Below are 57,671 nucleotides of genomic sequence, written 5' to 3'. Positions count from 1 at the left end.
CTCCGGTCCTTCTTCTGGTGTCTGATCTTTTTCCCATCCTTTTGGATTGGTCTTTTTCAGATTCACTGCCATGCTGCGCAATCCGTTAACTCCGCATGCCTTTGCATATGGGTCTGCTGATCGGACTTCTTCGCCATTGCGTGTAATCAGATAATCATAATAAACGCCGTGAAGTTCTTCTTTACTCTCCCAACTCCACACACCCTTTTCTTCTTTTTTCATCGGAATCTGCTCGTATGCATTTCCTCCATCTCCTGTCTGATACAGGTTTAAACTAATGCATTCCGCCTGTGGTGACCACAGACGGAATGTCGTTCCTTCTTCTGTACATTCTACGCCAAGATTATTTCCCTCATAAATATAATTTTCAAGAAATTCTTTTGTAGAGTAATATTTTTTTAATTCTATTTTATCTTTCATCGTCTTCCTTATCCTTTCACTGCACCTGATACGCCATCTACATAGTATCTCTGCATGAACAAGAAGAGAATTGCGATTGGGATTGAAATCAGAACTGCCCCAGCCGCAAAACTGGTGTACCAACTGTCAATATATTCTTTTTCCAACATTTTCCAAAGTCCAATTGCAATCGTATACTGGTCTGAGTTTGCCCTGCAGATTACCTTTGCAAAAATGAAATCGAGCCACGGAGCCATGAAAGATGTCAGCACTGTATATACAATAATCGGCTTACTAAGTGGCAGTGTGATCTTGCTGAAAATCTGCCATCTGGTACATCCATCCAAAAGTGCAGCTTCATCAATTGCAACCGGAATTGTATCAAAGAATCCTTTTGCAATTTGGAAACCCAGTCCTGCACCACCGGAATAACATAAGATCAGAGCCAGTTTAATCAGGTTTCCTTCTGTAAGTCCCATCGCCTTTAAAATAAAGTACACAGCGATCATGGACATAAATCCCGGGAACAATCCTAAAATCATTGCCATGTTCATATATGGTTTTCTCATTTTAAATTTCAGTCTGGACAAACAGTAGGAAACTGCCAGCACATAAAATGCTGATAAAATGCAGGAACAAATTGCAATAAACAATGTGTTCATAAACATCTGCGGGAAATTTAAAATGGATGTATCAGTAAATAGTTTTATATAATTATCAAGCGTAAATGCTTTCGGGAAGAAGGTTGATACGTAAGAGCCTTTTTCCGCACGGAAGCTCGTCAGGATTACCCATGCAATTGGGAAAAGCCAGATAATTGCCAACACCGCAAGAACAATATGTACGATCGTATTGTTGATCATTTTCTTCTTTTTTGCAGATTGTAATTTCTTTCCTGCCATGATTAAAATCCTCCTTCTTCTTTATAGGATTTACTGTTACGGTATGTGAAAAGTGCACCAATTGCCAGAATGATAAAGGTCATAATTCCGATTACCGCACCAATGTTATAGTACTGTTTATCAATTGTCAGTTTATAGAGCCATGTAACCAGAAGGTCTGTCTTGCCTGCAGTTGAAGAAAGGTTTGTTACCGGATCTCCTCCTGAAAGAAGATAAATGACATTGAAGTTATTGACATTTCCTGTAAAGGTCACAATCAAATATGGTGTTGTCACATACAGCATGTACGGCAGTGTAATCTTGGTAAATGTCTGAAATGCATTTGCACCATCTACTTTTGCAGCTTCATAAAGTTCTTCTGGAATGTTCTGAAGCACTCCGGTCAGCTGAAGCAGAGTATACGGCACACCTACCCAGATATTGATGATAATAACAGTCACTCTGGCCCATGTCGCATCTGTAAAAAATGGAAGGCTTGCATCACTTGCAATCAGTCCTACATTTCTAAGGAGTACGTTGATTGCCCCTTCCGGCTGTAACATAGTACGCATGATCAAAAGGGATACAAACATCGGCACTGCACAGGAAAGAACAAAACAGAATCTCCAGAATCCTTTTGCTCTTGTTCCCTTTCTGTTGATCAGAAGGGAAAGGATCATTCCAAAAATATAATTGCTGAAAGTTGCAAAAAATGCCCAGATAATTGTCCATCCAAGAACCGACCAGAAGGTACTTCCAAGAATACTTCCTGAATCAAATAATGTCTTGAAGTTATCAAGTCCTACCCAGTCAAACAGCATCAGATGGTTTCCGATACGGCTGTAATTAGTAAATGCCATACAAATCATGAATACCAACGGAAGTACCGTAAATACAAAGATGAATGTTGTCGGTGGTGTCATAAATAAACGGTACAAATTCTCATGCAGAAAAGACTTCAAATCTTCTGCAAATGTATTCACATGCATTCCTGCTTTCTGAAGACACGCTGCTTTATATGCACTTTTCAGGGCTCCTCTCCATACCAAAATCATAAGAATCGTCAGCAGGATTGTCGTCACCCCATAAAGTAGAATCAAAACGGACTGATCTCCTTTTGTGTAAAGATAAATTTGCTTTGCTTCATCCCACACCTCTTGCTGCTGCACGGTTCCAAGTGTCCGAAGACCGCCTATAAACCCAATTCCATTTACTGCCATAAAGACGATGTAGGCAATTTCAATTGCCAGATACAAAAGACCTTTGATAATCTGACCATGTACAATGTTTCCAAATCCCATCAGGACCATGGAAAGCTTCGTCTCTAATCCACCTTTTTTCACTGCATTTTTGCAGGTATATGGCGTTGGAAATTCATTGATTTTTTTCTTAAATATACTCATTCCGCTTACCTCTTAATTGATTCCATTGCTGTTCATTGCTTCGTTCATTGCTTCCGTCTGTTCTTCGGCATTTTCATGTGTTACACTCTTGTTACGAATTCCTTTTCCCATATTCTCAACCGGTGTCCAACAGTTACTCATGGATGCCACGAATGGCTGAAGTATGGATGTATTGTTAAAGGTATCATTCTGTGCCTGAACAAGTGGATCGGATGCAATGTCTTTTTCTTTTAAAAGTTCTGTATTGCATGGAATCACGGTTCTCATCTCGTAGTGTGCTCTCTGTGCATCACTTCCTCCCAGATAAACAGCAAGTGCAACTGCCTGTTCCATATATTCACTATGTGCATTAACTCCGATTGCCTTTGAACCGGCATATGCAAGCATCTGCTTCTCTTGTCCGTTAATTGTATAAGTCGGAAGCGATGAAACTCCCATATTATCTCCAAGTGCTTCTTTGATTGCGTTTGCATCCCACGATCCGCTAAACATTGCCTTTACACTGCCATCACGAAGTCCTGCAAGTCCTGATCCATCTGCATCAATTTTAAAATTTGGATTTGCTGCCAGATCAATTGCATAATTGGTTGCATCCACTGCCTTTTCTCCTGCAAAATCAACTCCTTTTGACTCGTCTGTTCCATCTCCAAACAAGGTGCATCCATTTCCCAGATAGAACGCCGGAAGATACCATGAATTAGTAAATGGGAAGGATACTGTTCCTTTTTGCAGCATCGTATCCAGATTTTTCACATCTTCTTCTGAAAACACTGACTTATCATAAAACATATACCAGGTATTGGTTGTAAACGGAACCCCGTAAAGTTCTCCGTCAACCTTCAACGAATCTAGAAGTTCCTCCGAGTTGGTTGATTCAATCTCTTCTTTATATTTTCCACCAAATTTTGCTACTGCATCCGCATCTGTAAGTGATGTAATCCTGTCATTTGCATACATAAATACATCTGCGCTTGCTTCCGGATCCTGTGCCACCTGATCTGCTGCTGTTGCTTCATCAGCTACTCCATAGACAAATGTAATATCCCATTCCGGATGCTCTTTTGCAAAAGCATTACACATTGTCTGAAGCCATTCGCCACTGTCTTTTGACTGATCTTCTGATGGAGACCATACCATCAGTCGGATTTTTTCTGACCTTTTATCCGCCGTACTGCTCCCACATCCGGTCAGTCCTGCTGCCACTAGCGTTACAGTCATGATTCCTGTTAAAAATGTTGCCAGTCCTCTTTTCATCATCTTTCTTCCTTTCATTTTTGTTTCGTATTGTTTCGTTAAACTCAATATACGTCTTTTTCAATTTTTCGTCAATCCTTTTTCAATCTACTACTTATTTTTTGTCATTTTTTACATTTTTTCACCTTGTTTTTTGTGCATTATTTTTTATTTTCTCGTTTACGAAACTTATCTAAACTTTTATTTTTCCTATAGTTCATTGCTTTTTACTATATTATTGTATATAATAGAAGAAGAATTATTTTCCTACTTTATGAAAGGATCACATATTATGACTACAATCCAGGACATTGCTGATAAATTGGAGATTTCCAAGAGTACTGTATCCAAAGCACTCAATGATGCACCTGATATCAGCGAAACTTTACGGAAACAAGTTTTAGAAACTGCTGTAGCCCTCGGTTATACTAAACTACGTCGTTATAAGAAGCCTGTAAAAAAAATCTGTATTATAATAGAAAAAGAAAATATACAGTATGAAGAGCCTCATCATTTTGCCTATGACATTCTGCTTGGTTTCCGCCAGATGGCTGAACCGGCCGGTTTTGATGTTGATATCGTACCTGTTGATGTTCAGATGCAAAGGAACCAACATTATGATGTTTTTATGTTGGAGCATGATTACGTAGGTGCTTTTGCAATCGGCTTTTCCTTGAATGATCCATGGATTCAGGATTTTAAGGTCAGCCACACTCCTGCCGTGCTTTTCGATAACTATATTATCGGGAATCCTTCTACTGCTTATGTAGGTATTAATAATGATGAGGGAATGGAACTTGCTGTCTCTTATCTTGCCAGACTTGGGCATCGTAAGATTGCCTATCTCAGCGGTTCTCTTGGATCTCAGATTCTTCAGATACGACATGCAGCTTTCCTACGTGCAATGCACCAACATGGACTGAACACTACCTCTAGTTCTACCGGCTGCTCTTATTATTTGTCTGAATGTATGGAAAAGCACCTGCCACGGTTTCTGGAAAAAGGAATGACTGCTATCATCTGTAGCCAGGACACTCTTGCCAATGCAGCCCTTATCCAGTGTCAACAACTAGGATACAAGGTGCCTGAGGATATCAGTATTATTGGATTTGATGATATTCCGATTGCAGCATATACATCTCCTCCATTGACTACAATCAGACAAGATCGGCTTGAACTTGGAAAAAGCGGTTTTTTTGCACTATCAAGTCTACTTAACAACATTTCAATCAGCACATTTTTATTGCATGCGCAGCTAATTGAACGGAAATCTACAGGGGAAGTACCTGTGACATCATTTTTATACAAAAAGGGTTAGGAAACTCTCTTTTGCTTGTTCCTAACCCTTTTTGATAGTATCTTTTATGCTTTTTCAAATCCTATTTCAACCATGCACTTGGCTTATTTTTTTATATTTTAACGGAGAAACTCCATATGTTTTTTTGAAGATTCTGATAAAATAGCTTACATTCTGATATCCACTCTGCATTGCAATCTCTGTAACAGGAGTATCCGTATCTTGTAACAGCTGTTTTGCATATTCTAATCGTAAATGTGTTATATATTGCGAGAGTGTAATATGAAAATGTTCCTTAAAATATCGCGATATATATTTTTCCGAAAGATGAAACTGCTCACCAAATTCTTTCAACGATATCTTTTCTTTAAAATTCTGCTGTATATATGAAATCATTTCTTTTTCTACAGTATTTCTCCCACTTTTATCATTTTCGATCACAAAGCCCTTCTCCCACATTTCAAGAATAAATTGTAAAAGAATTCTTTTTGTCTTTATCTGAGCAGTTATTTCGGACTCAATTTTCTTATTTTTTGCCATATGTGTCTCAACCAACTGCTCACACAGTTCTTTTGCTGTATCTTTTACTCTTGGTCCTATCATCAGATGACCATTTTTTAGCGGCTTCAGTAATTTAACATCTAACATATCATTTATGCAAAAAGATATGTATTCTACCGGAAAAAGGAAAGTAAAATAATCTACTGTACCAGTCTGTGAACCCATGAAATGCAGATTACCCGGCGACACTACAAAAGCATCCCCGGGAGTTCCAATATAATTTTCTCCTGATATACTTACAGTCAAAAAACCACTTTTTACATATATAATTTCTAGTTCATCATGCCAATGTACCGGTATCTGAAATGATCGTCCCCCATTTTTTATATGATATGTACTAAACGGATCATCCTTTGTACCGTGTGGTTTATTTTCTTTTAATTCAAAGTACATAATCTCTCCTTTAATATTCCCTACAGCTAAAACAGAGGATTTACGACACATCAGATAATTCCACAAGACTTTTACTCTTCCATTTTCCACTCTTCCATCTAAGTACCATTCCCACAGCTCTCGCACATTCGTCACCTGCCATAGCAATATATGCTCCCACTGCCAGAAGTCCCATATGTATTCCAAGAAAATATGTGCCGCCGACTGCAAATAAATACATAAATATCGCACCTAGCATAACCGGGAAAACTGCATCTCCACTCGTTTTTAATGCCTGACCATATACAAGGTTTGTTACCCTTCCAAATTCAAGAAATATATCTACTATTAACAACTTTACCACAAGATTTATCATCTGTATATCATCAGTAAATATATGCACCATAAAATGCCCGGCCAATGCAAATGTTACAGAAAAGCATGTCGCTGTGATGATTCCGTATATCGCAGCTTTTCTCGTTCCCCTGTTACATTTCTCAAACTCTTTTGCTCCAATTCTCCAGCCGGTCATAATTGCATTTGCCTGAGCAAGGGCAGCTCCCACACAATATGAGAAATTTGCAATCTGTACAGCATATGAGCGAGCTGTAACATTCATTCCATCCGCATCCATCTGATTCATAAAACGCACAATCAAGGTCATTGCAATGTTGTAAAGTGCAGTTTCAAGTGCAGAAGGAAAACCAATCTTGACAATCTGCGCAAATATCTTTCTTGCTGCAATCCGCTCCGGACTCTGCTTTGCTTTTATAAGCACAGCCCCCATGCCAGCTACAATAATAAGATTTACAACTCTCGAAATAACTGTGGCAACAGCAACTCCCATTACGCCCCAGTTGAATACAAATAAGAATACTGAATTAAGTATTATATTAAAAACATTTCCAACAACAGTTCCTATTAAAGAATGCTTTGTATATCCAAACACTCTCAAATAACTGGAGAAAATAGGAATAAGTGCATTTAAAAAACATGCGCCACCGACAATTCTAAGGTATATTTCAGCTGGCTCAAGCAAAGCCGGAGCAATACTTACGATTCTAAGCATCCCACCAGAAAATGCAGCAAGAATGATAGACATTATGATACCTATCAATGCGTTGAATATAAGTCCAAGTTGTCTTGCCTGATATGCAATCCCCGGTCTTCCAGCTCCTATATTTTGTGACATAACAGCTATCATACCCGATGATATTACTCCATACATAATAATAAAAACGCCTATATATGTATTGGCTGTTCCCACTGCTCCTACAGCCTGGTCGCTTACAGATGATAGCATAAGCGTATCGACCATACCTGAAAGCATATAAAATAAAGTTTCTAAGCATATTGGCACAGATAGCTGTGTTAATGTTTTTCTTTTATCTGTCATGTTTTTCTCCTCACATACAATTCAAGACTCCCCATCAATAATACGATATATTTCTATGTGATTCTTGTATAATATCATGCGAAAATCGCACTATTTCTACTTTATCTTGAAAAGTACTGGGAGCAAGCTATATAAATTTTTCTCTCGTGACCTTCCAGCAAATGCCCGCCGCTTTCAAAGTGATATCATTATCCGGTACACAATTTTCATTTGGCTTTCCCTTTGCATTTTCCAGCAATCCACTCACGCTTCCGGAATATAAAAAACTTCCTTTTTTCATAATGGCAAGCTGTGTACAGGTTGCTGCTAAATCTTCTACTACATGAGTGGAAAACAGCACCGTTCTATCCTTTGAAAAATCAACCAGCAGATTGCGGATCCTGATTCTTTCTTCCGGATCTAATCCAGTTGTTGGTTCATCAATCAAAAAATCCGGATTATTAAGAAGTGCCTGTATGAGTCCGACACGTCTCTTCATACTACCAGATAATTGACGCATTGTTACTATTCTTTCCGAATCCTTTCAACAATGCTTTCCCGACTCATCTTTTCAAACTGATACTTTGGTATCACATACGCAATCAGAATCAAAATCGGAATCATAAACACACATGGCACTATCGTAAGATGCAGCCGGAAGAAAAATGCAGTACCGAGCGTATTTATTAAAATCTGCTTTGCTCCAAACACAACTAGCAATACTGCAATCACAAATGCGCCTCCCAAATATAGGAATCCTTCAGCCACCAACATTTTCGATATCTGCTTTTTCGTCATTCCCACAACTTCCAAAAGTGCCAGTTCTTTTTTTCTGCTAATTACAGAGGTTGCTGTTGTATTAAAGAAATTCATAATGCCGATAAAAGCTAAAATAACGACAAGAAAACTACCGATCATATAATATTTACTGACATACCGCTGAAAGCTCTCTTTCATGTCCAATACAGAAAACACATTGATCATATCATTTTCTTTCAAAATATTTTCATCAATGTATTCTTTTATCTGCTTGTCCTCGCCCTTCTTTGCATCAATGGCGGCATACATGGCTGATTCATTTCCTGTCTGGGTGATATACTCCTCTTCGGGAACCAATACCGTGATATAGATACAGTCCGCATACGGATAATCCAATGCATATGGCATCAGTGCTTCTCCAATGACCTCGTAATCTTTTTGGTTTCCATTTTTGTAATCCATCTGAAAAACATCCCCAGTCTGATAATAAGAAACCGGATGCTCTGCATATTTATCACCATAATCTACAAGCACATAATTTCCGCTTTTAAATGTATCCCAAGAGCATTTTTCCCCTCTCCATTCTAATTTGTCAAACACCGACTCGCTGATTCCGAGAAAATGAACACTTACTGTATTGGAAGCCTTTGCCTCTTCCCAAACCTGTTTTTCATAATCGTTCCAGTTTTTTTCATATTTATCTGCGAATGCTTCCCATGTTTTCAGAAGTTCCGGCTCCATCTTGTGAGTTTCCTCAGAATAATACACATATCCTGTCTTAGCACTATCAGGACATTCGTCCAGAATCTCTTTGATTTCAGGTGTAATACCGTTGAAATTCGTATTTAACAAACTTCCCGTCATCTGATCCAGTTGAAAATCGGAAGCTAAAAGCACTTTTCGGTAAGAATCAAAATCATATCCCTGCACCAGCATCACGATACAGTTGACAACCACCATAGAAAGAGCGATAGAAAGCATAACAATCAATCCCTTTTTCCAATTTCGTAACACATTTTGAACTGCCATCCCCCACCAGGTTACAGAAGTATTCTTTTTTATTTTCCTATGTGACTGCTCTCCTTCTGCCAAACGCAGAGCTTCCACAGGAGATACCCTTTCCACCATTTTACAAGCCTGCAGACTGGATAGATACACCGTCAAAAGCGTTAAAAGTATCGCTGCAAGGAAAATCAAAGGATTCGCTGATACTACTGTCTGAGCCGTTTTTCCTGTCTGTGCACTAATTGCAGCATCTGCATTCAAGGACGGAGCCATGCAAAGACCTGCAAGATAACCACAAAACAATCCGATTGGAATACCAATAGCTGATAATCTCCACGCCTGCATACGTACAATTTTCTTCAACTGCTTTCCCGTTGTCCCCACATTCTTTAACAATCCGTAAGCCCGGATATCCGTTTTCACAGAAATGTTAAAAATATTATAAATAATCAGGTATCCAGCTAATATGACAAATAGAATCATTATAATTAAGGAAGAAAATGAAAATGAATCCTCTTCAAAGAGATTATATGCCGGATTGACTTCCATTCCTGTCCCAGCTTTCGTAAATCCCGCTGCTTTGGATATCTTTTCCGTTTTCTTTTCCAGATTCCAAAGGTTCTTGTACCAGACAGAATACTCTTTCCCTCCATTGTAGATGCCATTTTCTAATTCTTCCTGCGTAACGGGATAACGATGCTCCTTTGCATAGGCTTCGGATACCCAGACCACCTGACCTAAAACAGCTTTATCCCCCTGCCAGAATCCACATATCTTAAACGTATCTGTCTTATATTGTTTCAGCATGGGATTTACTTCCCAGGTCAGCGTTACTTCTTCCCCAATCTTTGGGGTAACACCCAGAGATTCCAATATCGTGCTGCTAAGTGCTACTTCATTTTCTTTCTCCGGCAGTCTTCCTGTAGTTGGCAGACAATTAAAACTTTCTGCCATATTTTCATCTGCATATCGGACCTCTACGGAAAATCCAAACCGCTCGTCCATTCCAGCTCCCAGAAAAATACCGGAACCATATCGCTTAACCTCTTCACTCTGTTCGATTGTTTGCTGCAGTCGCTTTGCATCTTCTTCTGACAGATTCTGTGCAATGGCATGGGCAGAATCCATAAACTGCTTAATTTCCGTTGCTCTTTTGGAAAGAATCATAGATACACTTCCCACAAAGAGACTTGTGAATAAAAGGGAAGTCAGCATGATTGCAATAACAGCAATAACATTCCTGGCACGATTCATTTTCATAAAACGCCTCGTTAATAATCTTAACGTCTCTTTATTCTCTACTTTTACCATAAAATCGCCCCCTGCTATACAAGACCACTGTCTGAAACAATTTTTCCATCTTCTATCTGTAAAATACGGTCTGCCATCTGGGCAATCTCTTCATTATGGGTAATCATAACGATGGTTTGGTGAAAACGCTTACTGGTTACTTTCAGAAGTCCTAATACATCCTGACTTGTTTTCGAATCCAAATTTCCGGTCGGTTCGTCAGCGAGCAAAATAGCAGGTTTTGCAGCTAAAGCCCTTGCAATTGCCACTCTCTGCTGCTGTCCACCGGATAGAGCACTTGGCAGATTTTCCAATTTTGTCCGAATACCAAGTGTATCAATGATTTCATCTACATATTTCTTTTCAATCTTTTTTCCATCCAGCTTCACAGGAAGAATAATATTTTCCCATACATTCAGCATCGGAACTAAGTTATACTGTTGAAATACGAAACCAATATTCCTGCGTCGGAAAATGGTAAGCTCTTCATCCGTCATATGGCTTAGGTTCTGTCCATCTACAATTACCTGCCCGGATGTTGGATTATCTAATCCTCCAATGATATGAAGCATTGTAGACTTTCCGCTCCCAGAAGTTCCAACAATTGCTATAAACTCCCCCTTTTCCACTTCTAAATTTACACCATCAAGGGCTTTGACTTCTGTTTCTCCTTGTCCATATATTTTTTGTAAATCTACCGCTTTTAATATATTCATGTCTTCCTCCCTATCTTATATTTTAAAAAAAGCCTGTATTGCTCTTTACAATACAGACTTTATCATAACAATGTCTCCATCTGGTTTCTGAAATATCACAGTTTTGATACTATTCCTTTTCTGATATCGGGAGAAACACAGAAAAGGTAGAGCCCTTTTCTCTCTCTGATGTCACTTTTATATACCCCTTTTGTGCCTGAATAATCTCTCTTGTAAGGAATAAGCCAATTCCTACTCCTGGCTGGTCTGCCACTGACAGACTCCGATAAAACCTTCCAAATATCTTTGGTATTTCTTCTTTTTCTATCCCAATGCCATCATCAATGATATCAATCTTTACAAAAAAAGAATACTGCTCGGCTTTTATCTGAACATTTCCCCCACATGCCGTGTATTTAATCGCATTGTCTACAATATTTCCGAGTGCCTCCACGGTCCATTTTGGATCACATCGAACATGCAAATCCGTGTCATATAGGCTCAGAGTAATATTCTTCTCCCTTACTTTTACGTTAAACTGCTGCTGTATGGATTCAAGCATCTGTGTAATAGTAGTATCCTCCGAATGTACTGCGATAATTCCACTCTCCATCCGTGATAATTTGACCAATGATTGTATCAGGAAATCTAATTTCTCTGTCTGCTCCAAAATGGTATCTATCTCCTCCTGATTTTCATGATTCGTTTCAGAGAGTATTTCACCATAAATTTTCAAATTTGAAATAGGAGTCAAGGTCTGATGTGCAATGTCGGAAATAAGTTTCTGTATCACTTCTTTTTGTTCCTGTTGGTTCTTTCTTGCCAGAAAGCTACTGTCTAAATGTTGTTTCATACTGTTTTCAAGAGCAGAATACTTTTCTTCTGATATTTCTGTCCGTTCCAGTTCTCCATCTATAGCACAATCCAGCATTTGCTGCAGCCGGTTCAAAAGCTTTTTTTCTTTCTGATAAAAAATGCTATACCAGAAGATTCCACTTAAAACCAATATTCCTACAATCAATATAATTATATCTATCATCCATCCACCGCCCAGGTATAACCAATTCCATAAACTGTTTTGATATATTTAGGCTTCTGCACATCATCTTCCAATTTATCCCTAAGACGTTTGATAGCAACCGTCAGTGCATGAGCATCTACAAATTCTGTGTCTCCCTGCCATACTACATCAATCAGATATTCCCGTTTCAATACTTTACCTTTATTTTCACACAACACTCTAAGCAATTTTTGTTCTGTTTTACTAAGTTCAATCGGTTCTCTATTCTTAAAAAATTCCATTCTGTCAAAATAAAATTTAAATCCATCAAACTCCATAAAATCCTTCGATGACATCTCTTTATTTCTAAGCTGCACAGACACTCTTGCACGCAAAACCATCAAACTAAACGGTTTCGTAATATAATCATTTGCCCCGGCTTCCAATCCTGTTACGATATCTACTTCCATGTTATTCACTGTAAGCAGGATAATCGGCACCTGACTGTTTTTCCTTATTTCTCTTACAAAATCAATCCCATTCCCATCCGGCAAGTTCACATCTAATAAAACCAATGTGATATCTTCCTTTTTCAAGATTTCTCTAGCCTCCTGCAAAGTCTGGCACTGATAAAAGAAATAGGAATCATTCTTCAATGCGAGACGTATTCCATCATTTAATTTTTTGTCATCTTCAACAATCAGTAAGTTTTCACTCATTTTTTTCATCTTTATCCCCCAAACTTGTCTTAATAATATGAATTTATCGTAATCTTGGAAGCTTATCAGTACTAATTGATTCTAGTGTACGAATCTGTTGCAAAGCCAATTGTCGAAGCAATTCCATTCTTTCTTTTTGGTTTTTCCCTTGATGAATCAACACTGCATTATAGCTTTCTAAATTAGCCAAGATTAATAATTGATTCAGGGTTGCACCATCTCTCATATTACCTTTTATATCCGGATTTTCATCTTTCCATTGTTTTGCCGTTCTGCCAAATAGAACCACATTTAACATATCAGCTTCATTTGCATATGTAAAACTGATTTGTGCCGGTGTCAATTCCGGTGGTATCAATTTTTCTTTGATTGCATCTGTATGTATTCTATAATTCAGTTTTGATATTTCTCTGTTTAGATTCCAATTCAATGAAAAACGGCTATTTTCATCTGCTTTCAGCCTTTTATAATCCTTGATTATATAAAGTTTAAATTCTGCTGAAATCCATGATGCAAATTCAAACGCAATATCTGAATGTGCAAAAGTGCCACCATATCGTCCAGATTTACTTACGATTCCTATTGCTCCAGTTGTCTCTATCCATTTTGTAGGTGACATTGTAAATGCATTAGACCCTGCCTGATTTCTAAAGGAGTCGAATTCGACCCCTTTAAAATTACTATTATGTAGTTTTTCCCATAAACCAAGAAATTCTATTGTATCCTTGCTTCTCATCCAATTTTTGATTACATCCTTTGGTTCATCACTTTTATAACGCGCAATATCAGTCAGTGATATAAATTCATTTTCAAAGTCCTGTGTATATATTCCAATATCAATTCCATTAGCATGAATTGTGTCTTTGACAAGATTTTTCACTTCATCATTCTCCACTTCAATTGTCTATTTACTTTCCATCTCATTTTTGTCCTTTAATTCGTCATAATACGCTTTATACCTGTAAATCGTTCTCTCACTGACATTATTCCTTCTTGCAATCTCTATCATAGTCATGCCGTTCTCATAGCAAGCAACAAAATCATTGTAAATAGCCATCCATTTTGCATTGTGCTTCTGCCTTCCACTTAATTTACGATTTTTATAATATTCCAATTCTTCGCGTAACTCGGCGTTTTCATTTTCTAATTCTTCAATTCTTTTTAATGCTTCCTCGAGTGTTATAACCTTCTCCACTTCATTGCTCCTTAAATTCATGTCATTTTCGTTTTGTCTATATTATATATTGCTAATTAGTATTAGTCAATTTGATTTTGTCATGTAGAAACACTTTTCATATTCATCATGCAAATAAAATACCGCTGATATCTTTTGCAAGCTATGTCTTTCCATAGACTCTCTGCCTGAATATTCCTAATCCACTCGTTTAGATTCCATTTTCGTTTTAAAATCGTAAAAATGATATAGGTAATTCCATATTCATCACGCCATGCGCCTCCATTGGAATCTGACATACCCTTGCGATCCAGGAGTATTCCATATAATACTTTTGCCGCATTTGTCATGTCACTAAACTGCTCTTCCTTAAAAAATCTCTTAGGTATCCTGTAAAACTTATAATCAAAAGTTACATTTTCCATTGTCTTATCCTCTCTTTCATTCCTAATTTTGCTACTTAGCAAGCAGTGCATTTGTGCACACAAAATGCATTTTTAGCTTGTTGTGGAAATGCCCCAATTCCCTAAAACCATGTGAATAAATTTTCACGGAGCTACGCCTATCGGCTTTGTCATACTGATATATTTCCAACATTTCATAAATTTTTCACTCCTTCCATTCCCGATTTATGAAATTATTTTCTATGCCAATTCGGTATATCCAAGATGCTGAAAATTTTTTCTTTTTGTGTTTTTTTCTAATATTATGGACAAGACAGGTAAAGAATTTCTCTTTATCTCATGGCAATATCATGGTAATCTATCTGTATCTTTAAAAACGAGGAAGATACTATGCATACAAAACTTACCATACCAGAAAGACTGAAAGATTTAAGAGTCTCAGAAAAAAGAATGTCGTTGCAGGAGTTATCCGATGCTACCGGTATCCCTAGCTCCACGCTTGGCAATTATGAAAAAGATGAAAATATAGATATGTCACTCGGCAATCTTATAACGCTTGCGGATTTTTACAACGTAAGCACAGATTACCTTCTTTGCCGGACAGAATTGCGGAAACATAAAAATCAGTCAGTATCTGATCTGCATCTAAATGACGATGCCATACAAATACTGACTGATAAAAAATATAACCCTCGATTATTATCTGAATTACTCACACATGAAAATTTCAAAAAATTCATGACCGACCTGGAAATCTATATTGATGGATTTAACGATAAGGGAATTCAGATAGCGAATGCACAAACTTTTGCGAAAAAATATCCTTTCGCCAAAATGTATATTTCCCGTTCTCCAAAACCTATCCCCTGGGGTAAACCTCCGCTTATATCATCACTCTACGGAAACAGAAACACACATCTATTATATTCCCAAAATGGCGAAATTCTTTGATTTATTGGGCTTTTCTTGACAGAAGGCACACTGTCTCCACATGTGTTGAGACTAACATCGGAACACACACCCTTTACCTCGTCACTTATATCGGAACACATTTTTTTCACTTTGTCTCCAATACCTGATGACTTCCCGAATCTTTCTTTTGCGTTTCCAATTTCATTCTTAAATCCTGTTTTATATATGAAAGTAATTTTATAAGGATCTTTGTTTCCATCTTCGTCTAGTCCACCGACTATTACTTTTTCAACTATACTCTCAAATATTCCTCTGTCAAATTCTTCTAGCACCTCATTATGCGATAGTGCTTTTTTGAAATCTGAAAGCCTCCTTTGCAATGAACTCTTTTCATCCGACTGTTGCTGCAGATATTCCAGCTTTGCTCTTGCATTTGTCAGTTCAGTTTTTAGTTCTACATCCGTTTCCTCATAAATATCCTGTTCAATAATGCCTTTCAGATAATTATCAAGTAGTTTTTTTCTCTTTAAAGAAACCTTGTCAATGCTTTTCTTCAGCTTATGTAACTGATCTTCAATCGAATTTTCTCCAAGTGCTTTCTCGGTTCGCTTCAAAAATTCTTCCAGAACATCTTTATTATCATTACACAACATCCTATAAGACTCAATAAATGCTTCTTCTATGACCTGCTCTGGAATGCCTTTGCTATCCGGACAAAATCTCTTTCCTTCTTTTGTTGATTTAACGCACTGCCATATCGTCTTTTTATACTTAGAGCTACTGTGCCATCGCCTACGAGAAAGATTAGAGCCACAGAATCCGCATTCTACCATACAGCTAAACGCAAACTGCCGACTAAATTTTTCACGTTTTCCAGGAGTGACTCCACATTTCCGATTTCCGTTTCTACGTCTTCTCATCTCCTGCGCCCGTTCAAATTGTTCCTCTGTAATGATTGGTTCGTGATGATCATGTATATAATACCGATCTTCCTCTCCAAGATTTTCTAAGCGTCTTTTTGAAATCGGATCAACCGTAAAGGTTTTTCCAAGTAAAATATCTCCCTTATATTTTTCATTATTAATGATTCCCATAACACTGGATGAAGTCCAGGGATTTCCTCTAATTGTCAGATGACCCTGCTCATTCAATTCCCTGGCTATCATTGTGCTGCCTGCTCCTGCCACATATCTATCAAAAATGTACCGTACAACCACAGCGCCTTCCTCATTGATTGAGATAGATTTTGTTTCCACATCATAATCATATCCCAAACAACCCTGAAATCCTACCAGTTCCCCCCGCTTCATTTTCATCTTCAAGCCCTTTTTCACGTAAGCAGAAGTATTTTCAACTTCCTGCTGTGCTACAGAACTTAAAATAGTCATTAGAAATTCGCCGTCCTTTAATGTGTTAATCTTCTCAACCTCAAAATAAACAGCAATATTTCTCTCTTTCAACATACGAACATATTTCAATGTGTCCAGAGTATTTCTGGCAAATCGTGGAAGGCTTTTGGCAATAATCATATCTATCTTGCCATCCATGCAATCCTGAATCAACCGCTGAAACTCTTCTCTCTTATCAACCTTTGTCCCAGTGATTGCCTTATCAGCATATATACCTGAAAATATCCATTCTTTATTATTCTTAATTAACTCTGTATAATGCGTAACCATTGAGTTATAACTCTTTATCTGATCTTCATCGTCCGTACTTACTCGGCAATAAGCCGCCACTCTCAACCGCTCAATCTTCCGTCTGGCAGAACCGTCAAATGAATCATGTGCTTTAATCAATTCAACTTCCATTTCGCCCTCCTTTTTTGTGTTCCTACCATAGCGTTGATTATATTATAATACAATACAGATATACCGTCAAGCAGTAATGTTGGATACGATACCATAATCTTTCATTAATCTTTTTTGTATTACCTGATATTCAGTTTCATTAATCAACTTCTTAGAAAGCAACTGCTTTAACATAGATAGCTGCATACTATATCTCAATATTTTTTTATTATCCATATATATCAGATACCCCTTTCTAAATAATACTCTCCTGCAGGCGGCTGCCGGGCACAGCCTCATTGGTATCACACCATCCTCTCGGACCGGAGCAGCTTATCTCCGGAAGTTTCATTATCAGAAAGCAGTATCTTCGCACAAAGTCCCCGTTAATAAACGACTTCCCTCACGACCTTCCCTGCAATGATTAATTTCGAGAATATCTTTATCTAAGATACTCTCCCATTCATATTCCGTTGCCTCAAAATCATTATAAATAAGCTGGATTCCCGGAAAAACCTGATAAACGGTCATAAGTCCTAATCCATCGGCACAATCCATCTTATAAATAGTACAGTAACCATCGTTATCTTTTGGAATAACCTCCGATAAACCTTTCATATTTGCCATAGTTTCTATATTGTTCATATCGTTCCTCACTATCGTCTGGTGACTATTTATCTGTTCTACCAATAACTTTCTGGCTTTTTTTATTATATACTTTTTCTTCATTCCATTCTGCTCCAATCAGTAGGCTTTTCGCTCCATTTAGAATTATATTCTAAATTCCCCTGATGTGCAAATATGGGAAAGGAGCCAACGACTCTATAGCCATCGGCTCCCATCAAGGTTACTTATTGCAATACTTTTCTCCAATACATCCCGAACAACTGCCGCCACAACAAGAACCATTCTTACGATCCCGTCGAACTTTTCGGACAGCCCATACTGCATAAACAGTAATTCCAAAAATGATGATTCCAGTAATAACCATCTTAGTCTCCTTTCCTACTAGATGCCCATAATTCATTTGCAACAGGATGCCAGTGCTTTGCATATAATTCGCATTTATCACACAAATGATCTACCGTCTCCGGTGATTGCAAATCCGTAGACTTTGCTCCGGTACGTTTTACCATTTCCCGTAAAATATTGGGATTTTCCAACATAGGGCATGGACGAAGCATATTCTTATTAAATGGTTGCCCATCGTGGTACGCCATAAAAATCGGACTTTTCAGTGCATCCAGTAATCCACACTCATGGATGTTCACATTGGAATAATGAATAAACACACATGGCTCCACATCCCCGGCAGCATTAATATGTAAATAGCTTCTGCCTCCGGCAATACAGCCTCCTACATACTCTGCATCGTTCTGAAAATCCATACTGAAAATAGGCTTTGTATTCCGAAATGCTCTTACCCGTTCATAGACTGTCCTTCTTTGATCCGGGTTAGGGAGAAGCTCTGGAACAGCATCATTACCGACTGGCATATAATGAAAGAACCAGACAAACATTGCTCCCATTTCAATCATCATATCAAAAAATGCTTCACTACTAATATCCGCATAATTGGCACTGGTATAGCAGGTAGAAATACCAAAAGGCAATTTGTATCTCCTTAATAAATCCATCGCCTGCATTACTTTCTCAAAAACCCCTTTGCCCCTGCGTCCATCATTTGCTTTTTCAAATCCCTCCAAACTAATCGCCGGGACGAAATTTTTTACACGAAGCATTTCCATACAAAACTCTTCGTCAATCAGCGTTCCATTTGTAAAAGAAAGGAACTCACAATCCGGATGCCTTTCACACAGAGTAATTAAATCTCTTTTTCGTACCATCGGTTCCCCACCTGTATATATATACATATAGGTTCCTAGTTTTTTCCCCTGGGTGACAATATCATCAATCGTTTCTAAACTCAAGTTTAGCTTATGTCCATATTCAGCAGCCCAACACCCTGTACAGTGCAAATTACACGCCGACGTTGGATCTAATAATATAGCCCACGGAACATTACAATTTTCTTTCTCACGAACTTCATTTTGAATTGCGGAGCCTTTCAAGGCAGAATTAACAATGAAATTCTGAAAAAATGTTTTTCTCACACCTGCATCCAACTGGTATGCTTTCATAATCAACTGATACCAGTTTCCTTTTTCTTCGATTGCCTTACGAAATGCTGCCCTTTGTCCCTCATACCAACCATCCGGTAATACTTGATCCATGAGCCGCATTGCTTTCGGAATATTTTCCTCCGGATTCTTTTCCAGATATTCTAATGCAGTATGTACCGCTGCTGAAAAAGCTGTATTTTTTACTGAATCTATAATGTTCATTTTCATTTGTCTGCTGATTATTTATTTGCCATCAGCTTTTTCCTTTCATTTTTCTAATTAAACTTTTCCCTGCAATTACCGCTATAACAAAAAGTCCTGCAAAACAAACCCATTTTTTATACTTCATATCACTTACCTCACACTAAAATCCCAACTTGATAAACTGCAAATGTCACTATCCATGCCACCACCAACTGAAACATTGCGGACAGTAACATCCAACGTGTGCTTCCTGATTCCTTGCGTATCGTTGCAAGAGCCGCCATACATGGAATATATAGTAGGCAAAAAATCATCAGACAGAACGCATTGAGTTGTCCAAACCCTGCACTTCCCAATATGCCTTCCAGTGTATCCATACCAGCTCCGGAATTGATGTTTGAAACTCCAAACAAGACTGCACAACTGGAAACCACAACCTCTTTTGCAGAAATGCCTGCGATCAGAGCTACCGCAATCTGCCAAAATCCCAATCCTATTGGTGCAAAAAACGGTACTAGCCCATGTCCCAAAATAGCGCCGAAACTATCCGACATATCCGTTGTATATCCATGTGGTCCGAAATTCAAGATTATCCACATCAGGATAGATGCTATAAAAATAGTAGTTCCTGCTTTCGTAAGATAATCTTTTACCTTCTCCCATACATAAATTGCTACTGTTCTGGAACTGGGGATTTTATACTCCGGTAATTCAATCAACAAATAATTTTCTGATTTCTTTTTATCAATCAGATGTATTATGGCGGCCACCAAAATCGCAACCACTAACCCGATCAAATACATGGAATATGCAACCAGCATAGCACGTTCTTTGAAAAACATTTCTGCAAACAGTATGTAGATAGGCAGGCGGGCGCTACAGCTCATAAACGGCGTAATCAACATTACTTTAAAACGATCACGCCTGCTTTCCAGTGCCCTTGATGCCATAATTGCCGGGACTGTACAACCAAAGCCTAAAATCATAGGAATAAAGGCTCTCCCAGACAGTCCAAGTTTACTCATAATTCCTTCCATAACATAAGCTACTCGCGCCATATATCCGCTGTCCTCTAAAAAAGCCAACGCAAGAAATAAAATGAAAATGTTCGGAAGAAATGTCAATATACCGCCCACTCCTGCAAGAATACCGTCTACAATCAGCGAACGAATTACTTCATTTACCTGTGCTGCAACCAGACCTTTCTCTATCCATAGAGACAGATTTTCAATTCCTATCTCTAAATACCCTTTCAGCCAGTCCCCAACAGTAAATGTCAGAAGAAACACTACCGCCATAATGCCTAGAAAGATTGGAACTCCCCATACACGATGAGTCAGCACCTTATCCGCTTTTTCAGTCAAAGCATCCTGGCGATCTTTATTTACCAACACTTCTCTTATAATTTCTTGAATAAAATCATATTTCTCATTGATAATATCCGATTCATAGCTCCGGTCAATTACATCTGGCAAATGAACAGGGTAACTCTTCGTAATCTCCCGATCCATTTCCAGTAACTTAATAGCATACCAACGGTAATTTTTTAGTTTTGGATAGTTTATTTTCAGTGCATCCATAATAAGATCAATCTTATCCTCAATCTTATCGCTGTAAACCATTGCATATTCTGCATGATGGTTATGCCGATGCTTTGACTGATCTTTATGATGGTGAACCAAACATTGCGGATCGTTGCAATCCTTATGATGTGCTGCTGCATGAAGCAGCACATCCAATCCCGTCCGTTTTCTCGCAGAGACGGGAATCACCGGGATTCCCAACATTTCCGGCAGTCTGTGTGTGTCGATTTCCATCCCACGCTTTTCTACAATGTCCATCATATTCAGTGCCATAACTACTGGTTTTCCAAGTTCCAATAACTGTAATGTCAAATATAGATTACGCTCCAGTGCCGAAGCATCTACCACGTCAATAATCATATCAACTTCATCACTCAATATAAACTGTCTGGATACCTGCTCTTCCATTGTATAAGAAGTCAGACTGTATGTACCCGGAAGATCAACCAGACGAATATTCAGATTATGATCTCTGATTGCTCCTTCCACTTTTTCGACAGTAACCCCCGGCCAATTCGCCACTTTTAAATTTGCGCCTGTATAAGCATTAAAAAGTGTTGTCTTTCCACAGTTTGGGTTCCCGATGAAGCCGATTGTCAAATTCTCTTTCATCGAAATTCATCCCTCCTACATAGCAACCGAAATATGTTCTGTTATATTGCGCCCAAGTGCAAAACGTGTTCCCCGTACTTTTACAATCAAAATCCCCTTGCTTTTACTATTCAAAACTGTGACAGAAGTACCACGAGTCATTCCAAGAGCTTCCAGACGTTTTTCAATTCCTGTAGGAAGCCCAATGTCTTTAACAATATATTGGGTTTCTTTTTTGCCATCTGAAAGATACATTTTAATTCCCCCTCTATTGCTTTATTCCGTTGGTTCCGGGCATCTTCCGAAATTCTGAAAGCATCATCAAAACAGTAATCACTACAAGAATTGCATCTGTCAGGGCAATCGCCAGCCATACACCACGAATACCCATACCGCCCACCATCGGAAGGACAATACACAGAGGGATAAACAAAATAATCTGACGGAACAATACCAACCACGTCGCCTTATTGGCTTTGCCCAAAGACTGGAACAATGTCACAGCAATCAGAAAACTTCCCTGAAAAATATAGGTGCTGAACATAATACGGAAATTCGTTGCCCCCGAAGCAGCTACACCTGGCGTTGTAATAAACATAGACAATACTTTACCCGGAAACAGTTCTGCCGGAATATAAAATACAAGGGATAGTATTGTGGCGGCAGCAATAAATACACGTGTCAGAGTTTTTACCCTGTCATATTCCTTTGCACCATAATTCGTTCCTGCCGCTGGCTGGAATCCCTGACTGATTCCCCATAATGGAACAAAAGAGAAATTCCAGAACCGAAGCGCCGCACCGAGAAGGATCTGTGAATTTTCCCCTCCATAATTAGCGGCTACACGATAAATGACTGTTTGCTGTACTAATGTCAATATCTGCATCAATAACGCAGATACGCCAACAGAAAGAACCTGCGGCAGAAGCTCTCCATCAATCCGAATACGTCCAATCTTTACATTAGGACTTTTCTTTCTGAAATACCATAACGTAATAACCGCCTGAACAAACTGTGAAAACACCGTTGCATATGCTGCCGCCTCGATGCCCAAACCGTAAGGCTTCAAAACTGTAATAAATATTGGATCAAGAATAATATTCAAAATGGCACCGCTGGCAATAATTGTCATTGCCTTTTTTAACTGACCCTCCCCACGAATGACCATATTAGCACTCTGGAAAAAATTCACAAACAAAGAGCCTGCAAATACGATCCGCAGATATTTTTCTGCATAATTTAAAATATTATCGCTTGCTCCAGCAAGAGATAAAAGCTGACGGGTAAACACCATTCCTACAATGGTATAAATTACTGACAATAAAAGTACCATTGCCACCAAATTTCCCATAATCTTTTTGATCGTTCTTTCATCTTTTTTACCAATCGCTCGTGAAAGTACCGAAGCGGAACCAACGCCCAGCATTGCGGCAGAACCTGCATTTATCAAAGTAAATGGATATGATACCGATACAGCTCCCATCTGAGCCGCACCTACCATCTGCCCGACAAAAATGGAATCCATCATGTTATATAACCCAACCACCACCATACCGAGAACTGCCGGAATACTAAGTTCAATCATCAGTGAAATTGGATTCTTTGTTAATAATTTTGTTCTTGTATCAAGTGACTGTTTCATCACTGTTACCTCCTTGTTTATTAGCCATGTCTAACCACCTAAAGTATATAAAATTCGGTTTGTTTTGTACGCTCCCAAAAGAAGAAATCACAATCCAATCGGAAGAATGAAGGGCAGAAAAGCCTTTTTCTCTCTGCCCTCCGGCATCATTGTGCCATCTTCTCCAACACTTTTAATGCTTCCTCCAATTTCGGATTTTCAACATCTGTCTGCAAAGCCTCCCGGACACAGTTTCGGATATGTGCCTGTAATATTTGTTGGTTAGCGCTTTTTAACAGGGCTTGTGTTGCCTGAAGCTGATTGGATATGTCCACACAGTACCGATCTTCCTCAATCATCTGCAGAATACCGTCAATCTGCCCTCTGGCAATTTTCAATTTATGAATAACTTCTCCCTTTTTTGCTTTCATTGGAATTTCCTCTTATTGAATACTGATAAGCTGATAACCAGCATCCTCTACAGCCTCTTTCAACATGGCATCCGATACGTCTCCGTTAAGTTGAATACGTGCAGATTTCTCTGCAAGGCTGACTGTGACCTCACTGATTCCCGCAAGCTCTCTTAATGCTTTCTCCACGTGTTTTACACAATTCATACAAACCATACCTTCAATATTTAATACTTTTTCCATTTGACTCGCTCCTTTGTTTTCTTTTTTATCATTTTCCTGTCTAAATTCCATATCTGTATTTTCATGGGACGTATGCTTTGCCTTAAACCACCTAAGCCGCAGTGCATTCGACACTACAAATACGGAACTGAAACTCATGGCAAATGCTCCAATCATTGGATTCAATTTCAATCCAAATGGCAGATAAAACAATCCTGCTGCCACCGGAATACCAATGATATTATAAATAAACGCCCAAAATAGATTTTGCTTGATATTGCGTATTACCGCCTTGCTAAGTTGGATCGCCGTAGATACATCGAGCAAATCACTTTTCATTAAAACAATATCTGCCGATTCTATTGCAATATCTGTTCCTGCTCCAATGGCAATCCCCACATCTGCCCTTGCAAGCGCTGGGGCGTCATTAATTCCATCGCCAACCATCGTCACTTTTTTTCCACTGTCTTGCAAACGGCGGATTTCTTTCTCTTTGTCCTGCGGAAAGACTTCCGCTACAACACGATTTACACCAACCTGACGTTGAATTGCTTCCGCTGTTTTCCTATTGTCCCCGGTCAGCATTACCACTTCAATTCCCATACCCGACAATTCCTGGACTGCCTGACGGCTGGTAGGTTTTACAACATCTGCCACAGCAATCACACCCATCAGTTCCTTACCACGTGCAAAAAATAATGGTGTTTTTCCCTCTTCCGCCATAGCATCCCCAAGCGATTGCAAGACTCCTCCAGAAATACCATTTGCCTCAAGCAATCTGCGATTTCCAGCAAAGCAAATCTCGTTTTCTATTTCTCCTATAATTCCCTGTCCGGGAACCTGTCTAAAATTTTCAACAGGAAGGAAAGAAATTCTCTCGTTTTCAGCTTCTTTCACAATCGACTCTGCCAGCGGATGTTCTGACAATTTTTCTAAGGATGCCGCAATCTGCAATAGTTCATTTTGTCCGATTCCATCTCTACATAGGAGATTCGTAACACTCGGCGTTCCCTCTGTAATCGTTCCGGTTTTATCTAAAACTACTGTATTGATGTTATGAGCTGTTTCCAAAGCCTCCGCTGATTTTATCAGGATACCATTTGCTGCCCCTTTTCCAGTTCCCACCATAATTGCCGTAGGTGTGGCAAGCCCTAACGCACATGGACAGGAAATAACCAAAATTGAGATTCCAATAGAAAGAGCAAATTCAAATCCATATCCCAACAACAGCCATATGATAGCCGAAACCAGGGCGATACTGATAACCACTGGTACAAATACCCCGCTTACTCTATCTGCCAATTTTGCGATTGGAGCCTTTGAACTTGTAGCTTCGTCCACCAGATGGACAATCTGCGAAAGCGTTGTATCATCCCCAACCTTTGTAGCCTGCATTTTAAAATATCCGGACTTATTCAAGGTTGCACCGATAACTTTATCCCCTATATGCTTTTCCACCGGAATACTTTCACCTGTTAAGGCAGATTCATCTACAGAAGAAGCCCCTTCTACCACTACGCCATCCACTGGCACTGCTTCTCCAGCTTTCACAATCAGTGTTTCGCCAGCTTGTACTTCCTCTACCGGAATCGTAATCTCCTGTCCATTGCGTTCAACAACTGCCGTTTTAGGGGCTAAATTCATCAGCTTTGTAATTGCGTCTGATGTTTTTCCCTTTGCACGTGCCTCCAGCGTCTTTCCTAATGTGATTAGTGTCAAAATCATGCCTGCTGATTCAAAATACAAATCCATCATAAAGCTGTGGACAGTTTCCATATCTCCATGTCCAAATCCAATCCCTATTTTGTAAATAGCATAAATCCCATAAATAATTGCCGCACTGGAGCCAATAGCAATCAGAGAATCCATGTTTGGAGAACCATGAAGCAATGTCTTAAATCCCATCTTGTAATACTTAAAATTCACAAATACTACAGGAATTAAAAGCAGGAATTGCGTAAAAGCAAAGCTCATTGCATTTTCCATTCCAAGAAGAAATGCAGGCAGTGGCCACCCCATCATATGCCCCATTGATATATAAAACAAAGGTATCGTAAAAACAGCAGATAAAAGCAGGCGTTGTTTCATTTGTTTATGGTCTTTCTGCGCCGTACTAATTTCTGGTTTTCCAGCCGCAACAGCAGGTTTACTACCACTCTGTGCAAGTGTTTTTGGAATTGCGCCATATCCTGCTTTTTCTACCGCCTGAATAATTCCCGATGTATCTAAAATAGATTCATCATAAGATGCAACCATACTGTTTTTTAATAAATTAACAGATACTTCTTTTATTCCGGGAAGTTTACTCACGCTCTTTTCAATTCTTGCAGAGCAGGCAGAGCAAGTCATTCCTGTAACATCAAATTGCTCTTTTTTCAATTTCATCCCTTCTTTCTCTTTAAAATTGGGTACCCGTCCCCCGTAGGGAACGCAGTCATTATAAACACTGGATTTACGTTTTGTACGCTCCATAGGGAAGTATTTTTTATCCAAAAAGGAATATATTTTTTCTCTAAATCCAATCAGTAGGTTTTGCGATCCAAAAGGTAATATCTGTTTCCAATCCGTTGACTTTTTCCTTTATCGTGCATATACTTGCGGCATGAACGATTAAACATTCTTTTAATTGTTCAGTCATGTCAAACCAACTAAAATTACTAAGAAAGGGGAATAATCCTTATGAAAAAAACAATCAAGTTACTCGATCTTGACTGCGGACACTGTGCCGCAAAGATCGAAACTGCTGTAAAGAAGATTGATGGCGTCACAAATGTATCCGTAAACTTTATGAACCAGAAAATGATACTCGAAGCGCCGGATGACAAATTTGATGCTATCCTGACCGAAGCAAAGGCACTGATCAAAAAAATCGAGCCGGATGTAACTGTAAAGGTATAAACGAAGCTGGACACCGGCTGCCGTATCCCGGTAGCTGGTGTTTTTACATCAGAAAGGAGACTATAGATTATGACACGAAAGCAAAAACATTTGCTTGCACGAATTGTCATAGCGGCAATTCTATTTTTTGCAGGAAGCCTGTTTTACCTTCCTGAATATATGGAGGCAGGCATCTTCCTTATCTGCTACATTGTTGTTGGATGGGATATTGTATGGAAAGCAATCACGAACATTCTTCATGGACAGGTATTCGATGAAAATTTTTTAATGACGATTGCCACTATCGGCGCATTGGTTCTGGGAGAACATTCAGAAGGCGTAGCTGTAATGTTGTTTTATCAAGTTGGTGAATGGTTCCAGTCTTATGCCGTTTCCAAATCTCGAAAATCCATTGCAAGTTTAATGGATATTCGTCCGGACTATGCGAATGTACAGCGTAATGGGGAATTGATACAGGTCGATCCTGATGAAGTCCAAATTGGAGACACAATCATAGTAAAACCGGGAGAACGGATTCCACTGGACGGAACTATTCTGAAAGGTTCCTCTGCATTAGATACCTCTGCGCTTACCGGAGAATCCATGCCTCGTGAGGTAGAGCCGGGAATGGAAGTCATAAGTGGCTGCATTAACCAGACCGGGATTTTAACAATTTGCACAACTAAGGAATTTGGAGAATCCACCGTAGCAAAAATTCTTGATCTAGTAGAAAATGCAAGTGATAAAAAAGGACGGACAGAGAATTTTATTACCCGCTTTGCCCGCTACTACACCCCTGCTGTAGTATTTGCGGCATTAGCTCTGGCAATCCTTCCCCCATTTATTACTGGACAGGCATTCAGCATATGGATTTACCGGGCATTAACTTTTCTGGTTATCTCCTGTCCTTGTGCGCTTGTTATCTCCATACCGCTTAGTTTCTTTGGTGGTATTGGGGGAGCATCTAAAATCGGTGTTTTGGTAAAAGGCAGCAATTATCTGGAATCATTAGCTCATGCTGAATATGTGGTTTTTGATAAAACAGGGACTTTGACAAAAGGCTCTTTTGCTGTCAGTGAGATTCATCCAAACGGCATAAAAGACATACAGCTTTTGGAACTTGCCGCATACGCAGAAGATTATTCTAATCATCCGATTTCGCTTTCCATAAAAAAGACATACGGAAAAGAGATCGACCATAATCGCATCGGGGATATTCAAGAAGTTGCAGGACACGGTGTGCGTACTGTCATTGACAATAATACAGTTCTGGCTGGCAATGCTAAACTAATGAAACGAGAAAACATTCGTTATATCCCTTGCACTTCCATTGGTACGGTTGTTTACATTGCCTGTAACGGCAAATATGCCGGATGTATTGTCATTGAGGATGAAATCAAAACAGATGCTCCAGCGGCAATCAAGGATTTGAAATCTTCCGGTGTACGCAAAACTATTATGCTTACCGGAGACGCAGATGCCGTAGGTCAGAAAGTTTCTGCCCGTCTCGGTCTGGATCAGGCATATACGGAACTTCTTCCTGCGGATAAAGTTGAACGGGTAGAGGAACTGTTGAAACAAAAAAGCGAAAAAGGAAAACTGGTATTTGTCGGAGACGGAATCAACGATGCTCCTGTGCTGGCACGGGCAGATGTAGGAATTGCAATGGGCGGTTTGGGTTCTGATGCGGCGATTGAAGCGGCTGATATTGTTTTAATGACAGACGAGCCCTCCAAAATTGCCTCTGTAATACGAATTGCTAGAAAGACCATCCGCATCGCAAACCAAAATATCGTATTTGCTTTAGGTGTAAAATTCCTGGTACTGATTTTAGGGGCTTTGGGATATGCAAATATGTGGGCGGCTGTGTTCGCTGATGTTGGTGTTTCTGTTATTGCTATTTTAAACGCAATTCGTGCCATGAAAGTAAAACGGTTAGACGCATCCACGCTGTCTTAACTGGTTTAGAAATGCGCCGCATTTTGAAGTAAAAGCGGCGCATTTCCTCAAACTTCCGTTGGATAAGGAATTAGATTATTGATTTGTCGGACAGGATATTTCAAATAACGCATCAACAGAACGATGTAATAATTTTGCCTGCGGGGTATCTGAAAGGGTGTAATATACCTCTTTTCCTTCTCTGCGGCTAATAATAATTCCACTTTTCTTTAAAATACGCAGATGATGGGACACAGCCGGAGCGCTCATGTCAACAGCCGCCGCTATGTTGCATACACATTCCTCGCAATGGCACAAGAGCCACAAAATCCTTAAACGTGTTGAATCACCAAGCTGCTGAAACAAAAAAGATATATCCTGAAAGCCCTCTGCCGAAGGCATATTATCTAAAACTCGTTCGATATTCTGCCCATGATTATGAGGCAGATTATAATGCGGCATATCAATCAACTCCTTCCTTAAACTATGATACTCACCTAAATTTTATCTGTCAAACAGCTTTTCACAGATTGGAGATATATTATGAGCCAACCACAAAATATTACTTTTGACGTTCCAAACGCCTTTGAATTGGAGAAACTGAGTGAACTACATAAGGCTATGGGCGATTTCACACGTATGAAAATCCTCTGGCAATTAATGCAGGGCGAACAATGTGTCAATGACCTTGCAAAAACACTATCCCTTACTAATTCTGCCATATCTCATCAACTCCATGCACTCCGGATTACAAAATTAGTCCGTTCCCGCAAAGCAAGAAAACGGGTATTTTATTCCCTGCAGGATGAACATATCCAATGGATACTGGAAGAAACCTATGCTCATATTTCAGAACGATAAAACGCAGCCCCGTAAACTATAATGGGGCTGCGCCAAATATTTTTTTACAGGTTTTCATATGAAACCAGTTCACTCATCGCAATACGCTGTGCTTCAAAACGGTTCCTGTCGGCAGGCTCTTCATCCGAATAGCCGATAACCAGAATATTGATTGGTTCCAGATTATCAGGAAGCGTAAATTCCTTCCGAAGTACGTCCGGCTTGAAGTAGCAAACCCAAACTGTGCCAAGTCCCAGTTCTGTCGCTTGCAACATCATATGGTCTGTCAGGATCGAAGCATCAATGTCACCAGTCTGCTTTCCATCAAACGGACGTACCCATGCTTTGTCATGGTCAGCGCAGACAATAATCGCCAAAGATGCTCCATAAATATTTGCGGCCTTACCAATTTTAGCAAGACCTTCCTCGCTTTGGACAACGATCAAATGAACGGGCTGGAGATTCGCGGCTGTCGGAGCCACATGAGCAGCCTCCAGAATTTTTTCCAGTTTTTCAGGCTCTACTTTTTTGTTGTTGTAATCACGCACAGAGCTGCGGCTCTTTGCAATATTGATAAAATCCATAGTATTTCAATCCTTTCTGTTGTAATATAAATGTGTCAACCAACTATAAACTTATTGTAACACCAAAAAGAAAAACCACAAGAATGCACTTTTTTGATAGGCACTATCAAAAAAGATAGCGCCCTTGTCAAAGGAGAACTCATAATGAAAGATAAACAAATACATTTTAATTGTCCGGTAGAAGCCTCCCTGTCACTGATCGGCGGTAAATACAAGCCTCTCATTCTCTGGCATCTGATTGATCAACCTTTGCATTACATGGAACTGCAACGCTTAATACCAAACGCCACCCCCAAAATGCTTTCCAGCCAGCTCCATGATTTGGAGGATTGCGGAATGATTCATCGAGAGGTTATTCCCGAAAAACCGCCAAAGACAATTTATTCTCTTACACCCTTTGGTAAAAGCGTTATCCCCATTCTGGATGCTCTATGCCAATGGGGAAAAAACTATCTTGACGGACTGGATGTAAAAAGTCCATGCTGTTCAAATTAGTATAAAGTTTTTTACTTGCAAAAACGAGTATAGATAAATATATTTGCTATACCCGTTTTTGTTATTTCTAATTCTAAATTTGTGACTGCCGTATATAATTGCAAAGTACCGTAAAGTCTACTTCTGGATTTTTATTTAAGATTTTCTGTAAAGCTCCTTCTGCTTTTTTATGTAATTCTTGATTGTTCAAATCATCCAACATGAAAAAAATGTTAAACCGCCTGCCGATCACAAACAGGAGTTTTTCATTTGCTGGTAAATTCAAAAAGCGATTAATATCTGACAGCATTTTCTCCTTGTCCGTCCGTAAATTTCCTCTTACTTCCAAAAGCAGATTTATAATATGTTCATTTACATAGTAGCTGTCCATTTCTTTTAATTGCTGCAGGAACCTCTTTTGCTCTATCATAATCTCTTCTTCGGATTGTAATGTGAAAGAGCCTCCTCTTACAAATTCTCCCATTTTAGATTCTGGCTTAATTCCCGTCGCATGAACACGAATAAAATCTGGCCGAATAACATTCAATGCTTCTGCCGTTCTGGTTGCATTTTCTTCTGACAGTTCCTTTCCCCCAATCCCCAACAGAATAAATTCCGACAGTATCATATCTGCCTCTTTCGCCATACACCCACTTTTCACAGCCGTATCCGCATTAAACCCTTTGTTAATAAATTTCAAAATTTGGTCTGAACCAGTCTCTATTCCAGAATAAATATGATTCAGTCCGGCTTCTCGCAGTATCCTTAATTCTGACGGACTTTTCCGAGTAATACTGTCAGCACGAGCATAAGAAGTAATATATTGTATATCTGGAAAATATTGATGGATTGTTTCCAAAATGCGAAGCAGATAATCTGTCTTTAGCACCAGCGCATCTCCATCCTGCAAAAAGCAGGATATAATCTTTTTCCCTTTATAAAACTGTGCCTGTTTTTCAATATCCTCTATAATTTCTTCTATTGGTCGCATAGAGAAACGCATAGACTTATATAGTCCACAAAAATAACATTTATTCCAGTGACATCCTCTTGTAACTCGCACCAACAAACTATTACTTTCTGAAGGTGGACGGATTGGCCCGATTTCTATATTTTTCATTCGCTTCACCCTTTCTGAATATTTAAATCAAAAGTAACACTTCCTAAAATCTTCATCAAGAATGTACTTTTTTGAAAGGGACTATCTTTTGGGAAAGTACGTCATACAATTACATATCTCATATAAATCTTTTCCTTTTCGCTATTACCATTCCCTTTAAATAATCGGCTTTTATTATGAAGGGCTTTTCTACTTTTTCAGAGCAAGTTTCGCCTGAGTAACTCAAAACTCACTTCGTGGCTTTCGACTTTCCGGCAATCTTGATGGGGATTCTGCTCCCCATACCCTCAGATAATACAGTTTTCACTAATATGCATACTTGGCTCCTGTAAAAAAACAGTCGCATCGTGATCATATCTATCACGAAAAATCCATAAATTTTTTTATTGTGTTACCGCCTGATATTTTCAAATCGGCTTTATATATAGAAATATCTTTATTTTGAAAGGAACTATAAAATGGCACGACCAAAAAAAGATAAAAACTTACGGCATACTCGTCATATCATGCTCCGTCTCACCAATACTGAATATGAAATAATTGCAGAAAACGCAAAAGCTGCAAGCCTCCCGTTAGCAGAGTATGTCCGTAAACAAATAACAAATAAAAAAGTAATTGTGAAATATGAAATTGTGGCAGATTTACCGGAGTTAAAAAAATTAATTGCTGAATTTGGAAAGATTGGTAGCAATCTGAACCAGATAGCTCGTTACTTTAATACTGGTGGACTTCATTCCCAGGAAATGCGCAACGAAATCAAAAAGAGCATTACTGAAATTTATAAATTAAAATACGAAGTAATAAAACTGGCTGGAGATTTTATCACTGTCAATGCAAATAATAGAAATAGCGCAGGAGAAAACTAATATGGCAATCCTGAAGCATATTGCAAGCAAAAATGCCGATTATGGAGAAACTGAACGCTATCTGATTTTCCAACATGATGAATATACACAAAAACCAATTCTTGATGAAAATGGGAATATGCTTCTTCGTGAAGAATATTATCTGGATGGTATAAATTGTGATCCGTTTACATTTGATGCAGAATGTCGGGAAACTAACGCTTTCTTTCATAAAAATCAATCTTTTAATGAGATTAAGTCGCATCACTACATCATCAGCTTTGATCCTAAAGATCAGGAAGAACATGGTCTGACCGGAGAACAGGCACAGAAACTTGGCGTAGAATATGCCAGAGAGAATTTTCCCGGACACCAGGCTCTTGTCTGCACCCACACTGATGGTCATAATGGCAGTGGAAATATTCATGTGCATATTGTAATCAACAGTGTGCGAAAATATAATACAGAACCACAGCCCTATATGGAATTTGACCGGGATTCAAAAGCCGGATATAAACATCATCTTTCTGACAGATACAGAATCTACTTAAAGCAAAAAGTTATGGATATGTGCCGTTCCAATGGACTAAACCAGGTAGATCTTCTGAACCCCGCAGAAAAGAAAATATCTGAAAAAGAATACTGGGCAAAACGCAGAGGTCAAAAAAGTCTCGATGAACACAATGCAGAACTGAAAAAGAAAGGACTTACTCCAAGACAGACAACATTTCAAACGGAGAAGCAATACCTTCGTGATGCGATTGATGCAGTTGCTTCACAGGCAACATCACAAGAAGAATTTTCCAGATTGCTGTCTGATAGATATAATATCACATTTAAAGTCAGTCGTGGCAGATACAGCTACCTGCATCCTAATCGTCAAAAATACATCACTGGAAGAAATCTCGGAACGCTTTATGAAGAAAATCATCTTATGCAGGTATTCCAGGAGAACTCCAACAGGCAACACGCTGAAAAGTCACATTCTACTGACAGACCAGTTACAGATTTTTCAGAACAGTCAAAATCGTCAGCTTCTGTCCAAACTGACGAAACTACACACTCTTTCCTTTTTATAAAATCTGATTTACGACTTGTAACAGATTTGCAGCACTGTATCAAGACACAGCAAAGTCAGGCATACGCACAAAAGGTAAAGCTGTCTAATCTTAAGATGATGGCTCAGACAGTTGCCTATGTACAGGAACATGGTTTCCAGAGCAAGGAAGATTTAGATACTGCCCTTTCCAATGCCTCTGCCCAAAGCACTGATGCCAGAAATACTCTGAAATCCACAGAAGACGCTTTAAAAAATATAAATGAACAGATTCATTACACCGGACAGTACCTTGCCAACAAATCCCTCCATTCCGATTACCGAAAAAGTCGAAATAAAGAAAAATTTTATGACGATCACCGGGCAGAACTCACTCTTTATGAGTCTGCTCTCCGAATACTCAGAGAAAAATCACAGGGTCAAAAACTTCCTACCCTGAAAATGTTGCGTGAAGAAAAAAATCGTTTAACAAAATTGCAGACCGTACAGCGGGATGAATTTAACACCCGGCGTGAATATGAACGGGAACTTCGTACAGTATGCTCTAATGTAAATATTATTCTTAGGCACCCGCATATCCAAGAAACTCTGCACGAAACCTCACAAGGACATTCCTACTTCCGCTAAAAATCTCAATGAGAAAATTTCCAAATTATTTTTCATTTTCTCCGTTGACTAAATTCATTTTATCGCATATACTATAAATAGGAAAACAGGCGACATCCTGTTGGTGTGGCTGACACCTAAAATCCGAAACGAAAGCCGAACGTGGATCGGAGAGTTGGCAGGCAACAGAAAAACCTGAAAGCAAAGCCAGACATATGAGCTGGAGTGTTGGCGGACAACAGAAAAATCAGTCTATAAGGGAGATGCACAATGCTACGGCATTGTAATCTCCCTTTAAATATTTTTACAGATTTCAGAGGTCATAACATGGCAAAATATACCAAACAACAAGCTATTTCCATCATCACAGATTGTGCCGTTAAATATAAAGAGAATCTTGACGGATATCAGCTTTTATTCATTTTAAAAGATAAACATAAACATATTTCTTCTTTGGAAGTAAGTTTTAATCCGTATAATTTTCTTCACCTGACAGGCATAAAATTAGCAGATAAAACTACTGCTACTGATTTTTATGAGCGTTGTTTGAATCATAAGTTAAGTCCCGATGATTTTTCATTTGCCCCTGATGGAACTACACAATTAAAACTAGAAATTCTGCCACAACTTATGGTCAAAAATATTTCTGCAAAAATGGTTGGAGATTTCAATGGCTGCAACCCGAAATTATACACTGAAAAACTAGCTGGTGGCGTAAAAGCCTGTCTTGGCTTTGTAAAAACTCCGTATTCTGAATATGTACCAAATACGGTGTTAAATATAGATATTCGGACTGCTACCAGACTTCCATTACAGGTCATTGCTACATATCGCCGGAAAAGATCTGACTCCGTATATAACGAATTAGTTTACAAAGCGAAAAAAATAGACTGGGACAATATCACTTTTCCAAAAGATTATGATTACCTATCCAAACCAAACATGTAAAATTAGCAGTTCAATAAATAGAGGGAACACAAATTCTTCTTATGTGTTCCCTTTATTTATTGAACAAATACTTTTTATCTGTTTTTGCGTTATGAATTTCTCCTTTTTTCTTTTCGTACTTTATATTTTACTCCATATTTCTGAAAATATAGTTCACGTAATTCTCTATTTTTCATAACATCTTTAGCTACAATCCATGTCAATTCTGCTTGTATTTGTTTATCATTTTTATCAATTTGAGGAAAACATTTTTTTATAGTTTCCACATCTCCAGCCCATATAGCTTCGTTTATTTTTTCAAATAATCTATCTTCTTCGCTTTCTTCCATATCTTCAAATGCTTCTGGATGTTCTGCATAATACTCAGCTTCTGCTTCTGCCCTCTCAGCCCATTGTTCTACATATTCGTCTGAAAAAAGATATACTTCATTATAATATATATCGTCTAAATGAGTCTTGATCCACTTGTTTTCTGCTTCTATTTGTACTTCAATAAACCTAAACATTCTTGCTAATCTATTCATAAACAACAACATACAATGATTTAAATGGACGCTAGTATAATACTTGTCTTTATCCAACATATTATTATCACTCAACATATGGATACATTTCTTACATTCATTTATCAGTGTAAAATGTTTTAAGTTATCATATTCTTCTTGGGTAATAATATTGTCCAACAACAGGCTTTCAAACGGTAGACCTTCATACTGACTAATTATCTCTTTAAAATACACCAAAGAGATAGTTGAAAATTCTTCTAATTTTCTCTTTTCTTTTTCCTCAGTAATACTCTCTATATCAATCTCCTGCATTTTCTTAAAAAAATCTGAAATTTCTTTTGTTTCTTTCATAGGAATAAAAAATAATGTCTTCTTTTCTTCTCTTACTCGATATTCATCAATGTTTAATATAATATGAATATATAGCTTTCTTACTGAATCACACAATGGACTAAATATCATCTTTTTATATTTTTGTAATTTTTTTCGCTCGATTTGGGCATTTATAATTTCCAGATATAACGTAACTAATGCTGATGTAATAATTCCTGTTCCAATTCCAACAGCAATATTTCTTCTGTCCGAATCATTAATCCAACATGATGTGTATACTACTACTGCTCCACCAAATATAATTGCAATAATCGCAACATAGTTCCAATTTCTTTTTTCAAAAAAAGCCTTTATTTTCGTCATTACTGAAATTAAATTTCTTTTTATTTTCCATTTTTTTATCCACACTATATTCAGTTTCTCCATACTTCTATTAATTATGTCTTGCTTTATTATAATATCATATATCCCTATCTATTTAAAGTTTATGGTGTATATTAAATTATTACCTTACATAGAAAAAGCCAGCCACAATTATGTGACCAGCCTCTCTTCTACTTGCTCTATTTTTTGGTACGTTCTCCCTCAGATTCCATTACCTGTTGCATAGCTTTCTGTCCAGTGCGTCTTGCAACTTCTTCCTTTTTCTCATTCAGTTTTGCAAGGACAGATTCTTTTTGACGGTTCTTTTTATCTTTTGGTGCAGCATTATTCTTAAGTCCGTCAATCATATTATAATTTGCTTCCTCTGTGATTTCCGCACTTCGCAGGTATTCTCCATTCTCCATATACTTCTGCCAGTTATCCAGTTTCGGTTTATAGCCTTCTGTCTGCTCCTGCACTGGCGGATGAAGCGAATCAAGAATCTTCTGTTTTACTACATCATCAAATCCATTGTAAGTACCGTCTACAAGCACATTCCCGTTCTGATCTAAGACTACATACGCAACATCTTTCCCATATTGTTCATGCTCCATAAGAAAATAATTTTTCCCCTCTACCAACAGATAATCTATTACTTCCCATGTTCCGTCTTTTCCCTCTATTTCATATCCAACTGTATCTTTGGTAAGTCCACCGCTTTCTGAAGATGTGACTTTCATAAAATCAGGAATCTCTATAAAAGTGTCTTTGTTTACATAGTAAGTGGTCATGACACCCTCATCATTCAGGATCAGCACATCACTGGTACTGACTGCATGACCTTTATAATTGTGCGGCTGTTTCTTCTCCAGCTCCTTTTTTATCTGCTCTGGTGTTTCTCCCGGCTTCATTGTTCCCAGATACACCTGTTCATAATTTGCCACCTGCACAGGAATCTGATCCTGTGCAAGTTCTTCATAGGTACGGAAAAGAAGATTTCTCAATTCCGGTTTCTTTTTTAACTGGTAAACTGCAAACTGACTTCTACTCATTCTCCATCCACCTCCAGATCTGCTTTATAAATTTCTACCGTTTTCTGCAATTCTTCATATCCCTCATCGCTAAGATAATAGAGTTTCTGAATCGTCGTGAAAATCAGCAGCTTCATATCTTCGTCCAGATATGAAAAAATCTCATCCATTGCTTCCATTGTCTGTACCCGGTTTCCTGCATCAAAAATTGCCACTGCTATATATTCATCTTCCTCAAACCTTACCATCATAATGTTACATCTCCCTTCTTATTTGCCTTGGATTTTTCTTTCGACATATTCTGCTCCTGCTCTTTTATTTTCGCCTGACGCTCTCTGAGTGCCTGAAGAACAGATTCTTTTCTACTCTTTGGCTGCGGAAGATTTTCTTTTGGTACAGACTTATCTTCAACTGTTTTTTCCTCTATTTTCGTAATCTCCTGCTTTGAGTCAAAATATTTTTCTACATCATCCATTGCTTTCTGCACTAATGGACTTTCCTTATAATGCTGAATCATCTCCACACCTTCCCGGTCAACTTTTCCCAGTCGCATAAGATCATACGGTCCGTCATAATCGCTTCCATCATGCAGTTCAAATCCAACACCTTTTATTCCATTTATGCGTTCTGCAGGAATTGATTCATAAATGCGTAAGGCTTCTTCCAGGGTAAGGTTCTCATGATACTCACCCATAACAGGAAATTCCATACACTCCGCAACATAAAAAGTGATCGTGTCTTCCGGCTGTTTCTGCTCTGGCTGTCTGGTAAAAACAGAAAGTGTTTCTGCATTTTTCAGACGTGAAAGTAATGACTGGGCAGTGACTACATCGCTGTCTATATCCGATTCTTCTGCCACCTCAGTCAGCCAGTCTTTTAAACCTGCTGTCTCCTTGTTCAAAATATCCTCTGTGAGTTTCTCAACCTGTTCTTCCCTATTTTCAACGGTATCTTTATATTCATAAGTATCATATTCATAACTAAAATTATCCAAGTCCACTGCGAGTTTCCTGATTTCCTGCTGATCAAGATAGGCTTCCGATTCCTTTATATACTCTGCCAAAGTAATTCTTTCTTCTAAGATTGGGGTAATATCTACTTTAATGCCTGCTATTGCCATACCATACGAATTCAATTCGTTAAAAAAACTATCCTCTCGAATATTTCCTCGATAAGAAAGCACCACATCAAGATCAGAATCTGCACGATACAGGTCATCTCTACTTCTGGAACCATGTACTCTCGCCCCAATCAATGTAACTTCATTTTCCAGTCCCATTTCTTCCAGAACAGCTCTTGCATGAAATAAAACTTCATATTCAATTTCTGCCCTGCCCATTCCATTCAATGCTGTTTCACATCTGCCAAGTTCCGAAGTGAATCGAATATCTCCACTAGCCAGCACTTCTTTAGAATGACTGATTACCTTATCCCGAAACTCCCTGTCATCAACTTTTACACATTCAACATCTTCCAATCCTTCATTTTTCAAGCTGGCATACATTGCTTTCTGAATAGAATCTTCTGGATTTCCACAAGCATCTCCTGAAATTTCATGAAGTTCCTGATCATAAACCAGGTATTTATAGCCATCCTCCGTCGGTTGCACTGTTAAATACATACCAGATTTTTTAAATTGTACGGTTATTCCCTCATAATTTTTTAATGCCGCTTCCCTGTCATAACCATCAAAAAAAGCCTTTGGACAATTACGTTCAAACTGTATCTTCTCCATTCTCTCTTCTTCTGCATATTCAATTTCGGCATACAGTTCTTCATAATCCATCACATTTGCATCTTCTAGGGGCAATCCTTCTTCCTCTAAAATGTTCTCCATTACTTCTGAAATAGAAATATCCGGATTATCGTAGACACCGCCATCCAGTTCCAGATAATCCTTATCATAGAATGTATAATCATAACCATCTTCTACTGTCTGGATTGTAAAATACTGCTCTCCAATCTGGTATGCTATCTCTGTATCATGTCCTGCCAGACTGTTTACTATCTCTTTAAAAGTATTGTATATCTGCGGATTCAGCCATCCTTCCACTTCCTGGCAATCATAAATCAATGTATCTATTCCATTCTTACACTGGATAAAATCAAGACTACCTCGCAATGGTGCTGTATTTTCAATTCCAAGAGCTTTCATTTTATGATTAGGCAGAGAGTAATATGCTCCGAGGGCAGCTCCAAGATCCTTATATCGCTCAATCTTCATTCCACCTTTTGCTGCCAGATCTTCGATCACATAATATTGGTCAATATAATGATTTTCTGGCATTTTCAGGTTAATGCCATTATTTTCTCTAACTTTATGTATCTCAAAAAAACTGAATTTCTGTTCTTCACCCCGCAGATTCTGTCCGGTCAGTGTCGGCTCCCATGTATCTGTACTGATTGGCTGCTGTTCCATGATTTTCATAACTGTTCCGTCTGCTAAGATGACTGTTGCCTGGTCTGGAATATCCATCAGGTCATATACCGTTGCACCATTTTCTTCCAGATATTCTGAAATAGTTTCCCTGGCTCCTTCATCAAATCCATGCCAGATGTCCTCTGCCACCAGTGTCCCATTTTCCGATACAATAATATCTGCCACGTCCTGACCGTATTCCTCGCTCCGCATCTGGAAGAATCGCTCCCCATGATACGTTTTCATACCCATCGCATACCAGGTGCCTGTATGCCCGTCTGCTTCATACCCTCTTGTAGTTTCAGTGATATGCTGATTTTTCACACCAAGCACCTCTTCCAGTTTTCGGGTACGGATTTCTTTTCTTGCCATATCAATGAATCCATTCAGGACTGCAGGATGACTGCCCACAATATAGTCCCTGTTCAGATCCATTCCCCGACTGATATTTTCCGGAATATCAATGCCATCTGCCCATCGTTTATTGCCATCAGAAAATCTTCCATCATGGGAAAGCTGTTTCAATGTATTTGCCAGAACAAAAGCAACCCGTTCTTCCCCGTATTTCTCGACCACGCTTACTGCAGCATCAGGATTTAAACGCATACCATCGAATCCCTCTGTGATTGCCTGTTCGATTGCATTTTTACAGTCAATATTCAGTTTTCTGGAATCCAGGTAAGCATCTACATTTCTCTCCTGCATAGCCTTTTCCAAAGTTCCCATATAAACTTCCGGATACGCTTTTACAGGATTGGCATTTAACATCTCGACTCTCTGTGCCACAAAGTCCGGCAGTTCTGTAAACCCAAAGGAATCCACATAGTATGCGGTTAACCTGCCGCCCCGGTTCATAATAATCACATCACTGACTGACATGGAATGCCCGGTAAAATCGTTTGGTCGTTCTATATTAAAACGCTCAAAGAGATTGTCCAGTGTCGTAGCATCTCTCAGTCTTTCACTGTAAACCATCTGATAGTCTTTGCCATCTACGGTAAATCCCATTTCTTTTGCTGCTTCCAGACTTAAAAATTGATACCCTCTTTCTTCCTGCCCGCTGTTGATCTGGTAAATTCCATAGCGGTTTCCATCACTTTCCAGAAGAAGCGTTTCTTTGATTTTTGCCTTTTCTTCCGGTGTCATAACTGTTTCCAGACTTCTCCGGTAATTTTCCCATTCAAATTTCGTCACTCCGAATAACCCATCATGCTTTAAAATATCCAATTCCAGATTCATAACCCTCTGCGACTGCTCCTGACCGCCACTTGCTCCGATCAGCCCATAAACCGTTACTCCCTCATGATGCAGTTCCACTGCCCGTTCCCTGGTAAGTGGAAGCATACTTTCTGAATAAAATCCGGCTTCATGCAATTCTGATAAACCGATCATAGAATCCGGCAGACTGTCAATCTGTTCCTCCACTTCTCCAATCAGTTTTAGTACCGCTTCCCTGTTTCCATCCAGAATAGATTCTGCAAGATTCTCTGCCAGTTTTTCCATTGCATCCCTGTCATCCAGTTTATAAGCAAAATTTACGATAAGATTTCTCTGGTCATTGCTGAAAATTGTCCGTTCCTGTTCCAGACGGTTGATGGTCTGCTCCGCATACTGCATGGCACTCAGTTCTTCTGTCCGCTCCACAGCAGTTACTTCCTGCTCTGGTCTTTCGATCTGAAGTTCCTTGAGTTTTTCCTCAATCTGTCCGATCATATCAGCAGAAGTCTTACGGATGGTGTCCATAGAAGCACGAAGCTCTTTCATATTTTTACCGGAAGACCAGCTCGCAATATAGGAAAAGGAATATTCTGATGTATCCAGTCCAAAATGGTTACATACCACATAGGCAACACTTTCTGCTTCCACTTCCCTTGTAAGCTGGTCTTTTACGATGTTCTCTGCTTCCATCTGGTCACGATCATGCAATACTGCATGTACGGTTTCATGCACTGCTGTTTTCATAGTCTGTGCTTCACTCATGCCGGGTTGAACAGCGATATATTTATCAACAAGCTGATAAAAGCCTTTCGCCTCCCCATCAATCTCAATAAAGCGGATAGGAACCGGGGCAACCATTTTTAATGCTTCCATAAAATCATGGTAGATCAGAACATCACCATCCAGTTCTGATACCTCAAACTCTGGAATCGGTTCCCCTGTGGTCTGGCTGACATCAAATACTGTCGTAACCCGGAATCTTGTAATGACACGCTCTACCACTTCTGTTTCCGGCTGTCCATCTTCCCCGATCACAATCTCGCCTGTGTCTGGATCAGTCTTTTCAATCTCCTGTTTCTCTTTATACGGAGCCGGGGCAATGATCTGGATGCCTTTTTCCCCTCTTTTTACCTGCCGGTTGAATTTCTTCTGCCATGCCTGATACCCCGCTACCAGTGTTGCTTCCGGTTTCTGCATAGCGATCAACAATGTATTATTAAAACTGTAATTATGGAACTTTGCCATTGTATTCAGATATTCGGTATACTTTTCTGATGTGAATATTTCTGCAACTCCCTGTTCCAACTGCTCTGTAATCTGCTTTAACTGCTCTTCTCTGTTTGCCATAATCAAATCCTCCATAGAAAAATCCCGTCAAAGCTCTGGTCACTCTGACGGGATACCCTTTATAACTCCTGTTCGTGTTTCTTTTTTGGTTTCTGCTGTGTTTCGCCTGTCTGTTCCTGCTGTTTCTGTTCTTTCAGTCTTTCCAGAATAGACGTTTTATGAACACTGTCAGCAATTCTGTCCTGTCGTTCCTCCGGCACGTTTACTTCCGGGTTTTCCCCGATTCCTTCATCTGCCAGAAGATTTTCTCCCCCTTTCTCATCCATGTTGAGCATGGCATTTAATTCTGCCAGACGTTCCATTTTTTCACCCAGTTCCGCTTCTTTCGGAAATGGCTTCTGTACCTCTTCCTGTGCAGTTTTTAACTGCTGTTGTACTGTTTCCAAATTCTGCTCGGTATCTGCCAGCTTTTTCTCGATTGCAGAAAGTGCATTGTGAATCCTCTGGATATTGCCCAGAGTATCTTTTCCAAACTCAATTTTATAAGAACATTTTCCCTTGATCGTCATGGTATAAGTATTCGACAGAAAATTATATTCTGAAGAAAGTGCAAAACCATAATATTCACCGATCTGCCCGGCTGACTTTACGGACCTCAAACCGGACGCTGCTGAAATGAGTGCAACTCCCGCTTCTTTTTTATCGGTATACAGCTTTCCGCCGACTGTCATTGCAAAGTGGTCATTGTCCTGTAAATCTATTCCTTTTACTACATCTGCATCCACACGCATACCGGCAATTTTCTCCTTCAATGCTGCAATCTGTACTGGGTATCTCTTTGCAATATCTGATTCCAGGCGATAGATCTGACTGGTATGGTTTGCCTTCAAAAGTTTCAGCTTACTTACCTGCACATCCAGATCCATTTTTTCCTTGATGTACTCGTTTCCTGTTGCCAGTGCTTTGATCTCTGCATAGGACAGAGCTGTATCATCTACATCTTCACAGGCACGAACCGGGGATTTACTGGTCATGATCTGCGAAATAAACTTCTGCTTGTTTTCCAGAATCTGCCACATGTACGAATCGAATGTATTTTCCGTTACATACCGGAAGATTTTTACCTTGTCATTCTGATTTCCCTGTCTGAGAATACGTCCCTCCTGCTGTTCCAGGTCAGATGGTTTCCAGGGACAGTCCAGATGATGCAGTGCAAGTAATCTGTCCTGGACGTTGGTACCAGCACCGAGTTTCGGAGTGGAACCCATCAGGATTCTTACCTGCCCTGCCCTCACCTTTGCAAACAGCTCCGCTTTTCTTACTTCCGTATTGTATTCATGGATAAATGCAATCTGCTCTTTCGGGATTCCCCGTTCCACCAGCTTGTTTCTTACATCATCATACACGTTGAATGTTCCATCATTTTTCGGTGTGCTGAGGTCGCAGAAAATTAACTGGGTAGCCTGTGTATCTTTTCCGTCCTCCCATACCTGGAAAGCATTCTCCACACAGGCATTTACCTTGCTTTCCCCTGCATCTGGAAGCATATCATTTAAAAGCCTCTGGTCTAATGCACATTTTCTTCCGTCGTTGGTAATCTTGAGCATGTTATCTACCCTTGGATCTACCGCACCGCCACGAACCTGTTCTGCACGTTCCGAAAAGGCTTCCACCATTTCTTTCTGTTTCTCACTCGGCTTTAACACTTCATTGATATATTCTGCTTCCGGTACAGGAAGATTCAGCATATCCGCAGTCTGAATATCCGCAGCTTCTTTAAATATGGAGATCAGCTCTGGAAGATTAAAAAAACGGGCAAATCGTGTTTTTGCACGATAACCCGTCCCTTCCGGTGACAATTCGATTGCCGTAACTGTTTCTCCAAAAGTTGCTGCCCACGAATCAAAATGTCCCATTCCCATATTCATTAAAGTATCATACTGGAGGTATCTCATAATGGTGTATAATTCAGTCATACTGTTTGATACGGGTGTTCCCGTTGCAAACGTGATTCCCTTTCCCCCGGTAATCTCATCCATGTATCTGCATTTCATAAACATATCTGAACTTTTCTGTGCATCGGTCTGTGAAATGCCTGCCACATTCCGCATTTTTGTGTATAAAAAAAGGTTTTTGTAATAATGTGACTCGTCCACAAACAGCCTGTCCACGCCTAATTGCTCAAAAGTCACTACATCATCCTTTCGTGTCTGGTCATTCAGTTTTTCCAGTTTTGCTTTCAGGGTTTTCTTTGTTTTTTCCATCTGCTTAACCGTATATTGCTGTCCTGTTTCCTCTTTTGCCGCTTCAATAGAATAGGTAATATCTGCGATCTGGTCTTCCAGCAATACGATCTGTCTTTCCCTGGAAAGCGGGATTTTCTCGAACTGGCTGTGTCCAATAATGACCGCATCATAATCCCCGGTTGCGATTCTGGAACAGAACCGTTTTCTGTTTGCCGGTTCAAAGTCTTTCTTCGTTGCTACCAGAATATTTGCTCCCGGATATAAGCGTAAGAAATCACTTCCCCACTGTTCCAGCAAATGGTTTGGAACCACATAAAGGCTCTTTTGTGCCAGTCCCAAACGCTTGCTCTCCATACCGGCTGCGATCATCTGAAACGTCTTGCCTGCACCTACGCAGTGTGCGAGCAGGGTATTATTTCCATAAAGGATATGTGCCACCGCATTTTTCTGATGTTCCATCAGCTTAATTTCCGGATTCATTCCGACAAACTGGATATGACTGCCATCATATTCTCTTGGTCTTACACTGTTAAACCGTTCATTATAAATTTTGCAAAGTGCTTCCCGTCGACGCATATCCTTAAAGATCCACTCTTTAAATTCCTCCCGGATCAGTTCCTGCTTCTGCTGTGCCAGGGTAGTTTCTTTCCGGTTCAGTACCCGATGTTCCCCATCCGCATCATGTATCGTGTCATAGATTTTTGTGTCACGCAGATTCAGTGCATCCTCCAACAGCCTGTAAGCATTTGCCCTCTGTGTTCCGTAAGTTGCGGTGGAAAGCGGGTTATTGCTGCTGTCCACGTTCTTTCCTTTTACATTCCACTGTCCGGTCACTTCCGCATACTGTACTTTGATACGCTCATAATTGATATGCTGTCGTGGTGTATGGAATGTTTCTGCCATGAACTCTGTAATATAGTCTGGAGAAATCCAAGTTGCACCAAGCCTTGCTTCAATCTCGGAAGCGTCCAGGTCTTTCGGCTGTACCCGTTCCAGTGCTTGCACATTGACCATATATTCTGAATGGTTTTCTGCAAACTGCCTTGCAATGTTCAGCTTCTCCCTGACATTTCCGGAAAGATACTCATCGGATGGCTCCCATTTATCTGTAAGCGGATTCTTAAAGATAACGCCTGTAAGCTCCTCTGTGACCTCCTCCTCTGTTTTTCCGGTAAGCTGCATCATATAAGGAATATCTACTTTTGCCTTTTCCCCGATAGATACCGCCAGTGCCTCACTTGCAGTATCCACCGATGTTACCGGTTCTGCCCTGCGGATCGTCCTTTTCGTAAATATGTCTGCTTTCCGCTTCAACTCGCCCTTTTCGTCCAGAAATTCAAGGGAAGTCAAAAGGCAATAGCTGCTGTCCATGCTGAATGCCCTTTTATTTGCATTGCTGTTGAGTAATCCATACTTTGCAGTAAAGCTGTCATAAACCCGGTTCAATTCAGCCTGTAAGCTGGCAACCTCTTCATCACTGCATTCTTCCAACTGCCGTTCCAGAAGCCTGTTTGTTGCATCCCGGATGGCAACCATGCCTTTGACACGTTCGCCTGTCACAACAGGAAGTTCCATCTTATTCATAACAGAATTTTCCCTGTAATAAATATCCTCTCCGACAAGTGCAAAGCTGAAGTTCTTAATATCCGGATCTGCCGGTATGGATACCACCTGTTCTTCCAGTTCCGTGTCCGAAATCTCCTGCTCTGTGATAGTTCCCTGGATATGCTGTACCGCATCTTTTAACTGTTCTGCCAGATCTGCTCCCTCTTTTGCCTTTACCGTCACTTCCTGTTTTCCGTACTGGGTACTTTCTGTTTTGAAATCTCCAAGCACCATTTCTGGGTGGTCAGCAAAATAGGAATTGACTGTATAACCTTCTGGTGTGGTTTTCAACTGTACCCAGTCTGGTTCTGTGATTGCAGCCCTGTCCCTTTTCTGGAAAAACAGAATATCCGCAACCACACTGGTATTGGCATTTCTCTGGAAAGCATTGTTCGGTAAGCGGATTGCCCCAAGCAGATCTGCCCGATTTGCAAAATACTGTCGGACTTCCGGATTCTGCTTATCCATCGTACCGCTTGATGTAACAACTGCCACCACTCCGCCTGGACGTACCAGATCTAAGGATTTTGCAATAAAATAATCATGGATCATAAAATGGTATCTGTCATATTTGCGGTCACTGACCTGATATGCCCCAAACGGTACATTTCCAATCACGCAGTCAAAAAAGCTGTCCGGGTAACTGGTTTCCTCAAATCCCTGTACTGCAATCCTGTTCTTCTGGTAAAGCTGTTTTGCAATCTGCCCGGAAACCGGATCAAGTTCTACACCATACATACTTGCAGCACCCATACTTTCCGGTAAAAGTCCCATAAAGTTTCCTACTCCACAGGACGGCTCCAGGATATTTCCCTGCTTCAGTCCCATATTTCCAAGTGCTTCATACATAGCCTTGATGACCGTCGGAGAAGTATAAAAGGCATTCAGCGTTGATGCCCTTGCTGCACTGTATTCTTCTGGCGTAAGGACTTCTTTTAACTGCGTATATTCCTCTGCCCAGGCACTGTTTCTTTCTTCAAAAGCCTGTGGAATACCGCCCCATCCAACATATCTTGACAACACTTCCTGTTCTTCCGGTGTTGCCAATCTCTGATCCTGTTCCAGTTCTTTCAGCAGCCTGATAGCTTCCATATTTGCTTTAAACTTTGCTTTCGGACCACCAGCCCCAAGGTCATCGTCCGTAATATGGAAATTATGAAGTTCCTGTTCCTGCACCTGTTCATTCTGCAGATATGGTAAAAATTCTCCCTCATAACCAAACAATTCGTTCTCCCCTGGAATATAATTTCGTCCGGTTTCCATACACCGGAAAATATCAGCTTTTGATGAACCACTTGCTTCGTAGAATCCTGCATAGGAATATAAAATATCATCTTCTCGCTCGTAAGCAGTCAAATGTAATTCTGTATTTCCCCTCGTCTGGTTTACCAGTTCTTTTCCTTCCAGACCTTGAGGAAGAACACCCACTGCTTCAAAATGATACCCCTGATATTCAAATATATTCTCATCCCATTGTTCCTGCACGATTACGGATTCCGGCTCAAACTCTGATTCTGGTTCCCCTTTTTGTACCTCCTCCATTTCTGCAGACGATTCTTCCACTTCTGATTCTTCTGGTTCGGAAGCACTCACAATATCAAATAAAGACATCTGATATCCATTTAATACATCTGCCTGATCTGGTACTTCCTGTGCCGGGAAAATCGTATAGCTGCCTTCCACATACTGATGTACTTCCGTCAAAAGCTGTAATTTCTTCTCATAAGTTTCATTCACTGATTCAAAATCCAATGGCAGCATTGCCAGTGCATCGTCCATCACCTGTAACAATTTCTGCGACTGCTCCGAATTATTCAGCATAACAGGAAGTTCTTTTCTTGCTTCTTCATTAAAGAAATCCTGCTTGAACGGACGCTCGATTTCTTCTGGCAGCCTTGCATAAAAACTGATCACTTTTCCTGCAATCCGTTCCCTCTCATATTCCGGCATACGGGAATAATCTGCGGAACGTAAGAACTGCTGGTTATCAATCAGATAGCCGATTCTTTTTGCAACTTTTGCCCAGGGCAGCAACACCGAAGTATCTGGATTCCCATAGTCCCCTCTCTCCAGCTTCAAACCTTTCCCATCATAATCTGCATGTGAATTGTCTGCTCCACATAAAGCATGGCTCTGACCGCCTATCCCATATTTTTCCTTGATAAAATCTGTCCTTGCCTTATCATCTCCATTCAGAAGATAAAAAGAATAGGTAGAAAGCCTTCCATCCGAATACGGACCTCCACCGGCAAGAAAAGCATCTATTTCATCTTGAGTAATAAATACCTTATGTTCCTGCCACGCGAATTCATCTCTGGCATTGTATGGAATTACTTCTGCAGCAAATTTCTGAAACTGACCGGATATTCTGATTGGATTATAGGTGCGGAACTGCATAATGCTTTTATCTTCCTCATAAGCCATTGCCAGTCCTTCCAGACGCTCGATCAGATCTGCCAGCCACTGCGAATCTGTTAGTTTCTCTTCCAGATAATCAGTAATTTCCGGATAAATACTGTGAAGATGTGGTAAATCCTCTTCATCAAAGACAAGTTCTGCTACACCCTCTGCCATATCCGCTTTCATATAGGCAAGTGCCTGGGCATGTTCCTTTATCGCATTCTCCCTTGCAACATCAAGTACGGACTGCGGTGCATACTCGCCTTGTTTCAAAAGCTGATGGATACGACCACTCACATCTTTCCAGGACAAAAATGCTTTATCCAGAATCTGATCGGTAACGGTATGCCCTACTGCAATCTGCAATCCAGTTTCATCAAACCAGACCGAATACTCCATACCATTGATTTCAAATCCCTTTCCACCAGTCCCATACTCCCGCTTCACAAACTCCGTATATTCCTCCGGTGTCTGTTCACTCATAAAATTATAGATAATACGAAGCTGGCTCTTGCTTCGGTTTCCTCCGGTTCTTAAAACCTCATCGACCACCTCACTTGGAATGGCAATCTCCCCAGCATAGAGGGCAGCTATTCTGTTTTCGATTTCCCTTTTCTGTTCATTTACAGATGGAAGTTCGGGCAAAGATAAAGCAGAGGCAATTTCTTCCTCTGCTTTACTTAACTGATCTTCACTTGTGTCTTCAATTAGCTGTACACCAATTCCGTCAAGATGCACTCTTCCGCTGTTGCCGTCAGACTGTTCATATGTGCTGTCCACGCCATCGGGTTCTCCTCTTTCGATGGTGCCGGATTCTTCTCCAACAGTTTCGCTATCTGTACTTCCAATCTCTTCTGTGCTGTTTTCTCGATCTCTTCCAGATGGCTGTTCAGTTTCCCAGTCAGTAACAGGCTCTGATACAGGCTGTTCTTGTGTTCCTTCAGAAATGTCCTCCGCAGCATTCCGTATTTCCCGATCTGTACCTCTGTCTCCTGGATTGTCAGATTCGGAAACAGATAATCCCCTTTGCGATGATATGTCAGTTCCATGCTCATTTCCTCCTTCATCTTCCTGTGAATATTCGTTTTCTATGATTTTGTTGTTGTTTTCTTCGCTTTCACGAATTAACGTGTTGAATTTATTATAATTCCTTTCCTCCGAATTTTCAATACCCTTTTTCATTTCTTCTAATGAAATGCGGTGTACAAATCTTCCAATATCCACTAGCACAGACTCACTGGCCATGCTCGTCGCATTTCCAATAAATGTCAGCACTGATAAACTGTTATAGTCTGTGATATGTACGAAGTCCATTTCTTCCTGCCGTTCCAGCGGATCAAGTCCGCATCTGGAAGCCAGCGTATAATAAATGCTGCCTGTCAACAGACTGCGAAATTCGCTGCGTATGGTATCTTCTTCCAGCTCCTCCAGGTATGTTCCTTCCGTCACATATGTCAAGCCATCCAGGTATTCATCCAGATTTTCTTCTACCATATACTTCGCTGTTGCCATCAGTGCATCAGAAAGACTTCCTGTATCTTTAGCTTCCAGTCCATAAACTTCTTCTAAATGGTTTAATAACTCCTCCTGTTGCGTCTCCTGCAACCGCCACAGGTAAGGGGTTCTTCCACCTTTTACCTTATGAGTATCCTGAATATCAAATACATATCGGAGTCTTGTTTTCTGCATGGTTTCATCCAAAAGAGCAATTCCCTTTGCTCCTCGGTTTACCCACCGCAGCATTTTTTCATTCCATAATTCCAGCGAAGCACAGGCAGTTGCTTTTGGACGCTGTGCGTGGATCAAAAGCTGATCCATAAATGGATACCTATATAACCTGGCTGCGGTATCCAGATAATTCATCCAGTCCCTTGGTGAACTGCTGATATGGGCTGCATGATATTCTGCAAGTCCACGTATCTCATCTAAACGAGCCATAACCTATTCCTCCTTCTGACTGTGCTTTATTTTTTCTTTTTAGGAAATTCCAGACTGAATCTGGCTTTTCCATCTTCTACCCCAAGTACAAGATCAGCATCAAATTTGCTGTCCTTTTTCTTGGAATACAGTCCTTTTACATGGGTACGTCCCTTTTTCAGAAGCTCCACTGCCATCTTTTTATCCATTGATTTTTTCATGCTTTCCAGAAACCTATTTGACTTCCATAAAGCAAACGGACAACTTCTGTCAGAGCAATAATAATTGGTCTTACCCTCATATACATCGGAACCGCATACCGGGCATTTCCCAATTACTTCCCTTGCAGTCTGAAAACGATTCCGTTCTTCTTCTGGAATCGCCCTGCATACTGAAAGAACCTCGGTAATCATAGATACAATCCCATCCATAAATTCATCATCGTGGATTTTTCCCTTTTCCATCATCAGAAGCTGATTCTCCCATTCTGCTGTCAGGCTTGCGGATTTCAGATTCTCCGGCATTACATGAATCAGCTCACAGCCTGCCACCGTAGGAAAAATCTGTTTTCCTTTACGTTCTGCATACCCGGAAGATACCAGCTTCTCAATAATATTGGCTCTGGTTGCCGGTGTCCCCAATCCCTTTTTCTCTGTTTCAGAATCAAATTCCTTATTTCCCGCTGTTTCCATTGCAGCAAGCAGAGTATCTTCGGTAAACATCTTCGGCGGAGAAGTGTAATGTGTACTCTTCTCTGCTTTCACAGAGGCAAGAGTCATTCCTTCCTTATATCCTTCTGGAAGTTCTGTCTTATTATCCGGTTCATCAGATTTCTTATCCTTTACACAGTATTTCCGAAAGGCTTCTTCCACTTCTTTGAAGCCCATCTGCACAGGCAGCTTTCCTTTTGCAGTAAATTCATGTTCTTTGCACTGTACGGAAATTTCTGTCTGCTCATAAAGGTACTCTTCCCCTGTTGCCTGAACAAGCTGCTGTCCGATCAGCATCAGCAAATTTTTCTTTCCACCGGAAAGTCCTCCCATGCCTTTTTCCATTGCTTCTTTTGTCGGTAGGATTGCATGATGATCAGATACCTTTGCATTATTAACCACACGATCTATGTTTCCCCTAATCTGTCCAGATTCCAGAAACGGAAGAAAATCTGTCATGCTTTCGGCAAGCATTTTTACCGTTTCTTTCATATCCTCGGTTACATACTGACTGTCTGTTCTCGGATAAGTAACCATCTTTTCTTCATACAGTTCCTGCAGCATATCCAATGTTTTCTGTGCAGTGTATCCGAAAAATCGGTTTGCTTCCCTCTGCAGACTGGTCAGGTCATAAAGTTTGGGCGGAGAAGTCTTTTTCTGTTCTCTTTTCACTCTGGTCACAACAGCTTCTGTCCCATCACAGAGTTTTCTTAATTCTTCCGCTTCTGTTTCAGACTGAATATTTTCTGAAATTACCGCAAGTCTTCCATCTGACAGGGAAACCTTATAATAGGCTTCTTTCTTGAAATGCTCAATTTTCTCTTTTCTTTCCGTCAGCATAGCAAGCGTTGGTGTCTGCACTCTGCCAACTACCAGACGTTTAAAATATCTGGTTGTGTAAGCTCTCGTTGCGTTCATTCCGATCAGCCAGTCCGCCTGTGCCCTGCATACCGCAGCATTACAAAGCCCTGCATATTCTCTCCCGTCAGTTAGGGACTGAAATCCTTTCTGAATGGCTTCATCTTCCATTGAGCTGATCCACAGACGCTTCACTGGTTTCTGACAGCCTGCCAAATCATAAACTCTTTTAAAAATCAGTTCTCCTTCTCTTCCGGCATCACAGCCATTGACCAGATATGCTACATCTGCCCGGTTCATTAAGCTGCATAGCACATCAAACTGCTTCTTTTTATCCTCTGACACCTGCACTTTCCATACTTCCGGAATGATCGGCAAATCCTCAAACTGCCATTTTGCATATTTTTCATCATAAATTTCCGGTGGTACATATTCTGCCAGGTGTCCCAGACACCAACTGACAATGCAACTGTTCCCCTCCAGATACCCGTCCTTTCTCTGATAAGCAGATAAATTTTTTGCAAGGCTCTGTGCCACGCTCGGTTTCTCTGCGATCACTAAAAATTTCGCCATGTTTTCCTCCTGTTCCTGTCAAAAAGGCAGTCCATAAAGAACCGCCCTTTCTCCATACCTTATGCTTTTTTGTTATTTCTGCTGATCTTCCGCATTTTCTTCATCTTCATTGATGTAACTGTCATCAGCAAATTCCAGACCTTCCTCTACAATACCGTCCTCTTTTTTCTTTCGGAATTTACTTAAAGCAAAAGCAGCTAAACCACCGAATACCAGTACAATGCCTCCACCCAGGACTGCAGAACCAAACATTTTATTGTCACTGGATTCCGGTTTTACTTCTGTTTCTGGCTGTACGGTAGTTTCCGGTTCTGGTGTTGTGGTTATTTCTGGAAGAACAACTGCAGATTCCTCTTTTTTCTCGGTTTCCTCATTTTCATCTAAGAACTCTGCCAGATCATTTTCATCTACCAGTGACATCATGTACACGTTCTCGGAAGTACCGGAACGGTCAATGACCATATAAAAGGTATTTCCATTCTTTGTCTGTACCGTCAGAAACTGCTTGGAACTGTCATTCTCTTTATCATCCACAAGCTGTCCGTTTCCCGGCGTGGAAAACGGTGTTCCCTCTGTGGCAGGCTGCTCCGCCGGCTGTTCTTCTATCACCTCTTCCGCAGTTTCAGTCTGCTCTGCGTTTTCATTTGCCTGTGCAAAAGCGGTCACACTGACAGAACCCATCAGTATTGTTGATGACAACATAATCATCAAAATTTTTTTCATTACTTTATTCTTCATCTTCCAAATCCTCTCTTTCTTCTATCAGTCCGATTGACATTTCTCTGTCCATATTTTCTTCTTTCTTTATACCTGTTTCAGAACTATCCATAGAAAGATTGCCCTCTTCATCAAACTGCATGGTAACTGTTCCATTCTGAATCCCGTCCAGAAAAGTCAGCATCTTTCGGCTGTCCATCTTCATGGAACGGATTGCCTTAATGATTTCTGCATCTTCCATCTGCTTTTTCTGGATTCTCAGTTGCCTTACATGCTCCTGCAGTTCCAGAATCTTGTTTTCAGTTTTCTGAATGTCATCCAGAACCTTTTTTAACCGCATATTCATCTCTTATTTACTCCCTTCTAGTGAAGTCTGCCAAATGCCATAAAATGTTGCTGCCAGTAAGAACTTGCAATGCTTGTATACTGAATCGGATTCCCGCAATGAATCATCATGTTATTTCCTACATAAATTCCAACATGGCTCGCTCCCGGCGTATCATAAGTTCCCTGGAAAAAGATCAGATCGCCCGGCTTTGCATCCGATGGAGATACATAGGAACAATAAGAACGAAGTCCGTCCGCTGTTGTTCTTCCCACGTTCCATCCATTTCCACAATTATTGATTACCCAGCATACAAAACCAGAGCAATCAAAACTGGTAGATGGCGATGCACCACCCCATACATACGGATAACCCAGATATTTTTCCGCTTCCCTGATCATCTTGGCAAACTGCGGATCAGAAAGTGCTTCTGCCGGAATATCATATCCAAAACCTGCCCCACCTTTCGGAATTGTGTTAAGGTCAAACAGATAATCACGATTTCCATAGTATTTGTTGTAAGCGTCATACTGCTCCTGTTCCTTATCTGTCATACGGTTTCTTAAAACTGCATCCAGGTTATGGTTCGTAAGTGTTACATCCAACCGGTTCACTTCTCTTGTTGTCGTTACTTCCACTTCCTGACTTCCATTGCTGTCTGCTATGTATGCTTCCCAGGTCTGATGCCCATGTGCTGACGCAGAAGCGTGATCGCCGTAGAATACATCAAACTGCACACCATACTGTGCAAAATTTCCGGTATCCTCAACTACATACTCCACACCATTCATAATGACATGGGTTCCCATTGGCACAAATGGATTAGAAGCGTCTACCGCAATCGTATGATTTGCCTGTGGATAGGCTCCACTCGCTGTCGGGCCTCCACTCCACTGTCCACAACAGATCGGGCAGTTACAATATCCACTGGTCACAACCTGTCCCAGTGATTCTCCAACCTTGACCTTTTTCTTTTCTGTTACCGTTTCTCGTGTCGAATCCGTATACAAGCCATACTGTTCCTTAAAAATCTCCTGAATCTCATCTGCAACCTCTGCATAGGTAAAACCACCATACTTAACTGTCAGATAGGAAATAAGCTGATACGGGTTGTGTCCGATCTCATCAATCTGGAACTGGAACTCGTCATAATCGGAATGGTTTGCTTTCATCTGATTGATCTGCTCATTCAGTGCATTTTCCAATGCCACATAAGCATTTTCCGCAGCATAAATATCCTCATCCTCACTGGAATAACTGGTAGAAATAATAGCATTGGAACTGCCCTGGAATAACGCAGCACAGCTTGACAGGCTCGTTGCCATTAACGCAAACAGCAGCACCAGAACTCCTATGGACAGGAGGATATTTCTGTTCTGTGCCACAAGCTCCTTGACCGCAGCTTTGGCTTTTTCCGTAAATCGCTGTGCGTTTACAAGCACTGCGTCTTTCACAGCTTTTCCTTGTTTCGCAGCCTGATACTGCTTCTGGTAACGCTTTTTCTGCAATAATTTCTTTAATGCAGACTGTTTCTTCTGTTCTGCTTCTTTCTGAACCGCCTTTTTTGCTTCATTGGAAGCACTGGTGCTAAACTGTAGGCGAGATTTTTCTGTTTCTTCCAAAACGGTTTCCCTCAACCGATTATTTCTCTGTCGGTTTTCTTTCAACCGTTCCCGAACGTAAATTGACTTTCTTGCAAGGCTTTCTCCCGCAAATTCCATCTGATCTGCTGCATCAAGAGCAGCATTATCATCGGTATCCTCTCTGATTTTTTTCTGACCATAGGCAGATACCGTTTCTGAAACAACGTTTGCCCCCTTTCTTGCCATTCCGCTACCGGGAATCATACCTTTACTTTCATCTTCAAAGGAAAGACGGGATTTTGATTTTTTCTGTTCTTTTAGCGTCTGTTCCCTTTTCGTCTTTCCTTTAATCTCTTCCCGAAAATCTTCCATTGATTTTTCATCAACTTCTGACTTTTCATGGCAGCGTTTCTGCTCTTTCGCTGCATAAGCTACGACCATCTTTTTCTTTCGGCTCTGCCTGTCCGGTTCCGATGTTTCAGCATCACGTCCCGGATGTCCCCGGATACTCTCTTTACGAAGTCTGGAACGTGAAACAGACGGAGATTTCTCCCCGCCTGCTTTATCATCACTCATTTCTGAGTTTTCCATTTCTTCCGCTTCCGCAAGTTCTTCCTGTTCCAGAAAAGCGTGTCTGGACTGCAGTCTGTGTTTTCCTTCTTTCACTCCCTCAACTGTTTCTTCTGCAGTATGAGTTTTTCTGACCTTTCCAAAGTCCAGCTCCTGTTCCCTGTGTCCGGCTATTTTCTTCTCATCTGCCTCACGCCCGGTAATCCGCTTTTCCTTTTTACTGCGGAGATTTTTTTCCCGGAGTCCATCCCGGCTCATCTTCTGGACAGTCTTGTCCCTTGCTTTATATTCATGCTCCTGCATGGTCATCATCTCCTGATCTATGGTAATTTTCCGTTATTTTTCTTTGCAACCAGTACCATACGCCCATTTTTCTGGGAATACTCACAAGTAGACAGTGTAAGTAACTTATCTCTGTATTTTGCTGTTGTTCCTGTCTGATAAAGTGATTTTTCCTTAACGGAAGCAACAAATTTTTTATAATCCTCCACTGTTCCCGCTTTGATAAAACTGTAATAATCAAAATCATTCCCTGTATAAACGGGTGTTGTAAATGCTGCAAATATCTGATACTGTTCATTTCCCCATATCGTGCGGAACAGGATTGTCGGATGTTCTTCGTAAAATCCTTCGTCCTTATATTTTTCAAGGTCAGCAAACATCTTTCCACTGTTCATGTGATGTCCATATATGATCAGATTGTCCGAATTTCCTGGTACACATTCCTCTGCCAGAAATAAACAGCCATTTGCAGAATATTCCCCGTTAAAATCCCGATGCAGATAATAATTTTTATCTCCGGGCCGGTACATGACCGGATAGTCTATTCTCGTTCCCTCAATGGTCAGCCAGCCAATACAATCTGGATTCTCTTCATGCAATGCCAAAATTCCAGCATCTACCTCTAAATCGTCGGAAGTATCTTCCTCTGAATCGTCCTCTTTTTCCTGCATAAGTTCCTGTAACTCTTGCTGTAACTGGTTATCCTGTCTTTCCTGCACAAAAAATCCCATCAGGAAATACAGACTGATCGTAAGCAATATAACGGATATAGAAAGTAATAATCCTGCCACCCATTTTCTCATGCTCTGCCATTGCCCCTTTAACTATCGTCTCTGCCTTTAATGCCGAGTTTTTCACGCTTCTCTACATCTTCCGGTTTCGATGACATCAACGCATAAAGCATAAGGGTATTATCGAATCTGTCCTTAAATGGAATAATTGTATTTCCATAAAAGATCAGTCCTTCTCCCTCTCCACTGTTTGTTACATAGGAAAGCTGGTGTGTTGAAATATTAAGCTGTTTTGCCAGAATCTGTCGATCCCCAGATGCCTGGTTAAGCATCAGGATAAAATCTGAGTTTTCAAAGATATTCTCGATTTCCCTTGAAGCAAGCAGATCTTTTACGTTCTGCGTGATACCAGTCGGAATACCGCCCCACTTACGGAATCTCTTCCAAATTTCTACACTGTATGCTGCTGTCTGTTCCTCTTTCAGCAACAGATGGAACTCATCAATATAATATCTGGTTGACTTATGTGCAGAACGGTTGACTGTTACCCTGTTCCAAACCTGATTGTGATAGGTAATCCGCCGCTTTTGCCATATCTCCCGATATGGTAGTCAGGACGGATTTTCCCCCACGTCGCACCGTGCGTGCGGCTTTCGTCGCACACGGCGCTCCATCAATACGGATT

Annotated in this window: 44 protein-coding genes and 4 pseudogenes (1 of these 48 running past the window's edge); 9 read left to right on the top strand and 39 right to left on the bottom strand. The window is 40.1% G+C overall.

Annotated features, from left to right (window positions below; genetic code table 11):
• The 4 genes in view from pulA to D8Q48_RS00220 are tightly spaced (at most 12 nt apart) and all read right to left on the bottom strand, a layout consistent with a single transcriptional unit that may run on beyond the window.
• Positions 1-420: the start of a type I pullulanase gene (pulA, locus tag D8Q48_RS00235; RefSeq protein ID WP_121054959.1), read on the bottom strand. Its footprint begins 1,518 nt before the window's first position; 420 of the gene's 1,938 nt are visible here — the first part of the coding sequence; the start codon lies at positions 418-420; its stop codon lies beyond the left edge, outside the window.
• A gap of 8 nt (positions 421-428) precedes the next feature.
• Positions 429-1,301, bottom strand: a complete 873-nt coding sequence (locus D8Q48_RS00230; RefSeq protein ID WP_117557902.1) for an ABC transporter permease subunit — start codon at positions 1,299-1,301, stop codon at positions 429-431.
• 2 nt (positions 1,302-1,303) lie between these two features.
• Positions 1,304-2,683 carry a sugar ABC transporter permease gene (locus D8Q48_RS00225; protein WP_121054957.1) on the bottom strand — a complete coding sequence of 460 codons (1,380 nt, stop codon included), beginning with the start codon at positions 2,681-2,683 and terminating at the stop codon, positions 1,304-1,306.
• A gap of 12 nt (positions 2,684-2,695) precedes the next feature.
• Positions 2,696-3,940 (bottom strand): extracellular solute-binding protein, encoded by a 1,245-nt coding sequence (locus D8Q48_RS00220; protein WP_172696929.1) that lies wholly within the window; start codon positions 3,938-3,940, stop codon positions 2,696-2,698.
• A gap of 268 nt (positions 3,941-4,208) precedes the next feature.
• Here D8Q48_RS00220 and D8Q48_RS00215 point away from each other — a divergent pair, with 268 nt between their 5' ends.
• The gene (locus D8Q48_RS00215; RefSeq protein WP_121055348.1) at positions 4,209-5,234 is read left to right on the top strand and encodes a LacI family DNA-binding transcriptional regulator; all 1,026 of its coding nucleotides are present in this window, start codon (positions 4,209-4,211) and stop codon (positions 5,232-5,234) included.
• 66 nt (positions 5,235-5,300) lie between these two features.
• Here the strand turns inward: D8Q48_RS00215 and D8Q48_RS00210 are convergent, their stop codons facing one another.
• The 10 genes and pseudogenes from D8Q48_RS00210 to D8Q48_RS00165 form a co-directional block, all read right to left on the bottom strand.
• The gene (locus tag D8Q48_RS00210) at positions 5,301-6,167 is read right to left on the bottom strand and encodes an AraC family transcriptional regulator (protein ID WP_121054953.1); all 867 of its coding nucleotides are present in this window, start codon (positions 6,165-6,167) and stop codon (positions 5,301-5,303) included.
• 40 nt (positions 6,168-6,207) lie between these two features.
• A complete protein-coding gene (locus D8Q48_RS00205; protein ID WP_121054951.1) occupies positions 6,208-7,542 on the bottom strand; it encodes an MATE family efflux transporter in 1,335 nt (444 codons plus the stop codon).
• 127 nt (positions 7,543-7,669) lie between these two features.
• Positions 7,670-8,041: pseudogene (locus D8Q48_RS00200) on the bottom strand (ABC transporter ATP-binding protein); the annotation flags it as partial.
• Positions 8,042-8,046: 5 nt separating this feature from the next.
• Positions 8,047-10,596, bottom strand: a complete 2,550-nt coding sequence (locus D8Q48_RS00195; protein WP_121054949.1) for an ABC transporter permease — start codon at positions 10,594-10,596, stop codon at positions 8,047-8,049.
• 14 nt (positions 10,597-10,610) lie between these two features.
• A complete protein-coding gene (locus D8Q48_RS00190) occupies positions 10,611-11,291 on the bottom strand; it encodes an ABC transporter ATP-binding protein (protein WP_117989347.1) in 681 nt (226 codons plus the stop codon).
• Between the two features lie 109 nt (positions 11,292-11,400).
• Positions 11,401-12,309 carry a HAMP domain-containing sensor histidine kinase gene (locus D8Q48_RS00185; protein WP_117989348.1) on the bottom strand — a complete coding sequence of 303 codons (909 nt, stop codon included), beginning with the start codon at positions 12,307-12,309 and terminating at the stop codon, positions 11,401-11,403.
• Complete coding sequence (locus D8Q48_RS00180) at positions 12,306-12,989, bottom strand: response regulator transcription factor (RefSeq protein WP_117989444.1); 684 nt, start codon at positions 12,987-12,989, stop codon at positions 12,306-12,308. Before D8Q48_RS00180 ends, D8Q48_RS00185 begins: the two co-directional genes overlap by 4 nt.
• 43 nt (positions 12,990-13,032) lie before the next feature.
• Positions 13,033-13,869, bottom strand: a complete 837-nt coding sequence (locus tag D8Q48_RS00175; RefSeq protein ID WP_117989349.1) for a KilA-N domain-containing protein — start codon at positions 13,867-13,869, stop codon at positions 13,033-13,035.
• A 24-nt stretch (positions 13,870-13,893) separates the two neighbouring features.
• On the bottom strand, positions 13,894-14,184 hold the full coding sequence (locus tag D8Q48_RS00170; protein WP_117989350.1) for a helix-turn-helix domain-containing protein: 291 nt from the start codon (positions 14,182-14,184) through the stop codon (positions 13,894-13,896).
• 80 nt (positions 14,185-14,264) lie between these two features.
• Positions 14,265-14,588: a replication initiator protein A gene (locus tag D8Q48_RS00165; RefSeq protein WP_172696928.1), complete on the bottom strand. Its 324-nt coding sequence runs from the start codon at positions 14,586-14,588 to the stop codon at positions 14,265-14,267.
• A 369-nt stretch (positions 14,589-14,957) separates the two neighbouring features.
• Between D8Q48_RS00165 and D8Q48_RS00160 the strand changes: the two genes are divergently transcribed.
• Positions 14,958-15,518: a helix-turn-helix transcriptional regulator gene (locus D8Q48_RS00160; protein WP_118688638.1), complete on the top strand. Its 561-nt coding sequence runs from the start codon at positions 14,958-14,960 to the stop codon at positions 15,516-15,518.
• Here the strand turns inward: D8Q48_RS00160 and D8Q48_RS00155 are convergent.
• From D8Q48_RS00155 to D8Q48_RS00110, 10 genes are all read right to left on the bottom strand, one after another.
• Positions 15,464-17,290, bottom strand: a complete 1,827-nt coding sequence (locus D8Q48_RS00155) for a recombinase family protein (RefSeq protein WP_206027393.1) — start codon at positions 17,288-17,290, stop codon at positions 15,464-15,466. The genes D8Q48_RS00160 and D8Q48_RS00155 overlap by 55 nt on opposite strands.
• Before the next feature lie 66 nt (positions 17,291-17,356).
• Complete coding sequence (locus D8Q48_RS00150; protein ID WP_070090346.1) at positions 17,357-17,506, bottom strand: SHOCT domain-containing protein; 150 nt, start codon at positions 17,504-17,506, stop codon at positions 17,357-17,359.
• A gap of 117 nt (positions 17,507-17,623) precedes the next feature.
• On the bottom strand, positions 17,624-17,998 hold the full coding sequence (locus tag D8Q48_RS00145) for a hypothetical protein (protein ID WP_330514099.1): 375 nt from the start codon (positions 17,996-17,998) through the stop codon (positions 17,624-17,626).
• A gap of 118 nt (positions 17,999-18,116) precedes the next feature.
• Positions 18,117-18,260, bottom strand: a complete 144-nt coding sequence (locus D8Q48_RS00140) for a FeoB-associated Cys-rich membrane protein (RefSeq protein ID WP_005338378.1) — start codon at positions 18,258-18,260, stop codon at positions 18,117-18,119.
• A 1-nt stretch (position 18,261) separates the two neighbouring features.
• Entirely contained in the window at positions 18,262-19,614 is a 1,353-nt protein-coding gene (locus D8Q48_RS00135) for a radical SAM protein (RefSeq protein WP_117440242.1), read from the bottom strand.
• Between the two features lie 137 nt (positions 19,615-19,751).
• Positions 19,752-21,791, bottom strand: coding sequence for a ferrous iron transport protein B (gene feoB, locus D8Q48_RS00130; protein WP_005338387.1), 2,040 nt, complete (start codon positions 21,789-21,791; stop codon positions 19,752-19,754).
• 15 nt (positions 21,792-21,806) lie between these two features.
• Positions 21,807-22,025, bottom strand: a complete 219-nt coding sequence (locus tag D8Q48_RS00125) for a FeoA family protein (protein ID WP_055056395.1) — start codon at positions 22,023-22,025, stop codon at positions 21,807-21,809.
• A 13-nt stretch (positions 22,026-22,038) separates the two neighbouring features.
• Positions 22,039-23,412: an MATE family efflux transporter gene (locus D8Q48_RS00120; RefSeq protein ID WP_121054945.1), complete on the bottom strand. Its 1,374-nt coding sequence runs from the start codon at positions 23,410-23,412 to the stop codon at positions 22,039-22,041.
• Positions 23,413-23,558: 146 nt separating this feature from the next.
• Positions 23,559-23,822, bottom strand: coding sequence for a metal-sensing transcriptional repressor (locus D8Q48_RS00115; RefSeq protein WP_005338394.1), 264 nt, complete (start codon positions 23,820-23,822; stop codon positions 23,559-23,561).
• A 12-nt stretch (positions 23,823-23,834) separates the two neighbouring features.
• Positions 23,835-26,408 carry a heavy metal translocating P-type ATPase gene (locus D8Q48_RS00110; RefSeq protein WP_226843642.1) on the bottom strand — a complete coding sequence of 858 codons (2,574 nt, stop codon included), beginning with the start codon at positions 26,406-26,408 and terminating at the stop codon, positions 23,835-23,837.
• Positions 26,409-26,702: 294 nt separating this feature from the next.
• Here D8Q48_RS00110 and D8Q48_RS00105 point away from each other — a divergent pair, with 294 nt between their 5' ends.
• Together D8Q48_RS00105 and D8Q48_RS00100 are read left to right on the top strand one after the other, a co-directional pair.
• A complete protein-coding gene (locus D8Q48_RS00105) occupies positions 26,703-26,921 on the top strand; it encodes a cation transporter (protein ID WP_005338397.1) in 219 nt (72 codons plus the stop codon).
• A gap of 69 nt (positions 26,922-26,990) precedes the next feature.
• A complete protein-coding gene (locus D8Q48_RS00100; RefSeq protein WP_121054943.1) occupies positions 26,991-28,859 on the top strand; it encodes a heavy metal translocating P-type ATPase in 1,869 nt (622 codons plus the stop codon).
• 75 nt (positions 28,860-28,934) lie between these two features.
• Here the strand turns inward: D8Q48_RS00100 and D8Q48_RS00095 are convergent, their stop codons facing one another.
• Positions 28,935-29,300, bottom strand: coding sequence for a metalloregulator ArsR/SmtB family transcription factor (locus tag D8Q48_RS00095; protein WP_005338402.1), 366 nt, complete (start codon positions 29,298-29,300; stop codon positions 28,935-28,937).
• Between the two features lie 81 nt (positions 29,301-29,381).
• Here D8Q48_RS00095 and D8Q48_RS00090 point away from each other — a divergent pair, with 81 nt between their 5' ends.
• A complete protein-coding gene (locus D8Q48_RS00090; RefSeq protein ID WP_005338410.1) occupies positions 29,382-29,699 on the top strand; it encodes a metalloregulator ArsR/SmtB family transcription factor in 318 nt (105 codons plus the stop codon).
• A 44-nt stretch (positions 29,700-29,743) separates the two neighbouring features.
• Here the strand turns inward: D8Q48_RS00090 and D8Q48_RS00085 are convergent, their stop codons facing one another.
• Positions 29,744-30,262, bottom strand: a complete 519-nt coding sequence (locus D8Q48_RS00085) for a nitroreductase family protein (protein WP_005338412.1) — start codon at positions 30,260-30,262, stop codon at positions 29,744-29,746.
• Positions 30,263-30,406: 144 nt separating this feature from the next.
• Here D8Q48_RS00085 and D8Q48_RS00080 point away from each other — a divergent pair, with 144 nt between their 5' ends.
• A complete protein-coding gene (locus tag D8Q48_RS00080; RefSeq protein ID WP_005338419.1) occupies positions 30,407-30,757 on the top strand; it encodes a helix-turn-helix domain-containing protein in 351 nt (116 codons plus the stop codon).
• Positions 30,758-30,830: 73 nt separating this feature from the next.
• On the opposite strand, the gene D8Q48_RS00075 is transcribed toward D8Q48_RS00080, so the two are convergent.
• On the bottom strand, positions 30,831-31,856 hold the full coding sequence (locus D8Q48_RS00075; protein ID WP_121054941.1) for a radical SAM protein: 1,026 nt from the start codon (positions 31,854-31,856) through the stop codon (positions 30,831-30,833).
• A gap of 458 nt (positions 31,857-32,314) precedes the next feature.
• On the opposite strand from D8Q48_RS00075, the gene mobC reads away from it, so the two are divergent.
• The 3 genes from mobC to D8Q48_RS00060 all read left to right on the top strand — a co-directional run bounded on the left by mobC (position 32,315) and on the right by D8Q48_RS00060 (position 35,312).
• On the top strand, positions 32,315-32,722 hold the full coding sequence (gene mobC, locus D8Q48_RS00070) for a plasmid mobilization relaxosome protein MobC (protein ID WP_121054939.1): 408 nt from the start codon (positions 32,315-32,317) through the stop codon (positions 32,720-32,722).
• Between the two features lies 1 nt (position 32,723).
• Positions 32,724-34,385: a relaxase/mobilization nuclease domain-containing protein gene (locus D8Q48_RS00065; protein ID WP_121054937.1), complete on the top strand. Its 1,662-nt coding sequence runs from the start codon at positions 32,724-32,726 to the stop codon at positions 34,383-34,385.
• A 306-nt stretch (positions 34,386-34,691) separates the two neighbouring features.
• Positions 34,692-35,312: a PBECR4 domain-containing protein gene (locus tag D8Q48_RS00060; RefSeq protein ID WP_062807209.1), complete on the top strand. Its 621-nt coding sequence runs from the start codon at positions 34,692-34,694 to the stop codon at positions 35,310-35,312.
• An 89-nt stretch (positions 35,313-35,401) separates the two neighbouring features.
• Here D8Q48_RS00060 and D8Q48_RS00055 read toward each other — a convergent pair whose 3' ends face one another.
• From D8Q48_RS00055 to D8Q48_RS00005, 12 genes and pseudogenes are all read right to left on the bottom strand, one after another.
• On the bottom strand, positions 35,402-36,559 hold the full coding sequence (locus D8Q48_RS00055; protein ID WP_121054935.1) for a hypothetical protein: 1,158 nt from the start codon (positions 36,557-36,559) through the stop codon (positions 35,402-35,404).
• Positions 36,560-36,714: 155 nt separating this feature from the next.
• A complete protein-coding gene (locus tag D8Q48_RS00050) occupies positions 36,715-37,566 on the bottom strand; it encodes a YodL domain-containing protein (protein WP_121054933.1) in 852 nt (283 codons plus the stop codon).
• Entirely contained in the window at positions 37,563-37,796 is a 234-nt protein-coding gene (locus D8Q48_RS00045; RefSeq protein WP_062807169.1) for a transposon-transfer assisting family protein, read from the bottom strand. Before D8Q48_RS00045 ends, D8Q48_RS00050 begins: the two co-directional genes overlap by 4 nt.
• Positions 37,793-42,529 carry a DUF3849 domain-containing protein gene (locus D8Q48_RS00040; protein ID WP_121054931.1) on the bottom strand — a complete coding sequence of 1,579 codons (4,737 nt, stop codon included), beginning with the start codon at positions 42,527-42,529 and terminating at the stop codon, positions 37,793-37,795. The genes D8Q48_RS00045 and D8Q48_RS00040 overlap by 4 nt, the downstream gene beginning before the upstream one ends.
• Positions 42,530-42,588: 59 nt before the next feature.
• A pseudogene (locus D8Q48_RS00035) lies at positions 42,589-47,475 on the bottom strand (SNF2-related protein); the annotation flags it as partial.
• A 1,952-nt stretch (positions 47,476-49,427) separates the two neighbouring features.
• Entirely contained in the window at positions 49,428-49,769 is a 342-nt protein-coding gene (locus D8Q48_RS17380) for a TnpV protein (protein WP_243116185.1), read from the bottom strand.
• A 915-nt stretch (positions 49,770-50,684) separates the two neighbouring features.
• Positions 50,685-52,778, bottom strand: coding sequence for a type IA DNA topoisomerase (locus D8Q48_RS00030; RefSeq protein ID WP_121054928.1), 2,094 nt, complete (start codon positions 52,776-52,778; stop codon positions 50,685-50,687).
• A gap of 72 nt (positions 52,779-52,850) precedes the next feature.
• Entirely contained in the window at positions 52,851-53,516 is a 666-nt protein-coding gene (locus D8Q48_RS00025) for a CD1107 family mobile element protein (protein WP_121054926.1), read from the bottom strand.
• Positions 53,506-53,835, bottom strand: coding sequence for a DUF4315 family protein (locus D8Q48_RS00020; RefSeq protein ID WP_243116184.1), 330 nt, complete (start codon positions 53,833-53,835; stop codon positions 53,506-53,508). Before D8Q48_RS00020 ends, D8Q48_RS00025 begins: the two co-directional genes overlap by 11 nt.
• Before the next feature lie 23 nt (positions 53,836-53,858).
• Positions 53,859-54,425, bottom strand: a pseudogene (locus D8Q48_RS17860) (C40 family peptidase); the annotation flags it as partial.
• A 1,868-nt stretch (positions 54,426-56,293) separates the two neighbouring features.
• Positions 56,294-57,058: a class B sortase gene (srtB, locus tag D8Q48_RS00010; protein ID WP_121054919.1), complete on the bottom strand. Its 765-nt coding sequence runs from the start codon at positions 57,056-57,058 to the stop codon at positions 56,294-56,296.
• A gap of 17 nt (positions 57,059-57,075) precedes the next feature.
• Positions 57,076-57,552 (bottom strand): annotated as a pseudogene (locus tag D8Q48_RS00005) (conjugal transfer protein TraE); the annotation flags it as partial.
• Positions 57,553-57,671 lie beyond the last annotated feature (119 nt).

It is taken from the genome of Ruminococcus sp. B05, from assembly GCF_003628495.1.
GTDB lineage: Bacteria > Bacillota > Clostridia > Lachnospirales > Lachnospiraceae > Schaedlerella > Schaedlerella hominis.
Note: the sequence above shows the minus strand (reverse complement) of the source record. Positions and strands in the feature narration are given on the sequence as shown.

Excerpts from the sequence above, each read along its gene's own strand:
- D8Q48_RS00095 (WP_005338402.1), bottom strand. The coding sequence starts at position 29,300 with ATGCCGCATTATAATCTGCCTCATAATCATGGGCAGAATATCGAACGA.
- D8Q48_RS00025 (WP_121054926.1), bottom strand. The coding sequence starts at position 53,516 with ATGAAGAATAAAGTAATGAAAAAAATTTTGATGATTATGTTGTCATCA.
- D8Q48_RS00090 (WP_005338410.1), top strand. The coding sequence starts at position 29,382 with ATGAGCCAACCACAAAATATTACTTTTGACGTTCCAAACGCCTTTGAA.
- D8Q48_RS00230 (WP_117557902.1), bottom strand. The coding sequence starts at position 1,301 with ATGGCAGGAAAGAAATTACAATCTGCAAAAAAGAAGAAAATGATCAAC.
- srtB (WP_121054919.1), bottom strand. The coding sequence starts at position 57,058 with ATGAGAAAATGGGTGGCAGGATTATTACTTTCTATATCCGTTATATTG.
- D8Q48_RS00120 (WP_121054945.1), bottom strand. The coding sequence starts at position 23,412 with ATGAAACAGTCACTTGATACAAGAACAAAATTATTAACAAAGAATCCA.
- D8Q48_RS00160 (WP_118688638.1), top strand. The coding sequence starts at position 14,958 with ATGCATACAAAACTTACCATACCAGAAAGACTGAAAGATTTAAGAGTC.
- D8Q48_RS00110 (WP_226843642.1), bottom strand. The coding sequence starts at position 26,408 with ATGAAATTGAAAAAAGAGCAATTTGATGTTACAGGAATGACTTGCTCT.
- D8Q48_RS17380 (WP_243116185.1), bottom strand. The coding sequence starts at position 49,769 with ATGGAACTGACATATCATCGCAAAGGGGATTATCTGTTTCCGAATCTG.
- D8Q48_RS00125 (WP_055056395.1), bottom strand. The coding sequence starts at position 22,025 with ATGTATCTTTCAGATGGCAAAAAAGAAACCCAATATATTGTTAAAGAC.
- D8Q48_RS00185 (WP_117989348.1), bottom strand. The coding sequence starts at position 12,309 with ATGATAGATATAATTATATTGATTGTAGGAATATTGGTTTTAAGTGGA.
- D8Q48_RS00085 (WP_005338412.1), bottom strand. The coding sequence starts at position 30,262 with ATGGATTTTATCAATATTGCAAAGAGCCGCAGCTCTGTGCGTGATTAC.
- D8Q48_RS00080 (WP_005338419.1), top strand. The coding sequence starts at position 30,407 with ATGAAAGATAAACAAATACATTTTAATTGTCCGGTAGAAGCCTCCCTG.
- D8Q48_RS00155 (WP_206027393.1), bottom strand. The coding sequence starts at position 17,290 with ATGGAAGTTGAATTGATTAAAGCACATGATTCATTTGACGGTTCTGCC.
- mobC (WP_121054939.1), top strand. The coding sequence starts at position 32,315 with ATGGCACGACCAAAAAAAGATAAAAACTTACGGCATACTCGTCATATC.
- D8Q48_RS00040 (WP_121054931.1), bottom strand. The coding sequence starts at position 42,529 with ATGGCAAACAGAGAAGAGCAGTTAAAGCAGATTACAGAGCAGTTGGAA.
- D8Q48_RS00115 (WP_005338394.1), bottom strand. The coding sequence starts at position 23,822 with ATGAAAGCAAAAAAGGGAGAAGTTATTCATAAATTGAAAATTGCCAGA.
- D8Q48_RS00030 (WP_121054928.1), bottom strand. The coding sequence starts at position 52,778 with ATGGCGAAATTTTTAGTGATCGCAGAGAAACCGAGCGTGGCACAGAGC.
- D8Q48_RS00190 (WP_117989347.1), bottom strand. The coding sequence starts at position 11,291 with ATGAATATATTAAAAGCGGTAGATTTACAAAAAATATATGGACAAGGA.
- D8Q48_RS00195 (WP_121054949.1), bottom strand. The coding sequence starts at position 10,596 with ATGGTAAAAGTAGAGAATAAAGAGACGTTAAGATTATTAACGAGGCGT.
- D8Q48_RS00165 (WP_172696928.1), bottom strand. The coding sequence starts at position 14,588 with ATGGAAAATGTAACTTTTGATTATAAGTTTTACAGGATACCTAAGAGA.
- D8Q48_RS00145 (WP_330514099.1), bottom strand. The coding sequence starts at position 17,998 with ATGAAGAAAAAGTATATAATAAAAAAAGCCAGAAAGTTATTGGTAGAA.
- feoB (WP_005338387.1), bottom strand. The coding sequence starts at position 21,791 with ATGAAAGAGAATTTGACAATCGGCTTCATCGGGAACCCAAACTGTGGA.
- D8Q48_RS00060 (WP_062807209.1), top strand. The coding sequence starts at position 34,692 with ATGGCAAAATATACCAAACAACAAGCTATTTCCATCATCACAGATTGT.
- D8Q48_RS00150 (WP_070090346.1), bottom strand. The coding sequence starts at position 17,506 with ATGGATAATAAAAAAATATTGAGATATAGTATGCAGCTATCTATGTTA.
- D8Q48_RS00205 (WP_121054951.1), bottom strand. The coding sequence starts at position 7,542 with ATGACAGATAAAAGAAAAACATTAACACAGCTATCTGTGCCAATATGC.
- D8Q48_RS00105 (WP_005338397.1), top strand. The coding sequence starts at position 26,703 with ATGAAAAAAACAATCAAGTTACTCGATCTTGACTGCGGACACTGTGCC.
- D8Q48_RS00225 (WP_121054957.1), bottom strand. The coding sequence starts at position 2,683 with ATGAGTATATTTAAGAAAAAAATCAATGAATTTCCAACGCCATATACC.
- D8Q48_RS00100 (WP_121054943.1), top strand. The coding sequence starts at position 26,991 with ATGACACGAAAGCAAAAACATTTGCTTGCACGAATTGTCATAGCGGCA.
- D8Q48_RS00050 (WP_121054933.1), bottom strand. The coding sequence starts at position 37,566 with ATGAGTAGAAGTCAGTTTGCAGTTTACCAGTTAAAAAAGAAACCGGAA.
- D8Q48_RS00065 (WP_121054937.1), top strand. The coding sequence starts at position 32,724 with ATGGCAATCCTGAAGCATATTGCAAGCAAAAATGCCGATTATGGAGAA.
- D8Q48_RS00135 (WP_117440242.1), bottom strand. The coding sequence starts at position 19,614 with ATGAACATTATAGATTCAGTAAAAAATACAGCTTTTTCAGCAGCGGTA.
- D8Q48_RS00215 (WP_121055348.1), top strand. The coding sequence starts at position 4,209 with ATGACTACAATCCAGGACATTGCTGATAAATTGGAGATTTCCAAGAGT.
- D8Q48_RS00220 (WP_172696929.1), bottom strand. The coding sequence starts at position 3,940 with ATGATGAAAAGAGGACTGGCAACATTTTTAACAGGAATCATGACTGTA.
- D8Q48_RS00020 (WP_243116184.1), bottom strand. The coding sequence starts at position 53,835 with ATGCGGTTAAAAAAGGTTCTGGATGACATTCAGAAAACTGAAAACAAG.
- D8Q48_RS00210 (WP_121054953.1), bottom strand. The coding sequence starts at position 6,167 with ATGTACTTTGAATTAAAAGAAAATAAACCACACGGTACAAAGGATGAT.
- D8Q48_RS00180 (WP_117989444.1), bottom strand. The coding sequence starts at position 12,989 with ATGAGTGAAAACTTACTGATTGTTGAAGATGACAAAAAATTAAATGAT.
- D8Q48_RS00140 (WP_005338378.1), bottom strand. The coding sequence starts at position 18,260 with ATGGTTATTACTGGAATCATCATTTTTGGAATTACTGTTTATGCAGTA.
- D8Q48_RS00075 (WP_121054941.1), bottom strand. The coding sequence starts at position 31,856 with ATGAAAAATATAGAAATCGGGCCAATCCGTCCACCTTCAGAAAGTAAT.
- D8Q48_RS00045 (WP_062807169.1), bottom strand. The coding sequence starts at position 37,796 with ATGATGGTAAGGTTTGAGGAAGATGAATATATAGCAGTGGCAATTTTT.